Origin of the sequence: Azohydromonas sediminis (genome assembly GCF_003574675.1) — a bacterium.
Taxonomy (GTDB): domain Bacteria; phylum Pseudomonadota; class Gammaproteobacteria; order Burkholderiales; family Burkholderiaceae_C; genus Calidifontimicrobium; species Calidifontimicrobium sediminis.
On record NZ_QOAZ01000001.1, the window covers coordinates 227473 to 282836 of the forward strand.

General features: G+C 71.6%; 52 protein-coding genes and 3 tRNA genes (1 of these 55 running past the window's edge). 12 read left to right on the forward strand and 43 right to left on the reverse strand.

Annotated features, from left to right (window positions below):
* Window positions 1-628, reverse strand: partial view of a 3-(methylthio)propionyl-CoA ligase gene (locus tag DRV96_RS01050; protein WP_119286722.1) — the start only. The gene continues 1013 nt to the left of window position 1, outside the view; only the first 628 of its 1641 coding nucleotides appear in the window; its start codon is at window positions 626-628; its stop codon lies beyond the left edge, outside the window.
* Between the two features lie 160 nt (window positions 629-788).
* On the opposite strand from DRV96_RS01050, the gene msrB reads away from it, so the two are divergent.
* The 4 genes from msrB (at window position 789) to DRV96_RS01070 (ending at window position 3059) form a co-directional block, all read left to right on the forward strand.
* The gene (gene msrB, locus DRV96_RS01055; RefSeq protein WP_119286724.1) at window positions 789-1223 is read left to right on the forward strand and encodes a peptide-methionine (R)-S-oxide reductase MsrB; all 435 of its coding nucleotides are present in this window, start codon (window positions 789-791) and stop codon (window positions 1221-1223) included.
* Window positions 1220-1897: a septation protein IspZ gene (locus tag DRV96_RS01060; protein WP_119286726.1), complete on the forward strand. Its 678-nt coding sequence runs from the start codon at window positions 1220-1222 to the stop codon at window positions 1895-1897. The genes msrB and DRV96_RS01060 overlap by 4 nt, the downstream gene beginning before the upstream one ends.
* A gap of 2 nt (window positions 1898-1899) precedes the next feature.
* Entirely contained in the window at window positions 1900-2166 is a 267-nt protein-coding gene (locus DRV96_RS01065) for a BolA family protein (protein WP_119286728.1), read from the forward strand.
* 86 nt (window positions 2167-2252) lie between these two features.
* Entirely contained in the window at window positions 2253-3059 is an 807-nt protein-coding gene (locus DRV96_RS01070) for a peptidylprolyl isomerase (RefSeq protein ID WP_119286730.1), read from the forward strand.
* A 70-nt stretch (window positions 3060-3129) separates the two neighbouring features.
* Here the strand turns inward: DRV96_RS01070 and DRV96_RS01075 are convergent, their stop codons facing one another.
* Entirely contained in the window at window positions 3130-3807 is a 678-nt protein-coding gene (locus DRV96_RS01075; protein ID WP_119286732.1) for an ABC transporter ATP-binding protein, read from the reverse strand.
* Here DRV96_RS01075 and DRV96_RS01080 point away from each other — a divergent pair.
* On the forward strand, window positions 3806-4471 hold the full coding sequence (locus DRV96_RS01080) for an arylesterase (RefSeq protein WP_119286734.1): 666 nt from the start codon (window positions 3806-3808) through the stop codon (window positions 4469-4471). The genes DRV96_RS01075 and DRV96_RS01080 overlap by 2 nt on opposite strands.
* 42 nt (window positions 4472-4513) lie before the next feature.
* Here DRV96_RS01080 and DRV96_RS01085 read toward each other — a convergent pair whose 3' ends face one another.
* The 5 genes from DRV96_RS01085 to ligA form a co-directional block, all read right to left on the reverse strand.
* Complete coding sequence (locus DRV96_RS01085) at window positions 4514-6733, reverse strand: DUF6600 domain-containing protein (protein WP_119286736.1); 2220 nt, start codon at window positions 6731-6733, stop codon at window positions 4514-4516.
* Between the two features lie 100 nt (window positions 6734-6833).
* The gene (gene def, locus DRV96_RS01090; protein WP_119286739.1) at window positions 6834-7370 is read right to left on the reverse strand and encodes a peptide deformylase; all 537 of its coding nucleotides are present in this window, start codon (window positions 7368-7370) and stop codon (window positions 6834-6836) included.
* A gap of 13 nt (window positions 7371-7383) precedes the next feature.
* Window positions 7384-8619 (reverse strand): anion transporter, encoded by a 1236-nt coding sequence (locus tag DRV96_RS01095; protein WP_119286741.1) that lies wholly within the window; start codon window positions 8617-8619, stop codon window positions 7384-7386.
* Between the two features lie 40 nt (window positions 8620-8659).
* Window positions 8660-9529, reverse strand: a complete 870-nt coding sequence (locus DRV96_RS01100) for a 2-keto-4-pentenoate hydratase (protein ID WP_119286743.1) — start codon at window positions 9527-9529, stop codon at window positions 8660-8662.
* Between the two features lie 56 nt (window positions 9530-9585).
* Entirely contained in the window at window positions 9586-11652 is a 2067-nt protein-coding gene (gene ligA, locus DRV96_RS01105) for an NAD-dependent DNA ligase LigA (RefSeq protein WP_119286746.1), read from the reverse strand.
* 125 nt (window positions 11653-11777) lie between these two features.
* Between ligA and DRV96_RS01110 the strand changes: the two genes are divergently transcribed.
* The gene (locus DRV96_RS01110; RefSeq protein ID WP_119286748.1) at window positions 11778-13463 is read left to right on the forward strand and encodes an AMP-binding protein; all 1686 of its coding nucleotides are present in this window, start codon (window positions 11778-11780) and stop codon (window positions 13461-13463) included.
* Between the two features lie 8 nt (window positions 13464-13471).
* Window positions 13472-15217: a thiamine pyrophosphate-binding protein gene (locus DRV96_RS01115; RefSeq protein WP_119286750.1), complete on the forward strand. Its 1746-nt coding sequence runs from the start codon at window positions 13472-13474 to the stop codon at window positions 15215-15217.
* Between the two features lie 9 nt (window positions 15218-15226).
* On the opposite strand, the gene DRV96_RS01120 is transcribed toward DRV96_RS01115, so the two are convergent.
* The gene (locus DRV96_RS01120) at window positions 15227-15646 is read right to left on the reverse strand and encodes an acyl-CoA thioesterase (RefSeq protein WP_119286752.1); all 420 of its coding nucleotides are present in this window, start codon (window positions 15644-15646) and stop codon (window positions 15227-15229) included.
* A gap of 119 nt (window positions 15647-15765) precedes the next feature.
* Here DRV96_RS01120 and DRV96_RS01125 point away from each other — a divergent pair, with 119 nt between their 5' ends.
* A complete protein-coding gene (locus DRV96_RS01125; protein WP_119286754.1) occupies window positions 15766-16749 on the forward strand; it encodes a ketopantoate reductase family protein in 984 nt (327 codons plus the stop codon).
* Between the two features lie 36 nt (window positions 16750-16785).
* Here the strand turns inward: DRV96_RS01125 and DRV96_RS01130 are convergent, their stop codons facing one another.
* Window positions 16786-17535 (reverse strand): amino acid ABC transporter permease, encoded by a 750-nt coding sequence (locus tag DRV96_RS01130; RefSeq protein WP_119286756.1) that lies wholly within the window; start codon window positions 17533-17535, stop codon window positions 16786-16788.
* Window positions 17536-17553: 18 nt separating this feature from the next.
* Window positions 17554-18387 carry a basic amino acid ABC transporter substrate-binding protein gene (locus DRV96_RS01135; protein WP_119286758.1) on the reverse strand — a complete coding sequence of 278 codons (834 nt, stop codon included), beginning with the start codon at window positions 18385-18387 and terminating at the stop codon, window positions 17554-17556.
* Between the two features lie 222 nt (window positions 18388-18609).
* Between DRV96_RS01135 and DRV96_RS17945 the strand changes: the two genes are divergently transcribed.
* Window positions 18610-18762 (forward strand): hypothetical protein, encoded by a 153-nt coding sequence (locus DRV96_RS17945; RefSeq protein WP_162910281.1) that lies wholly within the window; start codon window positions 18610-18612, stop codon window positions 18760-18762.
* 187 nt (window positions 18763-18949) lie between these two features.
* On the forward strand, window positions 18950-20842 hold the full coding sequence (locus DRV96_RS01140) for a hypothetical protein (RefSeq protein WP_119286760.1): 1893 nt from the start codon (window positions 18950-18952) through the stop codon (window positions 20840-20842).
* A 128-nt stretch (window positions 20843-20970) separates the two neighbouring features.
* On the opposite strand, the gene DRV96_RS01145 is transcribed toward DRV96_RS01140, so the two are convergent.
* The 20 genes from DRV96_RS01145 to leuC form a co-directional block, all read right to left on the reverse strand.
* Window positions 20971-21047: transfer RNA gene (locus DRV96_RS01145), tRNA-Asp, on the reverse strand.
* Window positions 21048-21093: 46 nt separating this feature from the next.
* Window positions 21094-21169: transfer RNA gene (locus DRV96_RS01150), tRNA-Glu, on the reverse strand.
* A gap of 44 nt (window positions 21170-21213) precedes the next feature.
* Window positions 21214-21289, reverse strand: a tRNA-Ala gene (locus tag DRV96_RS01155).
* A gap of 38 nt (window positions 21290-21327) precedes the next feature.
* Window positions 21328-22761, reverse strand: a complete 1434-nt coding sequence (gene gltX / locus DRV96_RS01160) for a glutamate--tRNA ligase (RefSeq protein WP_119286762.1) — start codon at window positions 22759-22761, stop codon at window positions 21328-21330.
* Window positions 22758-23987, reverse strand: a complete 1230-nt coding sequence (locus tag DRV96_RS01165; protein WP_119286763.1) for an O-succinylhomoserine sulfhydrylase — start codon at window positions 23985-23987, stop codon at window positions 22758-22760. Before DRV96_RS01165 ends, gltX begins: the two co-directional genes overlap by 4 nt.
* Complete coding sequence (gene purF / locus DRV96_RS01170; protein ID WP_119286766.1) at window positions 23984-25513, reverse strand: amidophosphoribosyltransferase; 1530 nt, start codon at window positions 25511-25513, stop codon at window positions 23984-23986. Before purF ends, DRV96_RS01165 begins: the two co-directional genes overlap by 4 nt.
* Window positions 25514-25545: 32 nt before the next feature.
* Window positions 25546-26055 carry a CvpA family protein gene (locus DRV96_RS01175; protein WP_119286768.1) on the reverse strand — a complete coding sequence of 170 codons (510 nt, stop codon included), beginning with the start codon at window positions 26053-26055 and terminating at the stop codon, window positions 25546-25548.
* Window positions 26055-26849, reverse strand: coding sequence for an SPOR domain-containing protein (locus tag DRV96_RS01180; protein WP_119286770.1), 795 nt, complete (start codon window positions 26847-26849; stop codon window positions 26055-26057). The genes DRV96_RS01175 and DRV96_RS01180 overlap by 1 nt, the downstream gene beginning before the upstream one ends.
* Window positions 26850-26926: 77 nt before the next feature.
* Complete coding sequence (folC, locus tag DRV96_RS01185) at window positions 26927-28222, reverse strand: bifunctional tetrahydrofolate synthase/dihydrofolate synthase (protein ID WP_235823233.1); 1296 nt, start codon at window positions 28220-28222, stop codon at window positions 26927-26929.
* A gap of 83 nt (window positions 28223-28305) precedes the next feature.
* Complete coding sequence (gene accD, locus DRV96_RS01190; protein ID WP_119286774.1) at window positions 28306-29178, reverse strand: acetyl-CoA carboxylase, carboxyltransferase subunit beta; 873 nt, start codon at window positions 29176-29178, stop codon at window positions 28306-28308.
* 13 nt (window positions 29179-29191) lie between these two features.
* Complete coding sequence (gene trpA, locus DRV96_RS01195; protein ID WP_119286776.1) at window positions 29192-29995, reverse strand: tryptophan synthase subunit alpha; 804 nt, start codon at window positions 29993-29995, stop codon at window positions 29192-29194.
* The gene (trpB, locus tag DRV96_RS01200) at window positions 29992-31230 is read right to left on the reverse strand and encodes a tryptophan synthase subunit beta (RefSeq protein WP_119286778.1); all 1239 of its coding nucleotides are present in this window, start codon (window positions 31228-31230) and stop codon (window positions 29992-29994) included. The genes trpA and trpB overlap by 4 nt, the downstream gene beginning before the upstream one ends.
* Window positions 31224-31940 carry a phosphoribosylanthranilate isomerase gene (locus DRV96_RS01205; protein WP_119286781.1) on the reverse strand — a complete coding sequence of 239 codons (717 nt, stop codon included), beginning with the start codon at window positions 31938-31940 and terminating at the stop codon, window positions 31224-31226. Before DRV96_RS01205 ends, trpB begins: the two co-directional genes overlap by 7 nt.
* Window positions 31897-32685, reverse strand: coding sequence for a tRNA pseudouridine(38-40) synthase TruA (gene truA, locus DRV96_RS01210; RefSeq protein WP_119286783.1), 789 nt, complete (start codon window positions 32683-32685; stop codon window positions 31897-31899). Before truA ends, DRV96_RS01205 begins: the two co-directional genes overlap by 44 nt.
* A gap of 150 nt (window positions 32686-32835) precedes the next feature.
* Entirely contained in the window at window positions 32836-35313 is a 2478-nt protein-coding gene (locus tag DRV96_RS01215; RefSeq protein ID WP_235823234.1) for a motility hub landmark protein FimV, read from the reverse strand.
* Window positions 35314-35584: 271 nt separating this feature from the next.
* A complete protein-coding gene (asd, locus tag DRV96_RS01220; RefSeq protein WP_119286786.1) occupies window positions 35585-36727 on the reverse strand; it encodes an aspartate-semialdehyde dehydrogenase in 1143 nt (380 codons plus the stop codon).
* Window positions 36728-36822: 95 nt separating this feature from the next.
* A complete protein-coding gene (leuB, locus tag DRV96_RS01225) occupies window positions 36823-37914 on the reverse strand; it encodes a 3-isopropylmalate dehydrogenase (protein WP_119286789.1) in 1092 nt (363 codons plus the stop codon).
* 11 nt (window positions 37915-37925) lie between these two features.
* A complete protein-coding gene (gene leuD, locus DRV96_RS01230) occupies window positions 37926-38576 on the reverse strand; it encodes a 3-isopropylmalate dehydratase small subunit (RefSeq protein WP_119286791.1) in 651 nt (216 codons plus the stop codon).
* Window positions 38577-38584: 8 nt separating this feature from the next.
* The gene (locus DRV96_RS01235; RefSeq protein ID WP_119286792.1) at window positions 38585-38719 is read right to left on the reverse strand and encodes an entericidin A/B family lipoprotein; all 135 of its coding nucleotides are present in this window, start codon (window positions 38717-38719) and stop codon (window positions 38585-38587) included.
* A gap of 14 nt (window positions 38720-38733) precedes the next feature.
* On the reverse strand, window positions 38734-40155 hold the full coding sequence (gene leuC, locus DRV96_RS01240; RefSeq protein ID WP_119286926.1) for a 3-isopropylmalate dehydratase large subunit: 1422 nt from the start codon (window positions 40153-40155) through the stop codon (window positions 38734-38736).
* A gap of 100 nt (window positions 40156-40255) precedes the next feature.
* Here leuC and DRV96_RS01245 point away from each other — a divergent pair, with 100 nt between their 5' ends.
* Window positions 40256-40960 (forward strand): SDR family NAD(P)-dependent oxidoreductase, encoded by a 705-nt coding sequence (locus DRV96_RS01245; protein ID WP_119286793.1) that lies wholly within the window; start codon window positions 40256-40258, stop codon window positions 40958-40960.
* Here the strand turns inward: DRV96_RS01245 and DRV96_RS01250 are convergent, their stop codons facing one another.
* Genes DRV96_RS01250 through scpA form a run of 5 tightly spaced genes read right to left on the reverse strand, consistent with a single transcriptional unit; the run spans window position 40961 to window position 48236 of the window.
* Window positions 40961-41437, reverse strand: coding sequence for a VOC family protein (locus DRV96_RS01250; RefSeq protein ID WP_119286795.1), 477 nt, complete (start codon window positions 41435-41437; stop codon window positions 40961-40963).
* Window positions 41434-43464 carry an acetyl-CoA carboxylase biotin carboxylase subunit gene (accC, locus tag DRV96_RS01255; RefSeq protein ID WP_119286928.1) on the reverse strand — a complete coding sequence of 677 codons (2031 nt, stop codon included), beginning with the start codon at window positions 43462-43464 and terminating at the stop codon, window positions 41434-41436. Before accC ends, DRV96_RS01250 begins: the two co-directional genes overlap by 4 nt.
* 14 nt (window positions 43465-43478) lie before the next feature.
* The gene (locus DRV96_RS01260) at window positions 43479-45011 is read right to left on the reverse strand and encodes an acyl-CoA carboxylase subunit beta (protein WP_119286797.1); all 1533 of its coding nucleotides are present in this window, start codon (window positions 45009-45011) and stop codon (window positions 43479-43481) included.
* A gap of 32 nt (window positions 45012-45043) precedes the next feature.
* A complete protein-coding gene (gene meaB, locus DRV96_RS01265; protein WP_119286799.1) occupies window positions 45044-46054 on the reverse strand; it encodes a methylmalonyl Co-A mutase-associated GTPase MeaB in 1011 nt (336 codons plus the stop codon).
* A 10-nt stretch (window positions 46055-46064) separates the two neighbouring features.
* Window positions 46065-48236, reverse strand: a complete 2172-nt coding sequence (scpA, locus tag DRV96_RS01270; protein WP_119286801.1) for a methylmalonyl-CoA mutase — start codon at window positions 48234-48236, stop codon at window positions 46065-46067.
* Between the two features lie 101 nt (window positions 48237-48337).
* Here scpA and DRV96_RS01275 point away from each other — a divergent pair, with 101 nt between their 5' ends.
* Entirely contained in the window at window positions 48338-49048 is a 711-nt protein-coding gene (locus tag DRV96_RS01275; RefSeq protein ID WP_119286803.1) for a GntR family transcriptional regulator, read from the forward strand.
* Between the two features lie 73 nt (window positions 49049-49121).
* Here DRV96_RS01275 and DRV96_RS01280 read toward each other — a convergent pair whose 3' ends face one another.
* The 8 genes from DRV96_RS01280 to DRV96_RS01315 form a co-directional block, all read right to left on the reverse strand.
* Window positions 49122-49355 (reverse strand): hypothetical protein, encoded by a 234-nt coding sequence (locus DRV96_RS01280; protein WP_119286805.1) that lies wholly within the window; start codon window positions 49353-49355, stop codon window positions 49122-49124.
* A gap of 109 nt (window positions 49356-49464) precedes the next feature.
* Entirely contained in the window at window positions 49465-50778 is a 1314-nt protein-coding gene (locus tag DRV96_RS01285; protein WP_119286807.1) for a citrate synthase, read from the reverse strand.
* Window positions 50779-50793: 15 nt separating this feature from the next.
* A complete protein-coding gene (locus tag DRV96_RS01290) occupies window positions 50794-51072 on the reverse strand; it encodes an FAD assembly factor SdhE (protein ID WP_119286809.1) in 279 nt (92 codons plus the stop codon).
* A gap of 12 nt (window positions 51073-51084) precedes the next feature.
* A complete protein-coding gene (locus DRV96_RS01295) occupies window positions 51085-51789 on the reverse strand; it encodes a succinate dehydrogenase iron-sulfur subunit (protein ID WP_119286811.1) in 705 nt (234 codons plus the stop codon).
* Window positions 51790-51811: 22 nt separating this feature from the next.
* Window positions 51812-53620 carry a succinate dehydrogenase flavoprotein subunit gene (gene sdhA / locus DRV96_RS01300; RefSeq protein WP_119286813.1) on the reverse strand — a complete coding sequence of 603 codons (1809 nt, stop codon included), beginning with the start codon at window positions 53618-53620 and terminating at the stop codon, window positions 51812-51814.
* Window positions 53620-53982, reverse strand: coding sequence for a succinate dehydrogenase, hydrophobic membrane anchor protein (gene sdhD / locus DRV96_RS01305; RefSeq protein ID WP_119286815.1), 363 nt, complete (start codon window positions 53980-53982; stop codon window positions 53620-53622). Before sdhD ends, sdhA begins: the two co-directional genes overlap by 1 nt.
* A gap of 10 nt (window positions 53983-53992) precedes the next feature.
* Window positions 53993-54430, reverse strand: a complete 438-nt coding sequence (sdhC, locus tag DRV96_RS01310; protein ID WP_119286817.1) for a succinate dehydrogenase, cytochrome b556 subunit — start codon at window positions 54428-54430, stop codon at window positions 53993-53995.
* Window positions 54431-54565: 135 nt separating this feature from the next.
* A complete protein-coding gene (locus tag DRV96_RS01315; protein ID WP_210756944.1) occupies window positions 54566-55318 on the reverse strand; it encodes a GntR family transcriptional regulator in 753 nt (250 codons plus the stop codon).
* Window positions 55319-55364 lie beyond the last annotated feature (46 nt).

The following is a 55364-nucleotide window of genomic DNA, read 5'->3' on the forward strand; positions in this document are numbered from 1 at the left end:
CGCCGTAGGCGTGCAGGATCGTCGAGCGGTGGCTGTACAGCGCGCCTTTCGGGTTGCCGGTCGTGCCGCTCGTGTAGCACAGCGCGGCGGCGCTCTTTTCGTCGAACGACGGCCAGCGGTAGTCGTCGCTCTCGCCGCCGATCCACGCCTCGTAGGCGACCAGCCCGTCGATGCCCGTGTCGGCGGGCAGCGCGGCGGCGTCGCACAGCGCGACCCAGTGCTTGACGGTGGTGCAGTGGGTCCAGATCGCCTTGACGATCGGCAGGAACGTCATGTCGAAGCACAGCACGCGGTCTTCGGCGTGGTTGGCGATCCAGACGATCTGCTCGGGGGCGAGCCGTGGGTTGATCGTGTGCACGACGCGCCCGCTGCCGGCGACGCCGAAGTACAGCTCGAAGTGGCGGTGGCCGTTCCAGGCCAGCGTCGCGACGCGGTCGCTGAACCCGAGGCCGAGGCGGTCGAGCGCGTTGGCCACGCGGCGCGCGCGCGCCGCCGCGTCGCGGTAGGTGTAGCGGTGCACGTCGCCCTCGACGCGACGCGAGACGATCTCGGCGTCGTGGTGGTGTCGTGCGGCGAACTCGATCAGGCTCGAGATCAGCAGCGGTTGGTCTTGCATCAGACCGAGCATCGGTATCTCCTGCGAAAGTCCGGGCCCGCGGCCCGGCGCGCAGTATCGGAGCGCCGCCGGGCCGCGGGCAACGCGGGATTGTCCCCCACCTGCTTGCAGCGATTGTCGCGACGGCGACAATCGTCATGGACCGCTTCGCCGCCGCCACCGCTGACGCCGAATGAGCACGCCGATCGAACCGCCGCACCCCATCGACGACCCGCGCTACCCCGTGCGCAAGAGCGATGCCGAATGGCGCGCGCAGCTCGACCCGGTGCAGTACCGCATCGCGCGCCAGGCCGCCACCGAGCGCGCGTTCAGCGGCAAGTACTGGAACCACTTCGCCGACGGCACGTACCGCTGCATCGGCTGCGGCCAGGTGCTGTTCGACGCCGACGCCAAGTTCGACGCCGGCTGCGGCTGGCCGAGCTGGTGGCGCGCCGTCGACGACGCGCGCATCGAGCGCGTGCTCGACGAGAGCCACGGCATGGTGCGCGTCGAGGTCCGCTGCCGCAACTGCGGCTCGCACCTCGGGCACGTCTTCGACGACGGCCCCGAGCCCACCGGCGAGCGCTTCTGCATCAACTCGGCATCGATCGACTTTGCGCCACGATGAAGCCGCTGTTCGACCTGCTGCCCGCCTTCGTGTTCGTCGCCGTCTTCGGATGGTTCGACGACCACCCGGCGCAGGCGGCGGCGTGGTCCGGCGCGACGCTGATGGCCGACCGCGTGCCCGTCGCGCAGGTCGGTGCGCGCGAGGCCCCGGCGCTGCTGGCCGCGATGGCGGCGCTCGCCGTGCTCACGCTGCACCTGGTCGCCGTGCGCTGGCGCCGGCCGCGCACGGGGGCCGCACGCGCCGCCGCGCCGGCGTTCGCGGTGATGGTCGTGCTCGTCGCGCTGCTGGCCCTGGCCGCCGCGGCGATGGGTGGCAGCCCGGCTTTCGCCGGCTGGAAGCCGAGCGTGCTGTACTGGCTGCTCGGCCTCGTGCTGTGGCTGGCCCGCGTGGGGCTCGGACGCAACCTCGTGCGCACGCTGCTCGCGCACCGCATCGCGCTGAGCGACGTCGCGTGGCAGCACCTCAATGCCGCGTGGGTCGGCGCGTTCGGCCTGCTCGGTCTGCTGCACCTGTGGGTCGCGTACAGTGCCGCCGCGCCGGCGTGGCTTCAGTTCAAGGTCTTTGCCGGGCTCGCGCTGCTGCCGCTGTTCGCGCTCGCGCAGTGGGCCTACGTGGCGCGCTGCGGGCGCCGCGACGAGGCCGGCCCGGCATCGGTCGGCGCGGGCAGTTCCTGACGATGGCCGTCACCGCCGAACAGATCGAGGCCGCGCTGCGGCGCGCGCTGAACCCGCAGTCGCTCGACGTGATCGACGACAGCCACCGCCACGCGGGCCACGCCGGCGCGCGCGAAGGGCGTCACTTCACGGTGCGTGTGGTCTCGGCCGCGTTCCGTGGCCGCACGCGCGTCGCGCGCCACCGCCTTGTGTATGATGCCCTGAGGGATCTGATTCCCGCCGGCATCCATGCGCTGGCGATCGAGGCGCGCAGCCCCGACGATCCCTGACCCGCCGGGGCGCGGCGCGCTGCCGCCCCCGCGACGCCGCCGCCGCGGCGCACCCTCCACGCACTCTCGAAAGGCCTGTGCCCGTCATGAACCCGAAGTCTTCCGCGCTGCGCGTGTCGCTGGCCGCCGTGGCCCTCGGCCTGTGGCTGCCCGTCCACGCGCAGAACGTCGCCATCGTCAACGGCAAGCCGGTGCCCAGGTCGCGCGTCGACGTGCTGATGCAGCAGGCCACGCGCGGCGGCCAGCAGCCGGTGACGCCCGAGCTCGAGGCACGCGTGCGCGAGGAGGTCGTGCTGCGCGAGATCTTCGCGCAGGAGGCCGAGCGCCGCGGCATCGCGCAAAGCGCCAGCTACCGCAACCAGATGGAACTCGCGCGCCAGACGATCCTGATCCGCGAGCTGTTCGCCGACTGGCAGCGCAAGAACCCGGTCACCGAGGCCGAAGCCCGCGCCGAGTACGACAAGTTCAAGGCGCAGGCCAGCGGCACCGAGTACCGCGCGCGCCACATCCTCGTCGAGACCGAGGACGAGGCGAAGAAGCTGATCGCGCAGATCAAGGGCGGCGCCAAGTTCGAGGACCTCGCGGCCAAGCACTCGAAGGACCCCGGCTCGGCGTCCAACGGCGGCGACCTCGACTTCGCGAAGGCCGACGCCTACGTGCCCGAGTTCGGCCAGGCGATGGCCAAGCTGGCCAAGGGCCAGCTCACCGAGGCGCCGGTGAAGACGCAGTTCGGCTGGCACGTGATCAGGCTCGAGGACACGCGCGAGGCGCAGTTCCCGCCGTTCGAGGACGTGCGCGCGCAGATCGAGCAGCAGCTCGCACAGGTCAAGATGCAGCAGTACCAGCAGTCGCTGCGCGACAAGGCCAAGACCGACTTCAAGTTCTCGCAGTGAGCGCGCGGCGCGCGCCGGTGAACGAGGAGGGGCGCCTGCGGCGCCCCTCTTGCTTTGCCGCTGCCGGCCGTCAGGCCACGAGCCGCCCGGCCTCGATGCGCAGCTGGCGGTCGCAGCGGGCGGCGATCTCGCGGTCGTGCGTGACGAGCACGAGCGTCGTGCCGGCCTCGCGGTTGAGGTCGAACATCAGCTGCATCACCGTCGCGCCGGTGGCGAAGTCGAGGCTGCCGGTGGGCTCGTCGGCCAGCAGCACCTGCGGGCGCACGACGAAGGCGCGCGCCAGCGCGACGCGCTGCTGCTCGCCGCCCGACAGCACGCGCGGGTAGTGCCCCAGCCGCTGGCCGAGGCCGACGCGGCCGAGCATCTCGGTGGCCTGCGCACGCGCGTCGCGCCGGCCCATCAGCTCGAGCGGCAGCATCACGTTCTCGAGCGCGGTCAGGTTGCCCAGCAGCTGGAAGCTCTGGAACACGAAGCCGACGCTGCGCGCGCGCACCGCGGCGCGCGCGTCCTCGTCGAGTGCGAACAGGTCGGTGCCGGCCAGCCGCACCGTGCCCGACGTCGGCACGTCCAGGCCCGCGATGATCGACAGCAGCGTGCTCTTGCCCGACCCCGACGCGCCGACGATGGCCGCGGACTGCCGCGCCGGCAGGGTGAAATCGATGTCGTGGAGAATCGTCAGCACCCCCGTCGAGTCGCTGACCTGCTTGGTGACGTGCTCGACGGCGATGATCGGTTCGTTGTCGCCCATGACTGCCTTGTTGTCGCCCGCGCGCCGGCGGTGGATCGCGCACTGTAGCGGCCTCGCCCTCGCGGCCTGGGGCGGCGCGGCGTTGCCCGCACGCGCGGCTCGGCCGGCCACCGTGCTCGTCGTCGGCGACAGCCTGTCGGCCGAGTACGGGCTGCCGCGCGGGCGCGGCTGGGTTGCGCTGCTCGAGCAGCGGCTCGCGCGCGAGAAGATCGCTGCACGCGTCGTCAACGCCAGCATCAGCGGCGACACGACCTCGGGCGGGCGCTCGCGGCTGCCGGCGCTGCTGGCCGAACACCGGCCGACGCACGTCGTGATCGAGCTCGGCGGCAACGACGCGCTGCGCGGGCTGCCGCTGGCGATGACGCGCGACAACCTCGTCGCGATGGTGCGCGCCGCACGCGCGGCCGGCGCGCGCGTGCTGCTGGTGGGCATGCAGGTGCCGCCGAACTACGGCCGCCGCTACGCCGACGAGTTCGCCGCGCTGTTCGGCGAAGTCGCGAAGGCCGAGGGCGCGGCGCTGGTGCCCTTCCTGCTGGCCGGCGTCGCCGACGGCCCCGACCCGACGGCCCTGTTCCAGCCCGACCGCATCCACCCGAACGCCGACGCGCAGCCGATCATGCTCGACAACGTCTGGCCCGCGCTGCGCGCGCTGCTGCGCGGCTGAATCGACGCGGCCGTCGACAGCGCTGAACGCACCGCGGCGCGTTCAGCGCGGCAACGCGCGCGGATCGTCGAACGGCGGCGTGCGCGGCGGCGCGGCGCCGTCGGCCTCGGGGCCGCGGCGAGCGCCGGGCGGCACGGGCTGGATGCGCTCGCGCGAGAACGCGGGCGGCGGCGCATTCACCGCCGGTGACGGGCGCCCGGCATCGGGCGGCCCCATGCGCCAGGCGGGCGGTGCCTCGACGCGGTCGGTCCGTCCGCCGCGTTCGGGGCGATCCCCCCGCGGCGCGCGCTCGGGCGCATCGGGCGCGGCGCCGCGCCCCGGCGGGCCGGCGTCGATGCTGCGCGCGAGCGGCGGCAGCGGCTGCCCACCGCCTGCGGCCGCGTCGGCCGGCAACGCCGGTGCGCGCGAGAAGCCCGCACCGGAAGCCGGCCCCGGCGGGCGCGGCAGAGCGCGCGGCGGCGGCACGGGCGAGGCGCCGTCGCGTTCCCGTTCCCGCTCGCGTTCCCGTTCCCTCTCCCGTTCGCTCTCGCGCGGGCGCTCGTACACCGGCGGCGTCGGCGCGCGCGGCACATCGCCGCGCGGCGGCGCATCGAAGCGCGGCGCCGGCTCGACCGTCGGCCCGCGACCGCGCTCGAGCGGCAGGCTCGGCGGCGGCGACGCGCGCGGCGCGTCGTCGCGGGCACGCCAGCCGCTGCGGTCGCCGGGCTCGTTGCGCTCGCGGATCTCGTTGCGTTCGCGGATCTCGTTGCGTTCGCGGGCACCGTTGCCGCGCGGCGGCGGCACGGGTCGCGGCTCATCGTGGCCGAAGCGCGCGCCGTGGCCACCCGGGCCAGCGTCGCGGTCGCCGCGCTCGTCGCGGTCGGGCCCCGCACCGCGCGGGGGCCGCGGCGGGGGCGGCGGCACGGCCGGGCGCGACGGCGGCGTCGCCGCGAAGGCCGGCGGTGGCGGCGCGGCCACGACGGCCGGCGGGCGAGCGGCGCGCCGCCACTCGTCGGGATCGACGCGACGCCACTGCGACGACCCGACCGGGCGGCGCTCGTCGAGCACCTGACGCGAGACGATGGTCACGCTGTCGGGCACGCTGAGGTAGAAGTACGAGGAGGTCGACGCGGCGGCGCGGTCGCGCGGCACCGGGCGCGGCGGCGGCACGTGCACCGGCGGCCGCGTGACGCGGTACCAAGGGCGGTAGACGTCGTACGGCGACAGCGGCACCCAGCCGACCCACGGCGTCGAGCCGATCGAGATGCCGATGCTGAAGTGGCTGCCGCCGATCCAGCCCACGAGCGCGGGCGCGTACACCGGCCGGCGAACATAGGTTCCCGGCCACCAGGCCCAGCGGCCGTCCCACCACACCCAGCGACCGTAGTGCAACGGCGCGAAGCCCCACGGCGCGTCGTCGACCCAGGTCCAGCCCCAGGGCGCGATCCACACCCAGCGCCCATAGCGGTACGGCGCCCAGTCGACGGCCACGCCGAACGGGATCCACACGAAGCCGTACTGCGGGTGGTGGTCCCAGCGGCCGTGGCGGTCGAGGTCCTCCCAGCCCGTGGTCTCGGGCGAGACGTGGCGCGTCGACGCCCACGCGCGCTGCTCGTCGCGCTGCACCGCGAGCAGCCAGCGTCCGAAATCGTCGAGCGGCGTCGTGACGACGTCGTAGTGCGTGCGCCCGCGCTCGGACCAGAACGCCAAGCGTCGGCCTGCGACGACCGTCAGGCGGCTGTCGTCGGCGTCGAACACGGCCTCGCCCTGCAGCGCCTCGACGACGGTGGAGTCGGCCAGCAGGTCGACGCGGTAGTGCCCGGCGAACAGCGGCAGCACACGCCCGCGTGGCGTCAGCAGCTGGAACTCGTGCGCGACGTCGGCGCTGAACACGCGCAGCGCGACGCTGCCGGCGAGCACACGCACGCGCACTGCATCGTCGTCGAGCTGCACCCATTCGACTTCGCTCGCGCCGCCCAGGCGCAGCGTCGCCGAGCCGACCTGGATCGCCGCGCGCGCGCCGACGTCGGTGGCGATACGGTCGCCGCCGGTCACCGGGCGGTTGCGCAGCGCTTCGTCCCAGCCGCCGCGCCCGGCGTCGTAGATCCACACGGTGCCCTGCGTCTCGGCCAGGCGCCCGACGCGGCCGGGCGGATCGGCCCACGCCGGCCGCGCGGCGAACACCGCCAGCAACGCGAGCAGCGCCGCCAGCGCCGCCCAGGCGGCAGCGCCGCGTGCACGGTGCGCGCGCGCATCGCTGGCAGGAGGGAAGGACCGGGTCATACGCGTCTCCTCTCGGTTGCGTGTCCGTTCAACGGACACGCGCACACGCCGGCTGACGCGCTTCACACAGGTTTACACGCGGCGCGCATAGCGCACCGCGCTAGTCGTCGGGCGGCGCGGAGGATCCTGGAAACAGCACCTCGGTGAAACCGAAGCGGGTGAGGTCGCGCATGCGCGTCGGGTACAGCCGGCCGATCAGGTGGTCGCACTCGTGCTGCACGACGCGGGCGTGGAAGCCCTCGGCCTCGCGCTCGATCGGCCGGCCGTGCGCGTCGAAGCCCGTGTAGCGGATGCGCCGCCAGCGCGGCACCACACCACGCAGCCCGGGCACCGACAGGCAGCCTTCCCAGCCCTCTTCTTCCTCGTCACCCAGCGGCGTGATCACCGGGTTGACGAGCACGGTCTGCGGCACCGGCGGCGCGTCGGGATAGCGCACGTTGCGCTCGAAGCCGAAGATCACGACCTGCAGGTCGACCCCGATCTGCGGCGCGGCCAGCCCGGCGCCATCGGCGGCGGCCATCGTGTCGAACAGGTCGGCCACGAGCGCGTGCAGCTCGGGCGTGTCGAACGCGCGCACCGGCTGCGCGACGCGCAGCAGCCGGGGGTCGCCCATCTTCAGGATCTCTCGCACCGCCATCCGAACGCGCTCCTCAGAACCCGTGACGCCACGCGATCCAGCCCGCCGTGATCGCAAGCGTCGCCAGCGTGACGGGCACGCCGGTGGCCGCGTGGCGCTTCCAGTCGATCACGATACCGCGCTTGCGCGCCGCGTCGACGACGATGATGTTGGCGATCGAGCCGACGATCAGCAGGTTCCCCGCCAGCGTGCTGACGAGCGCCAGCGTCGGTCCGGCGTGCGCGCCGTCAGCCACCGGCAGCAGCAGCATCACCGCCGGCACGTTCGACACCAGGTTCGACAGCAGCAGCGTGACGACGAACAGCGGCCCCGGCTCGCCCAGGTGCACGCCCTGCGCGGCGAGCCACTGCACCGCCTCGTGCGTGAGCCCGGTGTGCGCGAGCGCCTGGTTGACGACGAACAGGCCGATGAACAGCACGAGCAGCTCCCAGTCGATCAGCCCCATGACCTGCGACGAGTGGAAGCGCCGTGACAGCAGCAGTACGCCCGCGCCGACCAGCGCCGCGACCTCGTGCGGCCAACTCGTGAACAGGAACACCGCCACCAGCGCCGCCGCGACCGCGAGGCCCTTGGCCGTCTGCCAGCGGTCGAACGCCGGGTACTCGGCCTCGAGCGCCGCGAACCGCGCGGCGTCGGGCTCGGGCTGTGGCGCCGCCCGCCGCAGCGGCGCGGCCAGCAGCCCCCACAGCGCCGCGAGGCCGAGCACGACGGGCACGATGGCCTCGAGCAGGTAGCCGCCGAAGTCGAGCGCGAGCCGCTGGCCGATCAGCATGTTCTGCGGGTTGCCGATCAGCGTCGCGGCCGAGCCGATGTTGGCCGCACACGCCAGCGCGAGCAGGAACGGCACCGGGTCGAGCCGGCGGCGCAGGCACGCGTCGGCGAGCACCGGCGCGACCGCCAGGCACACGATGTCGTTCGAGAACACCGCCGACAGCACCGCGACGACGGTGATCACGACCGCGAGCAGCGCTGCCGGGCTCGCGTCGAGCGCGGCGACGCGGCGCGTGACCCAGGTGTAGAAGCCGCCCAGGCGCATCTGCGCCGAGATCACCATGAACGAGAACAGCAGCAGGATCGTCGGCAGGTGCACCGCCTGCGCCGCCTCCTCGAGCGTCAGCGCGCCGGAGCCGACGATCGTGATCGCGCCGAGCAGCGCGACGCCAGTGCGGTCGAGCTGCAGCCGCGGCAGCCCGCCCGCGATCATCCCGAGGTAGACGACCGCGAAGGTCGCCACGACGACGGCGGTCATCGGCGGCGCGCGCCGCGCGGGCCCGGCGCGCGGTGCCGCGTCACCGGAAGCTCACGCTGACCGTGCGGGGCTCGGGCAGGCCCCAGTACTCGACCTCGACCTTCTGCCCCGCCTTCGGCGGCAGCAGCCGCGAGAACGAGCCGAGGCTGACGACGTCGCCCGGCTTGAGCGCGAGCCCGTGGCGCTTGAGGTCCTGCGCGAGCCAGACGACGGCATTCAGCGGGTGCTCGAGCACGTCGCTGCCCTTGCCGCGATCGACCTCGGCGCCGTCGGCCTTGACGATGACCGTCATCTTGCCGAGCGCATCGAGCAGCTGGTAGCGCTCGCCGCGCGTGACCGGCACCGCGATCGGCCGGCCTGTGACGCCCAGCCGCGCGCCGACGTTGATCGCGGTGATCGCCGCGCCGTTGAGCCGCGGCGGCGCCTCGACGACGAGGTCCGGCAGCTCGATGAACGGGATCACCTGGTCGATCGCGGCGATCACGTCGGCTGGCGTCTTCGCGTCGTTGACCGCCGCGTCCTTCACGCGCACGAGCAGGTCGGCCTCGTACAGCGGCCGCGCGCCGAAGCGGGCGTCGACCGTGCTGCCCTCGGGCAGCAGCATCGACGCATAGAGCACGCCCCACACCGGCGCGTCGGCATTGAAGCGCTTCTGCACCGCCGGGTTCGTCAGCCCGGCCTTGTAGCCGGCGCGCTCGCGCAGGTTGAGGTCGAGCAGCGCGAGCAGCTTGGCGCGCGAGCACTCGCCGTCGGCGGCGCTGAGCCCCTCGGGGTTCGGCGCCGGGCGCTTGTCGTAGTAGGCGTCGGCCAATGCGGCGACCTGCGCCTCGGTCAGGCAGGCCGACAGCGCCGGCGCGGCAGCGACGAACGCGGCGGCGGCCAGTGCCAGGCGGGACAGGGTCGTTCTCATCGTCGTGTCTCCTCGTCAGGGGGTGGCGGCACGCATGATACGAAGCCGCGGCCGCGTCATCCGCCGCCGAGCAGCGCGCGCAGCCCCGCCTCGTCGATCACCGCGATGCCGAGCTCGCGCGCCTTGTCGAGCTTGCTGCCGGCGGCCTCGCCCGCGACGACGTAGTCGGTCTTCTTCGACACCGAGCCGGCGACCTTCGCGCCGGCGGCTTCGAGCATCGCCTTGGCGTCGTCGCGCGTGAGCGTGGGCAGCGTGCCGGTGAGCACGAAGGTCTTGCCCGCCAGCGGCAGCGCCTCGGCGGGCGGCGCGCCCGCGTGCTCGTCCCAGTGCACGCCCGCGGCACGCAGCTGCTCGACGACCTCGCGGTTGTGCGGCTGGTCGAAGAAGGTGCGGATGCTGCGCGCCACCACCGGGCCGACGTCGCGCACCTCGAGCAGCTCGTCGACGCTGGCGTCCATGATGCGGTCGAGCGAGCCGAAGTGGCGCGCGAGGTCCTTCGCGGTGGCCTCGCCGACGTGGCGGATCCCGAGCGCGTAGAGGAAGCGCGCGAGCGTCGTGCGCTTGCTCGCCTCGATCGCGGCGACGAGGTTGGCCGCGCTCTTGTCGCCCATGCGCTCGAGCGCCGCGAGCTTGGCCACGCCGAGCTTGTACAGGTCGGGCAGCGTGCGCACGATGCCGCCGTCGACGAGCTGGTCGACGAGCTTGTCGCCCAGGCCCTCGATGTCCATCGCGCGCCGGCTCGCGAAGTGCAGCAGCGCCTCCTTGCGCTGCGCGGGGCAAAACAGGCCTCCGGTGCAGCGCCAGTCGGCCTCGCCCTCCTCGCGCACGATCGCGCTGCCGCACGCCGGGCACTTGCCGTGCAGCAGCCGGTACATGTCGAACGGCGGGCCGACGTGATTCGGCCGGCGGTCGAGCACGACGCCGACGACTTCGGGGATCACGTCGCCGGCGCGGCGCACGATCACGGTGTCGCCGACGCGCACGTCCTTGCGCCGCGCCTCGTCCTCGTTGTGCAGCGTCGCGTTGGACACCGTCGTGCCGCCGACGAACACCGGCTCGAGCTTGGCCACCGGCGTCAGCTTGCCGGTGCGGCCGACCTGCACGTCGATCGCCAGCAGCGTCGTCGTCTGCTCCTGCGGCGGGTACTTGTGCGCCACCGCCCAGCGCGGCTCGCGGGTGACGAAGCCGAGCTGGCGCTGCAGGTCGAGCCGGTCGACCTTGTAGACGACACCGTCGATGTCGAACGGCAGTGCGTCGCGCTGGGCCGCGATGTCGCGGTGGAACGCGACGAGCCCGTCGGCGCCGCGCACGACGGCGCGGTGCGTGTCGACCGGCACGCCCATCGCGGCGATCGCGTCGAGCGTCGCGTGGTGCGTCGCCGGCAGCGTCCAGCCGCGCACCTCGCCGACGCCGTACGCGAAGAAGCTCAGCGGCCGCTGGCGCGCGACGGCCGGGTCGAGCTGGCGCACCGCGCCGGCGGCGGCGTTGCGCGGGTTGACGAAGGTCTTCTCGCCCTTCGCGCGCTGGCGCTCGTTGAGCGCCTCGAAGTCGTCGCGGCGCATGTAGACCTCGCCGCGCACCTCGAGCACCGGCGCGTCGACGCCCTTCAGCCTCAGCGGGATCGCGCCGATCGTGCGGATGTTCTGCGTCACGTCCTCGCCGGTCTCGCCGTCGCCGCGCGTGGCCGCCTGCACGAGCACGCCGTGCTCGTAGCGCAGGTTGATCGCCAGGCCGTCGAACTTCAGCTCGCACGCATACTCGACCGGCGGGTCGCCGTCGGCCAAGCCGAGCTCGCGGCGCACGCGCGCGTCGAACGCGCGTGCGCCGCCCTCGGTGGTGTCGGTCTCGGTGCGGATGCTGAGCATCGGCACCGCGTGCCTGACCGGCGCGAAGCCCTCGAGCACCGCGCCGCCGACGCGCTGCGTCGGGCTGTCGGGCGTGCGCAGTTCGGGGTAGCGCGCCTCGAGCGCCTGCAGCTCCTGGAACAGGCGGTCGTACTCGGCGTCGGGGATCTCCGGCGCGTCGAGCACGTAGTAGCAGTGGTCGTGGTGCTGGATCAGCGCGCGCAGTTCGGCCGCCCGCTGGGCGGCGGCACGCGGCGTGGCGGCAGGTGCGGTGGACATCGGCGCGCATTGTGGGTCAACGCACCCGGCGCAGGGTTGCCCCAGTGGTCGGCGCGTGCGGTGGCGCGTACGCTGCCGCTCGCCGCGCGACCGAGCGGCGAGAAGAACCACGACAGGAGACGACCGTGCCCGAACCCCGCCTGATCCTCGACCACGTCTACGTCCACGAAGCCACGCACCCCGAGCGCATCTACCTGACGCAGCCGCTGGGCGGCGGTCGCGTCAGCGACTACAGCTGGCGCCAGGTGCTCGACCAGTCGCGCCGCATGGCGGCGCACCTGCAGTCGCTCGGGCTGCCGCGCGGGGCGCGCGTGGCGATCCTGTCGAAGAACTGCGCGCACTTCGTGATGGCCGAGCTGGCGATCTGGATCGGCGGCTACACGACGGTGGCGATCTTCCCGACCGAGACCGCCGAGACGATCCGCTACGTGCTCGAGCACAGCGAGGCGAGCCTGCTGGTCGTCGGCAAGCTCGACACCTGGGAGCAGCAGCAAAGCGGCGTGCCGGCGCACCTGCCGCGCATCGCGCTGCCGCTCGCGCCGGCGTCGGCACTCGCCGAATGCGAGGGCTGGGACGCGATCACGGCGCGCACCGCGCCGATCGGGGGCCGGCCGGCGCGCACCGCCGACGAGCTCGCGATGCTGATCTACACGTCGGGTTCGACCGGCACGCCCAAGGGTGTGATGGTGCGCTTCGACGCCTTCACGCGCGCCGCCGAGGGCATCGCCGCCGACATCCGCGCGCGCGTCGGGCCGGGCGAGAACCGCTCGCTGTCGTACCTGCCACTGGCGCACAGCATGGAGCGCTCGTGGGGCGAAGGCGCCTCGCTCGTCGACGGCGACACGCACCTGTTCTTCGCCGAGTCGCTCGACACCTTCGTGCAGGACCTCAAGCGCGCGCGGCCGACCGTGTTCATGTCGGTGCCGCGGCTGTGGCTGAAGTTCCAGCTCGGCGTGTTCGCGAAGATGCCACCGGCCAAGCTCGACCGCCTGCTCGCGATCCCGATCCTGGGCCGGATCGTCGCGAAGAAGGTGCTCACCGGCCTCGGGCTCGACGCGGTCAAGGTCGCCGGCAGCGGCTCGGCGCCGCTGCCGCCCGAACTGATCCGCTGGTACCGGCGCCTGGGGCTGAAGCTGTACGAAGGCTACGGGATGACGGAGGACAACTCGTACTCGCATTCGTCGCGCGAGGGCTTCGCCGAGCCCGGCTACGTCGGCGTGCCGCTGCCCGGCGTCGAGGTGAAGATCAGCCCCGAAGGCGAGGTGCTGATCAAGTCGCCCGGCCAGTTCAGCGGCTACTACAAGCAGCCCGAGCTGACGGCGGCGTCGTTCACCGACGACGGCTTCTTCCGCACCGGCGACCTTGGCGAGCGCCGCGCCGACGGGCTGCTCAGGCTCACTGGCCGCGCGAAGGAGCTGTTCAAGACCGCCAAAGGCAAGTACGTCGCACCGGCGCCGATCGAGAACCTGATCAACGTGCACCCGATGGTCGAGCTGTCGATGGTCTCGGGCGTCGGCCAGCCGGCCGCGTACGCGCTCGTCGTGCTCGCCGAAGACCTGCGCCCGAAGCTCGCCGACCCGGCGGTGCGCGCCGACGTGCAGCGCGAGATGGCGGCGCTGCTCGAGCGCGTCAACGCGCAGCTCGCCGACCACGAGAAGCTGCAGATGATCGTGATCGCAAAGGAACCGTGGACGATCGACAACGGCTGCCTGACGCCGACGATGAAGATCAGGCGCGCGACGATCGAGAAGTCGGTGGCCGACCGCGTCGAGCGCTGGTACGCCGACGGCCACCGCGTGGTTTGGGCATGAGGGCGGGAATGACGGTTCCCGTGCGCCACGGCGGCGACCGCGTCGCGCAGGCCCTCGTCGCGCACGGCGTCACGCACCTGTACACGCTGTGCGGCGGGCACATCTCGCCGATCCTCGCCGGCGCGACGGCGCGCGGCGTGCGCGTCGTCGACGTGCGCGACGAGGCCACCGCCGTGTTCGCCGCCGACGCCGCGGCGCGGCTGAGCGGCGTGCCCGGCGTCGCGGCAGTGACGGCCGGCCCCGGCATCACGAACACGATCACGGCGCTGAAGAACGCGCAGCTCGCGCAGTCGCCGCTCGTCGTGCTCGGCGGCGCGGCGCCGACCGCACTGCAGGGGCGCGGCGCGCTGCAGGACATCGCACAGCGCCCGCTGGTGGCGCCGCACGTCAAGCGCTTCATCGCCTGCCGGCGCGTGCGCGACCTCGGCCCCGCGGTGGCCGATGCGTTCGCGCTCGCGCGCGACGGCGTGCCGGGGCCGGTGTTCGTCGAGCTGCCGGTGGATCTGCTGTACGACGAGGCACTGATCCGCCAGTGGTACGCCGACGCCGCCGGCAAGGGCACCGGGCTGGCCGACCGCGCGCTGCGCTGGGTCCTGAACCGCCACGCCGAGCGCCTGTTCGACGGCAGCGGCGACACCGCGCCGCCGGCGGTGCAGCCCGTGACCGTGCCGCAGGCCGGCGACGCGGCAATGGTGCGCGCGGCGGCCGCCCTCGCAAAGGCACAGCGGCCGCTGATGGTCATCGGCAGCCAGGCCGTCGTCGACGCGGGCCACGTCGGCGCGCTCGCGCAGGCCGTCGAGCGGCTCGGCGTGCCGGTGTACCTGTCGGGCATGGCGCGCGGGCTGCTCGGCCGCGACCACCCGCTGCAGATGCGCCACGCGCGCCGCCACGCGCTGCGCGAGGCCGACTGCGTGCTGCTCGCCGGCGTGCCGTGCGACTTCCGCCTCGACTACGGCCGCCACGTGCGCCGCGGCGCGACGCTCGTCGCGGCCAACCGCAGCGCGCGCGACGCGCGACTGAACCGCCGTCCCGACATCGCGCTGATCGGTGACGCCGGCCACGCGATCGCGCGTCTGGCCGGTCGCGCGGACAGCGCGCCGGCGCGCTGGGCCGAGTGGCTTGCGACGCTGCGCGGGCGCGATGCGGCGCGCGAAGCCGAGATCGACCGCGACGCCGCCGCGCGCGGCGAGTTCGTCAACCCGCTCGCGCTATTCCGTGCGCTCGACGCCGAGGCCGCCGACGACGCCGTGTTCGTCGCCGACGGCGGCGACGTCGTCGGCACCGCGAGCTACATCCTGCGCCCGCGCGGGCCCCTGGGCTGGCTCGACCCCGGCGCGTTCGGCACGCTGGGGGTCGGCGCCGGCTTCGCGCTCGGCACGGCGACGATGCGCCCCGGGCGCGAGGTGTGGATCGTGTTCGGCGATGGCGCCTGCGGCTGGAGCCTCGTCGAGTTCGACAGCTTCGTGCGTCAGGGCATCCCGGTGATCGCGGTGGTCGGCAACGACGCCGGCTGGACGCAGATCGCGCGCGAACAGGTCAAGATGCTCGGCGACGACGTCGGCACCGTGCTCGCGCGCACCGCGTACCACGAGGTCGCCGCCGGCTTCGGGGCGGCCGGGCTGCTCGTGCAGCGCGACGACGACGTGCGCCCGGCGCTGCGGCGCGCGCGCGAGCTGGCACGCGAGGGACGGCCGGTGCTCGTCAACGTCTGGCTCGACCGGACGTCGTTCCGCGAGGGGTCGCTGTCGATGTAGGCCTGCCGCTCAGCTGCACAGCGCCTTGATGTCCTCGGGGATCGGGATCGCGCGGATGCGGTCCGGGTCGGCCGGGTCTCGCATCACGAACGCGCGCACCTCGGTGCCCTCGCACAGCACGACGTCGCCGCGCTTGACGACGTGGCGGTGGCGGAACGTCTTCGCGGCCCATTCCTCGATCGTCGTGTGGACCTCGATCGTCTCGCCGTAGGTCGCGGGCTTGTAGAACTTCGTGTGGATCTCGAGCAGCGGCGTGCCGACGATGCCGCGCGTCTTCAGCAGCTCGCGCCACGGCGGCACGCCGCAGGCCATGAAAAACGCGAGCGACGCCTCGTCCATCCAGCGCGAGAAGTTCGGGAAGAACACGATGCCGGCGGGGTCGCAGTCGCCGAAGTGGACGTCGACGCGGTGGACGTGGCTCTTGCTCATGGCTCTGTCTCTTCTCACTCCCGGCGACATTGTCGGCGAGTCGGCGCACGCCTGCTGCTGGCGGCATCGGCACGCGGCCGCGGCACGAGGTACAAACGCGCACCGACACGACACCCCCGATGCCCCTTCCCGACTCCCCCACCCCATCAACACCGCGCGACGACGCGACGCCGCGGCGCACCGCGATCGTCGGTGCGGGTGCGGTGGGCAGCTACTACGGTGCGATGCTCGCGCGCGCCGGCGAGCCGGTCACGCTGATCGCGCGCGAAGCGCACGTGCGCGCGGTCGCGGCGCACGGGCTGCAACTGCACCACGAGGGGCGCGTCGAGACGTTCGCGCTCGACGCGACGACCGACCCCGCCGCGGTGCGCGGCGCCGACCTCGTGCTCGTGTGCGTGAAGTCGAACGACACCGAGGCGGTCGCGCGCCAGATCGCGCCGCACGTCGCCGCCGACGCCGTCGTGCTGAGCCTGCAAAACGGCGTCGACAACGCGCCGACGATCGCGCGGCACGTGCGCGCGGCGGTGGCGCCGGCGGTGGTCTACGTCGCCACCGAGATGCCGGCGCCCGGTGTCGTCGTGCACCACGGCGGCGGGCGGCTCGTCGTCGGCGCGCCCGACGCGGCGGGCTGCGACGCGTCGGCGCGCGCACTGCGACGCGCGATCGAGCGCCTGGCCGGCGCGGGCGTGCCGGTGGAACGGGTCGCCGACGTACGCCCCGCGCTGTGGATGAAGCTGCTGCTCAACTGCGCCTACAACGCCGCATCGGCGCTGACGCAGGCGCCGTACGAGCGCATGGCGCGGCTGGCACCGGTGCGCGAACTGCAAGTCGCCGTCGCGCGCGAGGTCGTCGCGGTCGCGCGGGCCGACGGCGTCGCGCTGGCGCTCGACGAGGCGATCGCCGGCATCGAGCGCATCGCGCAGACGATGCCGGCGCAGCGCTCGTCGACCGCGCAGGACGTCGCGCGTGCCCGCCCGACCGAGATCGACCACCTCAACGGTTTCGTCGTGCGCCGCGGCGCCGCGCTCGGTGTCGCGACGCCGGTCAACCAGGCGCTGCACGCGCTGGTCAAGCTCGCCGAGGCGGGCGACCGCAGCGGCTGAGCGGACGCGGGTGTCAGCGCCCGCGCGAGTACCGGCTCAGCGCCCGCGCAGGTGCGCCGGCGCCTCGAGCTTCTTGGCCAGCAGCGACAGGCTCCAGGTCAAGAGCAGGTACATCGCCGAGATCGCCAGGTACGGCTCCCAGTAGCGCGAGTACGCGCCGGCCACCGTGCGCGCCGCGAGCGCCAGTTCGGCCAGCCCGATCGCCGACACCAGCGACGAGTCCTTCGTCAGCGTGATCGCCTCGTTGACGAAGGCCGGCACCATGCGGCGGAACGCCTGCGGCAGGATCACCAGCCGCAGCGTCTGCGCGTGGTTCAGGCCCAGCGCCTGCGCCGCCTGCCACTGGCCGGCGGCGATCGACTGGATGCCGGCGCGGAAGATCTCCGAGATGTACGCGCCGGCGTTGAGCGTCAGCGCCAGCACGCCCGACAGGAACGCGCCGTGGTTCTGGCGGAACGTGCGCGCCAGCTCGCCCGAGACGAGCAGCCCGTCGTCGGGGTGCACCAGCATCGGCATCAGCGCGAAGTGCACGAGCAGGATCTGCACGAACAGCGGCGTGCCGCGGAAGAACGTGACGTACGCCGAGACGAGCCACTGCAGGCCGTACAGCGGCCAGCGCCACGGCGAGCGCGGCAGCGGCTGGTCGCGCGACGACGACACCAGCCCCGACAGCAGGCCGAGCACCATGCCCAGCGACAGCGAGACGACGGTGAGCATCATCGTCATCGCGAGCCCCTGAGCGAACAGGGGCCCGTAGCCGGCGAGGATGCCCCAGCGCAGGTCCATCGGGCCTCCGGGTGACGCTTACTTCTTCTCGCCGAAGTGCTGCGCGTAGATGCGGTCGTAGGTGCCGTCGGCGCGGATCTCGGCCAGACCCTTGTTGATCTTCTCGAGCAACTCGGTGTTGCCCTTCTTCACCGCGATGCCGTACTGCTCGGGCTCGAACGCCGGGTCGTTGATCGTGCGGAACTTGGCCGTCGGGTGGTTGGCGACGTAGTTGATGACGACGCCGTTGTCGGCGACGACCGCGTCGACGCCACCCGCCTCGAGTTCCTTGAGCGCCAGCGGCGTCGACTCGAAGCGCTTGACGTTGGTGTTCGTCTTGCCGAGCAGCTTGGTGACGACCTCGTCGCCGGTGGTGCCGGTCTGCACGCCGACCTTGAGCTTCTTCAGGTCGTCGAACTTGGTGACCTTGGACTTCTCGGGCACCGCGATCAGCTGGTGCGCGTCGAAGTACGGGTCGGAGAAATCCATCGTCTGCTTGCGCTCGTCGGTGATCGTGATCGACGAGATCAGCAGGTCGCGGTCGCCCTGCTGCAGCGAGTTGAAGATGCCTTCCCACGGCGTGTTGACGAACTTGACCTCGATGCCGGCCTTCGCGGCGATCGCGTTGAGCAGGTCGACCGAGAAGCCGACGATCTCGCCCTTCTCGTTCTGCGACTCGAACGGCGCGTACGCGGCATCGGTGCCGACGGTGTAGACCTTGGCGGGCGCGGGCGCCGGGGCCGGAGCCGCGGCCTGCGGCGCCGGGGCGGGCGCCGGCGCGGGTTCGGGGGCCTTGCCGCAGGCGGCGAGCAGCACGCCGGTGAACAGCGCGGCCGAGGCGCGCAGGAAGCGGCGGTGGGACAGGGACGTCATGACGGGAGCTCTCCGTGTGGGGTGGTGATCGGACGCTGGGCCGGTCGCGGCAGCGGTGCATGGCCCCGCCGACCGGGGCCGCGTCGCCGCCCGCCGCGGGCGACACGAAAACCCCCAATTCTGGAGCATTGCGCGACCGCCCTCCTCGCCCGCCCGCGCGCGTCGGGTGGCCCACCGGATCGCGGGGTTGACCCACCGGGCGCGCCTCCAGAGCATCACGCCATGGACAAGCCGCAACGCCGCCCCGCCAATCCTGCGCCCAGCGCTGCCGAGGCGCTGCAGGCGTGGCAGGAGCTCAAGCAGCGCCTGCAGCAGCTGCACGCCGAGCTCGAGTACCTGCGCCTGCTGATCAAGTTGGGCGTCGGTCCGCGCTGAGCGCTGGCGCACGGCGGCGCACACGCCCGACCGCCACGGCCGCCCTTCGGTGATGCCGCGACAATCGTGCGCGTCGCCGCCCGTCTGCCTGCTCGTGCCCGTCCCCGCCACCCCCGCCCTCCACGCCCGGGCCACCGAACAGCCCCCTTCCCCCTCGCCGCGACGGCCCGAGCGCGCGCCGAGCGTCGTGCGCTCACTGCGCTCGGCGGCGGCCACGGCCGTGCTCGCGCTGGCCGCCCTGCTGCCGCCGGCGGTCGCCGCTGCGGGCGGCTGGTCGACGACGCAGCACGACGGCGTGCACTGGCTCGTGCAGCCCGACGGGCAGCGGTTCTTCTCGCTGGGCGTCAACACCGTCAACGGTGGTGACGACGACGACAAGGCACGCACCGGCCGCGCCTACTTCTGGGGTCGCCACTACCCCTCGCTCGCCGCGTGGGGCACAGCCACCGAGCGGCGCCTGCGCGCGTGGGGCTTCAACACGGCCGGCGGGTGGTCCGAAGAGTCGGCGGTGATGAGCCTGCCGCTGGTGCCCGAGATCGACCTCGGCCGCAAGGCCCAGCTGCACTGGTACGACATTTTCGACCCGCAGAAGGCCGAGACCACGCGCGCCGTCGCGCGCGAGATCGTCGCCGCGCAGCGCGGCAACCCGCGCGTGATCGGCCGCTTCACCGACAACGAGGTCGGCTGGTGGAGCTCGCCGCTGTTCCTGTGGCACCTCGAGCTCGACTGGCAGTTCTCGTCGAAGCAGGTGCTGTGGCAGCTGCTGCACGACCGCTACGACGGCCGCTGGGAGCGGCTGCTCGCCGACTTCGTGCCGGTGTCGCCGGGGCTGGACTCGTTCGAGCGTCTCAAGGCGCGCGGCGCGGCGCTGAAGCTGCGCCCCGGCGGCCAGGGCATCCACGCGATCGCCGCTTTCACGCGGCTGATCGCCGAGCGCTACTACCGGCTCGTGCACGACGCGCTGCGCGACGCCGACCCGCACGCGCTCGTGATGGGCGACCGCCTGCCGCTGTACTACAACCAGGACGCCGTGCTCGCGCAGCGCGGCCTCGTCGACGTGCTGTCGACCAACTACAACGTCGACGTGCCCGACGGCTGGGTCGCACCGTACTACTTCGAGGGGCTGCGCGACCTGTCGGGCGCGCCGGTGCTGGTGTCGGAGTACTTCTTCGCCGCCGACGAGAACCGCAGCGGCAACAGCAACAACGGCCACCTGATGCACGTGAAGACGCAGGCCGAGCGCGTGCGCGGCGCCACCGCAGCGATGCGCCACTTCGCGTCGTTCCCCAACGTCGTCGGCGTGCACTGGTTCCAGTACTACGACGAACCCACCGGCGGGCGCAGCGACGGCGAGGACTTCAACATGGGCCTGGTCGACATCCACGACCGCCCGTACGACGAGCTCGTCGCCGCGTTCGCTGCGCTGAACCCGACGCTGCCTGCGCTGCACGCAAAGGCACGCTGGGCCGACCTCGTGCCGGTCGCGCGACCGCGCACGATCCGCCGCGCCGCCGGCGCGCTCGACGCGACCGACAACTCGCTGCTCGACTGGACCGACAAGGCCGGCACCCGCCTCGTGCGCTTCGCGACGCCGGCGCCGTACGTGCCGTTCGGCGACGTGCACGTCGCGTGGAGCGACCGGGGCCTGCACGTCTTCCACATCGGGCAGAACCACGTCGACCTCGACCTGCTGGCCCACGACGGCGAGTTCCCGCTGTCGGAGACGTACCGCCTGCGCATCACGGTCGACGCCGGCGCCGGCGAACGCCGCTACGCGCTGCACCTCGCGCCGCGCACGCACCCGACGGCGCCCGAACGCTTCGTGCTCGTGCCGCAGCTGTGGCGCTACGACGGCGAGCGACCCGTCGAGCGGCTCGACCCGCGCGGCTTCGCGCAAGTCATCGACACGCTGCTGCCTCACGTGCAGGTCGAAGCGCTGATCCCGCCGTCGCTGCTCGGTGTCGAGAAGCTCCAACCCGGGCAGACGGTGCGCCTCGCGATCGAGGTGACCAAGTTCTACCGCGAGCTGACGATGACGCTCGGCCCCGACGTCGCGGTGCTCGAGCGAGCGCCCGAGTAGTCAAACCCGACCGGTCGGGCGGGCGGCCCGAACGCGCTGGACGCCGACCACCCGGGCACGACGCGCCGGACACGCAAACGAAAACGCCCACCGGGGGTGGGCGTCTCGGCGGCAAGCCGCATGCATCTTGGCGGAGCGGACGGGGCTCGAACCCGCGACCCCCGGCGTGACAGGCCGGTATTCTAACCAACTGAACTACCGCTCCGCGGCGGCGCCGGCGTTCCAGGTTGCCCTGCAAGTGCCGACCGACTTGGCGTCCCCTAGGGGATTCGAACCCCTGTTACAACCGTGAAAGGGTCGTGTCCTAGGCCTCTAGACGAAGGGGACTTGTCCTTCACTGCCTGAACTGCGCGCCACCCCGAGCCTAGCTTTGGTGGAGGTAAGCGGGATCGAACCGCTGACCTCTTGCATGCCATGCAAGCGCTCTCCCAGCTGAGCTATACCCCCGGCGCTGTTCAAGCAAGACGCGCATTATAGGCAGAACTTCAGACGTGCTGCAAACGCGCGAGCACCTCTTCGCGCCGGAACAACGCGAGCACCGCATCGATCGACGGCGTCTGCGCGCGGCCGCACACCAGCAGGCGCAGCGGGATCGCGACCTGCGGCATCTTGAGCTTGAACTCGCCGAGCGTGGCCTTGATCGCGTCGCCGATGCCCGGCGCCGTCCACTCGGCGTCGGCCAGCCGCTCGCGCAGCGCCCGCAGCGCCGGACGCACGGCGTCGGTCAGGTGCTTCGCCAGTTCGTCGGCCGGTGGCGTCGGGTGCGCGAAGTACATGCCGAGCCACTCGGCGATCTCGACGGTCGTCGCGCAGCGGTCCTTGAACAGCCCGATCGCGCGCGGCAGGTCGAGTGCCGCCAGATCGGTGAAGCCCAGCAGCGCGAGCTGCTGCGCCACCAGCGGCGCGAGCGCGTCGTCGGACGTCATCTTGATGTGCTGCGCGTTGACCCAGCGCAGCTTGGCTTCGTCGAACTGGCCCGCGCTCTTGCCGAGGTGGTCGAGGTCGAACCACGCGACGAGCTGCTCGCGCGTGAAGATCTCGTCGTCGCCGTGGCTCCAGCCCAGCCGCGCGAGGTAGTTGACGACCGCGTCGGCGAGGTAGCCCTCGTCGCGGTAGTGCGTCACCGGCTTGGCGCCGTGGCGCTTGCTCATCTTCTCGCCCTGCTCGTTGAGCACGGTGGGCAGGTGCGCATACACCGGCGGCTCGTGGCCGAGCGCGCGGAAGATGTGGATCTGCCGCGGAGTGTTGTTGACGTGGTCGTCGCCGCGGATCACGTGCGTGATGCGCATGTCGATGTCGTCGACGACGACGCAGAAGTTGTAGGTCGGCGCGCCGATCGCGTCGGGCGCGCTGCCCTCGGGCGCGGGGCGGGCGATCACGAGGTCGTCGAGCTCGTCGTTGTGGAACGTCACGCGGCCCTTGACCTTGTCGTCCCACGAGACGACGCCGCCCTGCGGCGTCTTGAAGCGGATCACCGGACGCACACCCGGCGGCACCGGCGGCAGCGTCTTGCCGGGTTCGGGGCGCCACGTGCCGTCGTAGCGCGGCTTGAGCTTGGCCGCCATCTGGCGCTCGCGCAGCGCGTCGAGCTCCTCGGGCGTCATGTAGCAGCGGTACGCGTGGCCGCTGGCGAGCAGCTGCGCGACGACCTCGCGGTAGCGGTCCATGCGCTGCATCTGGTAGTACGGCCCCTCGTCGGGGTCGAGGCCGAGCCAGCGCATGCCTTCGAGGATCACGTCGACGGCCTCCTGCGTCGAGCGCTCGACGTCGGTGTCCTCGATGCGCAGGATGAAGGTGCCGCCGTTGGCGCGCGCGAACGCCCACGGGTACAGCGCCGAGCGGATGTTGCCGAGGTGGATGAAGCCGGTCGGGCTCGGCGCGAAGCGTGTACGCACCGAGGGGTTGCGGGTGGTCGTCATGTCGGAATCGTGGCCAGGCCGCGGGCGAGGTCGGCCTTCAGGTCGTCGACGTGTTCGAGCCCGACGGCCACGCGGATCATCCCCTGCCCGATGCCGGCGGCCTGGCGCTGCGCCTCGGTCAGCCGTCCGTGCGAGGTGCTCGCCGGGTGCGTGATCGTCGTCTTCGTGTCGCCGAGGTTGGCGGTGATCGAGCAGATGCGCGTCGCGTCGATCACCGCGAACGCGTGGCGGCGCGCGCTGGCCGCGTCGTCGCCGCGCACGACGAACGACAGCACCGGCCCGCCGACACCGCCTTGCTGCGCCATCGCCAGCGCGTGCTGCGGGTGCGACGGCAGCCCCGGGTGGTACACGCGCTCGACCTGCGGCTGCTGCTGCAGCCACTGCGCGAGCTCGAGCGCGCGTGCGCTTTGCGCGTCCATGCGGATTGAGAGCGTCTCGAGGCCCTTGAGCACGACCCACGCGTTGAACGGGCTCAGGCTCATGCCGGCGCTGCGCATCACCGGCACGAACCTGTCGCGCACGATCGCCTCGCTCGCGCACACCGCGCCGGCGACGACGCGGCCCTGCCCGTCGAGGTACTTGGTGCCGCTGTGCACGATCAGGTCGGCGCCGAACTCGTGCGGGCGCTGCAGCGCCGGCGAGCAGAAGCAGTTGTCGACCGCGATCAGTGCGCCGTGCGCGTGCGCGATCTCGGCGAGCGCGCGGATGTCGCACACCTCGGTCAGCGGGTTGCTCGGCGTTTCGGCGAACAGCAGCTTTGTGTTCGGCCGCATCGCCGCACGCCAGGCGGCCACGTCGGTCTGCGAGACGAAGCTCGTCTCGACGCCGAACTTGCCGAAGTCCTGCAGCAGCCGGATCGTCGAGCCGAACACGCTTTGCGAGCAGACGACATGGTCGCCGGCCTTCAGCAGCCCCATCACGAGCAGCAGGATCGCCGCCATGCCGCTCGATGTGGCAATGCACGCCTCGGTGCCCTCGAGCGCCGCGAGGCGCCGCTCCATCATCGCCACCGTCGGGTTGCCGAAGCGGCTGTAGACGAAGGCCTCCTCCTCGTTGGCGAAGCGCGCCGCCGCGGTGGCGGCGTCGGGGTGCACGAACGAGCTGGTGAGGAACAGCGCCTCGCTGTTCTCGCCCCACGGCGTGCGCGGCAGGCCCTCGCGCACCGCGAGCGTGTCGCGGTGCACGCCGGGCGGCAGGTCGACGCGCGGAATGCCCGGCTTGGTCATGCACCCGACTCCACGCCGTTGTTCTGCAGCGCGAGCCGCGTTCGCCCGGGCGGGTCGTCGTCGTCGCCCTGCGCGAGGCGCTGCTCGCGCATCGCGGCGAAGTCGTCGGCCGAGACGTCGCCGGTGATGTAGTGGCCGTCGAAGCACGAGGCCTCGAAGCCGTCGAGCTTGGGGTTGAGCGCACGCACGACGCGCTGCATCGGCTCGAGGTCCTGGTAGATCAGCGCGTCGGCGCCGATGAACTGACGGATCTCCTCGACGCTGCGCCCGTGCGCGATCAGCTCCTCGGCGGTGGGCATGTCGATGCCGTAGACGTTCGGGTAGCGCACCGGCGGCGCGGCGGAGGCGAGGTAGACCTTCTTCGCGCCAGCCTCGCGCGCCATCTGCACGATCTCGCGGCTCGTCGTGCCGCGCACGATCGAGTCGTCGACGAGCAGCACGTTGCGGCCGCGAAACTCCATGCCGATCGCGTTGAGCTTCTGGCGCACGCTCTTCTTGCGCACCGCCTGCCCCGGCATGATGAAGGTGCGCCCGACGTAGCGGTTCTTCACGAAGCCCTCGCGGTACGGCTTGCCGATCTTCTGCGCGAGCTGCATCGCGCTCGGGCGGCTGCTCTCGGGGATCGGGATCACGACGTCGATCGCGCTCGGCGGCATCGTCGAGATCACGCGCTGCGCGAGCGTCTCGCCCATGTTCAGCCGCGCGTGGTAGACCGAGATGCCGTCGAGCACCGAGTCGGGCCGCGCGAGGTAGACGAACTCGAACAGGCACGGGTACAGCTGCGGGCGCTCGGCGCACTGGCGCGCGTGCACACGGCCCTCGAGGTCGACGAAGATCGCCTCGCCGGGCGCGACGTCGCGCACGAAGCGGTGGCCGGTGCCCTCGATCGCGACCGACTCGCTGGCCACCATCACCTCGCGCCCGTCGGACGTCTCGCCTTCGCCGAACGCGAGCGGTCGGATGCCGAACGGGTCGCGGAACGCGAGCAGCCCGTGGCCGGCGATCAGCGCGACGACCGCATACGAGCCCTTGACGCGGCGGTGCACCGCCGCCACCGCATCGAACACGATGTCGGGCGTCAGCGGCCGGTCACCCGCCGCGCGCCCGAGCTCGTGCGCGACGACGTTGATCAGCACCTCGGTGTCGCTCTCGGTGTTGATGTGGCGGCGGTCGACGGCGAACAGCTCGCGCTTGAGCGCGGCGGCGTTGGTCAGGTTGCCGTTGTGCACGAGGACGATGCCGAACGGCGCGTTGACATAGAACGGCTGCGCCTCTTCCTCGCTGTAGGCGTTGCCGGCGGTCGGGTAGCGCACCTGGCCGAGACCCACGGTGCCCGGCAGCGCACGCATGTTGCGCGTGCGGAACACGTCGCGCACCATGCCGCGCGCCTTGTGCATGAAGCACTTCGTGCCCTGCATCGTGACGATGCCGGCGGCGTCCTGGCCGCGGTGCTGCAGCAGCAGCAGCGCGTCGTAGATCAGCTGGTTGACGGGCGAGCGCGAGATGACGCCGACGATGCCGCACATGGTCGATTCCTCGTTGCGATGATCGGCGCGCCTCAGACGCGCAGGTGTCCTGCGACTTCGCCGGGCAGCATCGGCTTGAGACCGCGCAGCACGGCCGTGAGCCACTGCGCGCCGACCGAGTCGCGCCAGTCGGGGGCCTCGCGCGCCGGCGTCAGAGTCACGACGGTGGCCAGCGCGAGCAGCACCAGCAGGCCACGCAGCAGCCCGAAGCCGCCGCCGAGCGTGCGGTCGGCCACACTCAGCGGCGTCGCATGGATCAGCAGCCGCACGAGCTGCGCCGCCAGCGCCCACACGACGAGCGCGGCGACGAAGACGACGACGAACGCCGCCGCGTGGTTGACGCCCGAGCCCGCGACGCCGACCGGCACGTGGGGTGCGACCTGCGGCGTGAACGCCTGCGCGGCGACGTAGGCCGCGACCCAGCCGAGCAGCGACAGCACCTCGAACACGAGACCCCGCCACAGGCCGACCGCGACCGACAGCAGCACGACGACCAGCAGCGCCCAGTCGACCCAGCCGATCGAAGCGAGCGTGGCGGCCATCACAGCGTCAGCACGGCGGCGGGCAGGCCGGCCGCCTTGAGCTTCGCCGCCGCCTTGTCGGCCTCGTCGCGTGTGGCGAGCGGGCCGACACGCACCCGCGTGCGCGGGCCACCGGCGGTCTCGACGACCTGCGTGTAGGTCTTCAGTCCAAGCTGCTCGACGCGCTCGCGCGTCTTCTGCGCGGTGGCCCGGTCGGCGAAAGCACCCACCTGCACGACGTAGCGCGCCTCGGCTGCCGGCTTCGCCGCTGCGGCCGCGGTGGCCGCAGGCGCGGGTGCGGGCGGTGCCGCGGGGTTCGCCGCCGCGGCCGCTGTCGGCGGCGCGGCCGGTGCGGCGGCCACCGGCCGCGACTCGGACGGCGAGCGGGCGCGCTGCGCATCGGCGCTCGACGGCGTCGAGGCGCCGGGCGTCGGCGCCGACGCAGCGGACTCGGCGACGGCCGCCGATGCGGCCGGGCGCTCGGCCGGCGGCGCAGCGGGCGCCGCCGCGGTCGGCGCCGCCTCGGGTGCGGCGGGCGCCACCTGCCCCGACGCACGCGTGCCGCCCGTGGCGGCCGGCGGCATCGCCAGCGGCGGCACCGCGTCCTTGCGGGGGATGTCGATCTTGACGTCGACCGGAATCGGACGCGGCTGCGTCTCGAACAGCAGCGGAAAACCGATGATGCCGATGCCCAGCAGCACGACGGCGCCGATCAGGCGCTGGCGCGCACGCGCCCGCGCGCGCTGCACCAGCTCGGCAGGGTTGGCGGACGCCTCGGCGGCGTCGTGGCGCTTGCGAAAGGGGAACAGAGCCATGCAGGCGGCCGGTAGACGACGGACGGACGGGCGACGACGCGCTCGGACGGCCGCCCTGGCCGGGGTGCGCCGCGGCGTCAGCCGAGGTGCTTGGCGCCCAGACGCGGCAAGCCTTGCTGCAGCACGCCGCCCACGGTGTAGAAGGATCCGAACACCAAAATTCTATCAGCGGGGTCTGCCGCGTCGACCGCGGCGCCAAGCGCCTGCGCCGGGCTCGCATGCATCGCGACGGGCACGTCGCGGCCGGCGCTGGCGGCGCGCACGGCCGCGCCGAGTTCGGTGGCCGTCGCGGCACGCGGCGTCGGCAGGTCGGTGACGTGCCAGGCATCGATCAGGGGTGCGACGCGGGCGAGCAGCCCCGGCAGGTCCTTGTCGCGCATCGCGCCGAACACGGCGTGCGTGCGCGGGTAGAAGCCCATCTGGTCGAGGTTGACCGCCAGCGTCGCGACCGACTGCGGGTTGTGTGCAACGTCGAGCACCAGCACCGGCTGCCCCGGCACGATCTGGAAGCGCCCGGGCAGCTCGACGGTGGCCAGCCCCTGCCGCACCGCCTGCGCCGTGACCGGCAGCACCGGCCGCAGCGCCTCCAGCACGGCGAGCACGCCAGCGGCGTTGATCAGCTGGTTCGCGCCGCGCAGCGCCGGGTAGGCGAGCGCGTTGTAGCGCATCGAGCGCCCGCGCCACGACCACTGCTGGCGGTCGCCCGCGTGCGCGAAGTCGCGCCCGACGAGCCACAGGTCGGCGTCGATCTCGCGCGCATGGTCGACGACGCTTTGCGGCGGCAGCGGGTCGCTGACGATGGCCGGCCGGCCGGTGCGCATCACGTGCGCCTTCTCGCGGCCGATGCTCTCGCGATCGGGGCCGAGGTATTCCATGTGGTCGAGGTCGATGCTGGTGATCAGCGCGCAGTCGGCGTCGATCGCGTTCACGGCGTCGAGCCGGCCGCCGAGGCCGACCTCGAGGATCACGAGGTCCAGCGGCTGCGCGGCGAGCAGGCGCAGGATCGCCAGGGTCGTGAACTCGAAGTACGTCAGCGGCACGCCGTCGCGCGCGGCCTCGACGGCTTCGAAGTGCGGCACGAGCGCGTCGGCGGCCACCGGCGCACCGCCCACGCGGCAGCGCTCCTCGAAGTGCACCAGGTGCGGCTTGATGTACAGGCCCACGCGGTAGCCAGCGGCCAGCGCGATCGACTCGAGCATCGCGCACGACGAGCCCTTGCCATTGGTGCCCGCCACCGTGACCACCGGGGCGCGGAAACGCAGGCCCAGCCGCTCGCGCACCGCGAGCACGCGGTCGAGCGTCATGTCGATCGTCTTCGGGTGCAGGCGCTCGCAGTGCGCCAGCCACTGGTCCAGCGTGGTCGGTGTCGTCACGTCGCGCATCCGCCGGCGTCAGCCGGCGGCCCATGGAAAGGGCCGGCAACGCCGGCCCGCCGGGATCCCCGCGAAGCCTTCGGTTAGGCGACCGCGTCGGCGCTTTGCCGCTGCAGCAGCGCGAGCAGCCGTGCGACCGTCGGGCGCAGCTGGCGACGGTCGACGATCATGTCGAGCGCGCCCTTCTCGAGCAGGAACTCGCTGCGCTGGAAGCCCTCGGGCAGCTTCTCGCGCACCGTGTTCTCGATCACGCGCGGGCCGGCGAAGCCGATCAGCGCCTTCGGCTCGGCGATCACGACGTCGCCGACGAACGCAAAGCTCGCCGACACGCCGCCCATCGTCGGGTCGGTCAGCACCGCGATGTACGGCAGCTTCGCCTTCGCGAGCCGCGTCAGCGCGGCGTTGGTCTTGGCCATCTGCATCAGGCTCAGCAGGCCCTCCTGCATGCGCGCGCCGCCGGTGGCGGTGAAGCAGACGAACGGCACCTTCTGTTCGATCGCGGTGTTGACGCCGCGCACGAAGCGCTCGCCGACGACCGAGCCCATCGAGCCACCCATGAAGTCGAACTCGAAGCACGCCGCCACCAGCGGCACGCTCATCACGGCGCCGCCCATCACGACGAGGGCGTCGGTCTCGCCGGTGGCCTCGAGCGCGTCCTTCAGCCGGTCGGGGTACTTCTTGCTGTCCTTGAACTTCAGCGCGTCGACCGGCAGCACCTCCTGGCCGATCTCGTAACGCCCCTCGGCGTCGAGGAAGGCGTCGAGCCGCGCGCGCGCGCCGATGCGGTGGTGGTGGTTGCACTTCGGACAGACGTTGAGGTTGCGCTCGAGGTCCGTCTTGTAGAGCACGGACTCGCACGACGGGCACTTGATCCACAGCCCCTCGGGCACCGAGCGGCGCTCGGCCGGGTCGGTGGGCTGGATCTTCGGCGGCAACAGTTTCTCGAGCCAGCTCATGCGGGACGTCCTTTCACAGTGAGTCGAGCGCCGCGCGGATCTCGGCGACGAAGCCGCGCGCAGCGTCGGCGACCCGCTCGCGCGGCGCGGCTTCGAGGATCTGCACCAGACGCGAGCCGATGACGACCGCGTCGGCGACGGCGCCGACGGCGCGCGCCGATTGTGCATCGCGGATGCCGAAGCCCACCCCCACCGGCACGCTCACGTGCGCGCGGATGCGCGGCAGCATCGCCGCCACCGATTCGGTGTCGAGGTGGCCGGCGCCGGTCACGCCCTTGAGCGACACGTAGTACACGTAGCCCCTGGCGATGCGGCCGACCTCGGCGATGCGCTCGTCGGTCGACGTCGGCGCGAGCAGGAAGATCGGGTCGAGCCCGTGCGCCTTGAGCGTCGCGGCGAAGGCCTGCGCCTCCTCGGGCGGGTAGTCGACGACGAGCACGCCGTCGACGCCGGCAGCCTTCGCGTCGGCGACGAAGCGGTCGATGCCGTAGCGCTCGATCGGGTTGGCGTAGCCCATCAGCACGAGGGGCGTGACCTGGTCGCGCTCGCGGAACGCGCGCACGTAGCCGAGCACCTGGCTCATGCCGATGCCGTGCGCGAGCGCGCGCTCGGCCGCCTTCTGGATCACCGGGCCGTCGGCCATCGGGTCGGAGAACGGCACGCCGAGTTCGATCACGTCGGCACCGGCGTCGGCGAGCGCGTGCAGCACCTCGACGGTCGCGTCGGGGTACGGGTCGCCGGCGGTGACGAACGGGATCAGCGCCTTGCGGCCCTGCCCCTTCAGGCGCTCGAAGGTGGACGCGATGCGCTGGCTCATTGCTTGACCTGCTGGCCGCGGCACGACGGCCGGCAGTAGAACTCGGCGCCCGACAGGTCGGCGACGGTGCCGATGTCCTTGTCGCCGCGCCCCGACAGGTTCACGAGCAGCGCCTGGTCGGTGCGCATCTGCGGCGCGAGCTGCATCGCGTAGGCGACGGCGTGGCTCGACTCGAGCGCCGGGATGATGCCCTCGGTGCGGCACAGGCGGTGGAACGCCGCGAGCGCCTCGGCGTCGGTGACGCCGACGTACTCGGCGCGGCCGATGTCTTTCAGGTACGCGTGCTCGGGGCCGACGCCGGGGTAGTCGAGGCCGGCGCTGATGCTGTGCGTCTCGGTGATCTGGCCGTTGGCGTCCTGCAGCAGGTAGGTGCGGTTGCCGTGCAGTACGCCCGGCGTGCCGGCCGACAGGCTCGCCGCGTGCTTGCCGGTGGCCAGGCCCTGCCCGGCGGCCTCGACGCCGATCAGCCGCACGCCTTCGTGTGGGATGTACGGGTAGAAGATGCCCATCGCGTTGCTGCCGCCGCCGACGCAGGCGATCACGGCGTCGGGCTGGCGGCCGATCAGCTCGGGCATCTGCGCGAGGCACTCGTCGCCGATGACGCGCTGGAAGTCGCGCACCATCATCGGGTACGGGTGCGGGCCGGCGACGGTGCCGATGATGTAGAACGTGTTCTCGACGTTCGTGACCCAGTCGCGCAGCGCCTCGTTGAGCGCGTCCTTCAGCGTCTTGCTCCCCGACTCGACCGGCACGACCTTCGCGCCGAGCAGGTGCATGCGGTAGACGTTGGGGCTCTGGCGCTTGACGTCCTCGGCGCCCATGTAGACGACGCACTCCATGCCGTAGCGCGCGCAGACGGTCGCCGTGGCCACGCCGTGCTGGCCGGCGCCGGTCTCGGCGATCACGCGCGGCTTGCCCATGCGGCGGGCGAGCAGCGCCTGGCCGATCGTGTTGTTGACCTTGTGCGCGCCGGTGTGGTTGAGGTCCTCGCGCTTGAGGTAGATCTGCGCACCGCCGAGCTCGCGGCTCAGGCGCGCGGCGTGATAGACCGGGCTCGGCCGGCCGACGAAGTGCTTCAGCTCGCTCCTGAACTCGGCGACGAACTCGGGGTCGGCGCGGTACTTCGCGTAGGCGGCCTTCAGCTCGTCGAGCGCGTGGATCAGCGTTTCGGCGACGAAGGTGCCGCCGTAGGGTCCGAAGTGCCCGCGCGCGTCGGGCTGGTCGTAACTCAACATCTCGGGTGTTCTCGGGTCGCGGCGGCGAGGCGCTCGTCGGCCTCGCGCACCGCCTGGCAGAACCGGCGCATCAGCGCGGCATCCTTGATGCCCTTGCCGCTCTCGACGCCGGAGCTCACGTCAACGGCCCAAGGCCGCACGCGCAGCACGCCATCGGTCACGTTGGCAGGATTCAACCCACCAGACAAAACGACCGGACAGGGCACGCCGGGGGGAATCGAGGACCAATCGAACACCTTTCCGCCGCCGCCGTAGCCGTCGACGTGGGCGTCGAGCAGCAGGCCGCTGGCGCTCGGGAAACGAGCCGCGAAGTCTAGCAAATCGAACCCCGGCGCCATGCGTGCCGCGCGCAGGTACGGCCGCGCAGGCGCCTCGCAGTCGGTGCGCGTCTCGTCGCCGTGGAACTGCAGCAGCGCGTGCGGCACGGCGGCCAGCGCGGCGGCGATCTCGCCCGCACTCGCGTTGACGAACAGCAGCACCGGCGTCACGAACGGGGGCAGCCGGCGCGCCAAGGCCCCGGCGCGCGCGGCGTCGATGGCGCGCGGACTCTTCGGGTAGAGCACGAACCCGACCGCGTCGGCCCCAGCGTCGACGGCGGCATCGACGTCGGCCTCGCGCGTCAGGCCGCAGATCTTGATGCGGGTGCGGCGCGGCGCTGCCGCCGCTTCAGGGGATCCAGTCGAACGCGGGCACGGCGGCGGGCAGTCCATGCCGCGCATCGTAGTACGGGCCGACGAAGTACAGCCCGTCGGGCGCGAAGGTGGGCGCGGCGACCTCGCGCCGGCGCGATGCGAGCACGTCGCCGATCCACGCCGGCGGGTGCCGCCCCTGCCCGACCGCGACGAGGCAGCCCATGATGTTGCGCACCATGTGGTGCAGGAACGCGCTGGCGTCGAAGTCGAAGCGCCAGTAGGCGCCGCGGCGGGTGATCGTGATCGCGCGCAACTCCTTGACCGGGCTCGCCGCCTGGCACGCCGCGGCGCGGAACGCGCTGAAGTCGTGCGTGCCGACGAGCAGCGCCGCGGCAGCGCGCATCGCGTCGCCGTCGAGCGGCCGGAACACCCAGCCGGCCAGGCCCGCCTCGAGCGCCGGGCGCACCGGCGACTCGAGCACGAGGTAGGCGTAGCGGCGGCCGCGCGCGCTGTTGCGCGCGTGGAAGTCGGCGCCGACCGGCTGGCACCACTGCACCGCGATGTCGGGCGGCAGGAAGCGGTTCGTGCCACGCACCCACGAGAACGGCTCGCGCTCGACCGGCGCGTCGACGTGGACGACCTGGTTCAGCGCGTGCACACCGGCATCGGTGCGCCCGGCGCACACGGTGGTGACGGGCGCGTCGGCGAACGCCGACAGCGCCTGTTCCAAGTGGTCCTGGACGGTGCGGCCGTCGGGCTGGCTCTGCCAGCCGTGGTAGGCGCTGCCGCGGTACGAGATGCCGAGCGCGAGGCGCTGCGTCATGCTCGGCCTCCCCGACGCGCCACCATCGTCAAGCGCAAAGCCCTGCGCGGGCAGGGCTTGCGGTCCTGGCTGGCCCCGGCCCGGGCGCTTGCAGGCCCCGGGCGTTCGCCAGGCGCGAAGCCCTGCGCAGGCAGGGCTTCTGGTCCTGGCTCACCCCAGTGTGTCGAGCATGGCCTGGGCGCGGGCCTTCAGCGCTTCGCCGCCCTTGGCCACGACTTCCTCGAGCAGGTCGCGCGCGCCTTCGATGTCACCGATCTGGCGGAACTCGTCGGCCAGTTCGAGCTTGCGCTGCATCGGGTCCGCGGGCATCTCGTCGGCCGGCGGCAGGTCGAGCGGCTCACCGCCCTTGATGCTGCCGAAGTCGAGCATCGGCGGCTCGACGGCCGCAGGCGCCGCGGCAGACGCCGACGGCGTTGGTGCCGCGGGCACGTCGAGGTCGAGCGACAGGCCATCGAGGTTGAACGCCAGCGGCGCCGCCGGTGCGGCAGCCGGCTGCGAACGCGGCGTCTCGGGCTCCACTGGCAGTTCGAAGTCGAGCTGTGAATCGCCACCGACCTGGCTGGGGGCCTGCACCATCGGCTGCGTGGTTTCCATCAGCGGCACCGGGGCCGACACGATGTCGTGGGGCGCAGGCTCGCCGAGGTCGAGGTCGAGGTCGAGGTCCATCGCCGGCAGCGGCTCGAGCGGCTGGCGCGAGTCGGGGCCCGACGGCACCGGCAGCACCGACTGCGGCATCGTCGTCGCCCCGAGCGCGGCGACGGCACGCTCGGCGCCGGCGACGCCGGCCGCCGGCTGGCCGCCCGCCTGGTACAGCGGATTCTCGGGGTCGATCTGGCGCCCGAGCTCCTGCGCCTTCAGCCAGTCCTCGCCCTCGCCGTGCGTGAGGCCGTACAGCTGCGTGGCCAGCGCCTCGAAGCCCTTGGCGTCGCGCCGCTTGGCGTAGACCTCGAGCAGCTTGGTGCGGATCGCGAGCCGGTCGGGGTTCGCGCGCATCGCCTCCTTCAGGATCTCCTCGGCCTGCAGGTCGCGCCCGTAGGCGAGATACACGTCGGCCTCGGCGACCGGGTCGACGTCGCCGATCGCGTCGAGCTGGCTGAGGCCATACGTCGACGACGTCGACGTGCCGTCACCGGTCGTCGACTGGCGCGTGTCGACGCGCGCACCGCCGGTCGCGCCGAAGAACGAATCGTGCGCGCTGCGGCTCTCGAGGAACGAGGTCTCGCTGCTCTCGGCCGGCACCTTGCGGCGCAGGCGGTAGATGCCCAGGCCGCCCAGCAGCGCGACGAGCACGCCCGCACCCGGCAGCACGAGCGGGTTGTCGAGCAGCGTGGTGACGAAGTCGGGCTCGGCCGCCGGCGGCGGGGGTGCCGGGCGGGCCGGACGCGGCGCCGGCGGCGTGGCCGGCACCGCCGGGGCGAGCACCGGCGCCGACGCCGCGGCAGGCGCCGACGCCGGCGCGGCGGCGACGGGTGCGGGGGCCGACGCCGCGGCAGCGGGGTCCGATGCGGCAGCCGGTGCAGGCGCCGACGCGGCAGGCGCCTGCGCCGCGGGCCGCGCGGCCTGCTGCAGGCGCTCGAGTTCTTCGACGTTGCGGCGCAGTTCGGCCACGCGCGTCGACGTGTCGCGCTGCTCGGCCTCGCGCGAGACGCGGGCTTCGGGCGCGCTCGGCTGCACCGCCCCCTGCGACAGCTTGAGCCGGTCCTCGGCGGCGGCGGTGGGGGTGCGGTCCTCGACCCGGGCCTGCACGCGGCCGGCGGCGCGCTGCCCCGGCTCGTCGGTGCCGACCTTCGGCGCGATGCCCGCCAGACGCTGACGGTAGGCGTTGAAGTCGTCGCTTTGCGCCCGGATCGTGCGCAGTGCCTCGTCGCGCGAGACCTGCGACGCGAAGTCGGCGCCAGGCACCGACAGCACGGCGCCTGCGCGCAGCAGGTTCATGTTGTTCTGGATGAAGGCCTGCGGGTTGGCGCGGTACAGCGACACCAGCATCTGCTCGAGCGACACACCGCCGGTGGCGTGACGTTGCGCGATCGCGCTGAGCGTGTCGCCCGCACGCACCGTGACCTGGCCTGCCGGCTCGGCCTGCGCGGTGGGACGCGCCGCAGCGGGAGGCTCGGGCGCCGCCGCTGCGGGACGGCGCGCCGGCGCGGCGGGTGCAGGCGGCGCGGCGGCGGGTGCCGGTGCAGCGGCCACCGGCGCTGCGGGCTGCGCCGACGGCGCGACGGGCGACGTCGCGGCAGGCGCCGTGGCCTGCACCGGCGGTGCCGGCATCACGCGCGGCGGGTCGAGCAGCAGCGTGTACTCGCGCACCAGGCGGCCGCTGGCCCACGTCATCTCGAGGATGACGTCGACGAACGGCTCCTGCACCGGGCGGTCGCTCGTCAGCCGCAACACCGCGCGGCCGTCGGGACGGCGCACCAGCGTCGCGCGCGTGCTAGGCAGCACCGCGTTGTAGTCGAGGCCGGCGGCGCGGTACGACTCGGGCGGCGCGACGCGCACCTGCAGCGACGCCGCCTCGTCGGGCGTCAGGCTGGTGACGTCGATCTCCGCGCGCAGCGTCTCGCCCAGCGCCGATTGCACCTGCAGCCGCCCCAGCCCGAGCGCCCACGACCCGGAGGCCAGGACGCACAAGGCTGCCGCCGCCACGCTCTTCAGGGCGAAACGCCCTGTCTTGACAGGACTGACGTTCAAAGCCTCTCCCAACGTGTCTGTGCGGACCGTCGAGGGTCCGCCGGCGCCCAGTCTAGTCCCCGGGCGGCCATTGTCGATCGGCCGAAACCGCCGCGAAATCAAGCATATCGGCGATGAGCCTCAGCCAAAGTCGCGTTTCGGCCTGTATTTGTCACGTTTCTCGTGGCCGAACGCCCGTCGCGCCGCCCCTTGCGGCGCCCTGTGCGCCCCGTCAGGCCTCCAGCAGGATGCGCAGCATGCGCCGCAGCGGCTCGGCCGCCCCCCACAGCAGCTGGTCGCCGATCGTAAATGCGCCGACGTATTCTGGCCCCATCGCGAGCTTGCGGATGCGCCCGACGGGGATCGTCATCGTGCCGGTCACCGCCACCGGGGTCAGGTGCTGCAGCGTGGCCTCGCGCGTGTTGGGCACCACCTTCACCCACTCGTTGTCGGCGGCGATCATCGCCTCGAGGTCGGCGACCGGCACGTCCTTCTTCAGCTTGAAGGTCAGCGCCTGCGAGTGGCAGCGCATCGCACCGACGCGCACGCAGAAGCCGTCGACCGGCACCGCCGGGGTGCCGAAGCCCTCGCCCTGGCCGAGGATCTTGTTCGTCTCGGCCATGCCCTTCCATTCCTCGCGGCTGACACCGTTGCCGAGGTCCTTGTCGATCCACGGGATCAGCGAGCCGCCCAGCGGCACGCCGAAGTTGGCCGTCTCGTCGGCCGTCATCGCCTTCTGGCGCGCCAGCACCCGGCGGTCGATCTCGAGGATCGCGCTGGCCGGGTCGTCGAGCAGCGCCTTGACCTCGGCGTGGAGCGTGCCGAATTGCGCGAGCAGCTCGCGCATGTGCTGCGCGCCGCCGCCGCTGGCGGCCTGGTACGTCATCGTGCTCATCCATTCGACGAGCCCGGCCTTGTACAGCGCGCCGACGCCCATCAGCATGCAGCTGACGGTGCAGTTGCCGCCGATCCAGTTGCGCCCGCCCTTCGCGAGCGCGTTCCGGATCACCGGCAGGTTGACCGGGTCGAGGACGATGACGGCGTCGTCCTTCATCCGCAGCGTGCTCGCCGCGTCGATCCAGTGGCCGTTCCAGCCGGCGGCGCGCAGTTTCGGGAACACTTCGCTCGTGTAGTCGCCGCCCTGGCAGGTGACGACGATGTCGCAGCGCTTGAGCGCGTCGATGTCGTGCGCGTCGCGCAGCGTCGTCTCGTTCTTGGCCATCGCCGGCGCGGCGCCGCCGGCGTTCGACGTCGAGAAGAACAGCGGCTCGATGAGGTCGAAGTCGCGCTCGGCGCGCATGCGCTCCATCAACACGGAGCCGACCATGCCGCGCCAGCCGACGATGCCGACCAGCGGTGCTTGCGAAGTAGCCATCTCAGTCTTGCCTTTCCAGTGTGATCCGGACCCCTCGGTGCTCCGGCTCGCATCGCCGGGGTCCAGGAGGTGGGGGCGAGACGATCCGAGAGCGGCTAGCTCTTCGTAATGGTTTTGCCGGTGATCGCCGCGACCACGGCGTCACCCATCTCGCGCGTGCCGACCCGCGTCGTGCCCTCGCTCCAGATGTCGCCGGTGCGCAAGCCCGCGGCGAGCACGGCCTGCACCGCCCGCTCGATGCGGTCGGCGGCTTCGGGCTGGGCGAGCGAGTAGCGAAGCATCATGGCGGCGGACAGAATTGTAGCCAGCGGGTTCGCAACACCCTTGCCGGCAATGTCGGGCGCGCTGCCGTGGCTGGGCTCGTACAGCCCCTTGTTGTTCGCATCCAACGACGCGGAGGGCAGCATGCCGATCGAGCCGGTCAGCATCGCCGCCTCGTCCGACAGGATGTCGCCGAACATGTTGCCGGTGACGATGACGTCGAACGCCTTGGGCGCCTTGACGAGCTGCATCGCCGCGTTGTCGACGTACATGTGCTCGAGCTGCACGTCGGGGTACTGCGCGTGGACCTCGGTGACGACGTCCTTCCAGAACTGGAACGTCTCGAGCACGTTGGCCTTGTCGACGCTCGTCACCTTCTTCCCGCGCTTCCTCGCCGCCTGGAACGCGACGTGTGCGATGCGCTCGATCTCGGGGCGGCTGTAGCGCATCGTGTCGAACGCCTCGGGCGCGCCGGCGAACGCGCCGTCGGGCGCGGTGCGGCGCCCGCGCGGCTGGCCGAAGTAGATGTCGCCGGTCAGCTCGCGCACGATCAGGATGTCGAGCCCGGCGACGAGCTCGGGCTTCAGGCTCGACGCATGCGTCAGCTGCGGGTAGCAGATCGCCGGGCGCAGGTTGGCGAACAGACCCAGGTGCTTGCGCAGTCCGAGGATCGCCTGCTCGGGGCGCAGGGGGCGCTCGAGCTTGTCGTACTTCCAGTCACCGACGGCGCCGAACAGCACGGCATCGGCGGCCTGCGCGAGCTTGAGCGTCGACTCGGGCAGCGGGTGTCCATGCGCCTCGTAGGCGGCGCCGCCCACCGGCGCGGTCTCCATCTCGAGCGGCAGCTCGAGCGCGCGCAGCACGCGGACCGCCTCGGCGACGATTTCGGGACCGATGCCGTCACCGGGCAGGATCGCGATCTTCATCGGGTGTCCTTTCAGCCGACCAGGCGGTTGGCGAGCCACGGCATCTTCGCGAGCCGCTCGGCTTCGAAGGCGCGGATCTCGTCGGCGTGGCGCAGCGTCAGGCCGATGTCGTCCCAGCCGTTGAGCAGGCACTGCTTGCGAAACGGCTGCACGTCGAACGGCCACGCGGTGCCGTCGGGCTTGACGACGACCTGCCGCGGCAGGTCGATCGTCAGCGTGTAGCCGGGGAACGCCGCGACCTCGTCGAACAGCTGCGAGACCTGCGACTCGGGCAGCACGATCGGCAGCAGCCCGTTCTTGAAGCAGTTGTTGAAGAAAATGTCGGCGAAGCTCGGCGCGATCAGCGCGCGAAAGCCGTATTGCTGGATCGCCCACGGCGCGTGCTCGCGGCTCGAGCCGCAGCCGAAGTTCTTGCGCGCGAGCAGGATCGACGCGCCCTGGTAGCGCGGCTGGTTGAGCACGAAGTCCGGGTTCGGCTTGCGCGTGGCCGGGTCCTGCCCCGGCTCGCCGCGGTCGAGGTAGCGCCACTCGTCGAACAGGTTCGGGCCGAAGCCCGAGCGCTTGATCGACTTGAGGAACTGCTTCGGGATGATCGCGTCGGTGTCGACGTTCTCGCGGTCGATCGGGGCCACGAGCCCCTGGTGCACGGTGAAAGGTTCCACGCCGTCCCTTACTTCTTCTTCGCCGCTTCTTCGATCTTGTCGCCGGCGCGCGAGAGGTCCTTGCCCAGGCCCTCGATCGTGTTGCAGGCGCTCAGCCCGATGACGGCCGCCAGCGCGGCCAGCGTGATCCACAGCTTGCTCATCGTCGTCCTTTCGTTCAGGCGATGCGGCGCACGTCGACGAAGTGCCCGGCCAGCGCCGCCGCGGCGGCCATCGCCGGGCTGACGAGGTGGGTGCGGCCGCCCGCGCCCTGACGGCCCTCGAAGTTGCGGTTGCTCGTGCTCGCGCAGCGCTCGCCGGGCTCGAGGCGGTCGGCGTTCATCGCCAGGCACATGCTGCAGCCGGGCTCGCGCCACTCGAAGCCAGCCGCCTTGAACACCTCGTGCAGGCCCTCGCGCTCGGCCTGCGCCTTGACCTGGCCCGAGCCGGGCACGACCATCGCGAGCTTGACGTTCGGCGCGATGCGCCCGCCGACCTTGCGCACGACGGCGGCGGCGTCGCGCAGGTCCTCGATGCGGCTGTTGGTGCACGAGCCGATGAACACCTTGTCGATGCGGATGTCGGCGATCGGCTTGTTCGGCTCGAGCCCCATGTAGCGCAGCGCGGCTTCGATCGCGTTGCGCTTGTTGGCGTCCTTCTCCTTGTCGGGATCGGGCACGCGGTCCTCGATCGAGACGACCATCTCGGGGCTCGTGCCCCACGTGACCTGCGGGCGGATCTGGCTCGCGTCGAGTTCGACGACGGCATCCCACTTCGCGCCCGGGTCCGAGTGCAGCGTGCGCCAGTAGGCGACGGCCTGCTCCCACTCGACGCCGGTCGGCGCAAACGGGCGCCCCTTGACGTAGTCGATCGTCTTGTCGTCGACCGCGACGAGCCCGGCGCGCGCGCCGGCCTCGATCGCCATGTTGCACACCGTCATGCGCCCTTCCATGCTGAGCGCGCGGATCGCCGAGCCGGCGAACTCGATCGTGTAGCCGGTGCCGCCGGCAGTGCCGATCTTGCCGATGATCGCGAGCACGATGTCCTTCGCGGTGCAGCCGCGCGGCAGCGTGCCCTCGACCTTCACGAGCATGTTCTTCGCCTTCTTCGCGAGCAGCGTCTGCGTGGCCAGCACGTGCTCGACCTCGCTCGTGCCGATGCCGTGCGCGAGCGCGCCGAACGCGCCGTGCGTGCTGGTGTGGCTGTCGCCGCACACGACCGTCATGCCCGGCAGCGTCGCGCCGATCTCGGGGCCGATCACGTGCACGATGCCCTGCCGCTTGTCGAGGAACGGGAAGTACGCCGCGGCGCCGAAGGCCTTGATGTTCGCGTCGAGCGTGACGATCTGCTGCCGGCTGATCGGGTCGGCGATGCCGTCGTAGCCGCGCTCCCAGCCGGTGGTCGGCGTGTTGTGGTCGGCGGTGGCGACAATCGAGCTCACGCGCCACGGCTTGCGCCCCGCGAGGCGCAGCCCCTCGAACGCCTGCGGGCTCGTGACCTCGTGCACGAGGTGGCGGTCGATGTAGAGGATGGCGGTGCCGTCGTCCTCGGTGCGGACGACGTGTTCGTCCCAGAGCTTGTCGTACAGCGTGCGCGCGATCGTCATGGCCGGGTTCCTCGAACCGCGTATTGTCGCAGCACGGCCGACGCGGCGCAGCGGCGCCGACAATCGCGCCATCGCAACCGCGGGAGACGCAGGCATGGACTTCGAACACCAGGTGGTGGTGGCGACCGGCGCGGCCGGCCACCTCGGGCGCGCGGTGGCGCGCCACTTCGCGGCGCGCGGCGCACGCCTCGTCCTCGTCGACGTCGACCGCCCGCGGCTCGCGCAGGCGCACGGCGCCGAGCACGACCGCTTGCTGTTCGCCCCGGCCGACCTGCGCGACGCCGCGCAGGCCGCCGCGGTGGTGCAGGCGGCGCTGGCACGGTTCGGCCGCATCGACGTGCTCGCCAACGTGGCCGGCGGCTTCCGCATGGGCGAAGCGGTGCACGAGACGAGCGACGAGACGTGGACCCTGCTGTTCGACCTCAACGCGCGCACGCTGCTGAACATGTGCCGCGCCGCCGTGCCGCCGATGCTCGCTGCCGGCCGCGGGGCGATCGTCAACGTCGGCGCGTACGGCGCGCTGCGCGGCGGCGCGCTGATGGGCGCGTACGCGGCGTCGAAGGCGAGCGTGATCCGGTTGACCGAGTCGATGTCGGCCGAGTTGCGCGAGCGCGGCGTGCGCGTCAACTGCGTGCTGCCGACGATCCTCGACACGCCCGACAACCGCGCCGCGATGCCCGACGCCGACTTCTCGCGCTGGGTCGCGCCCGACGCGCTGGCCGACGTGATCGGCTTCCTCGCGAGCGACGCCGCGCGCGCGGTGCACGGCGCGGCGGTGCCCGTCACCGGACTGGTCTGATCAGCCCAGCGCGGCGATCACGTCCGGCGGCGCCTGCACCAGCTCGATCAGCACGCCCTCGCCGCCGAGCGGGAACTCGTCGTTGCCCTTCGGGTGCACGAAGCAGATGTCGTGGCCGGCGGCGCCCTTGCGGATGCCGCCGGGCGCGAAGCGCACGCCGCGCGCTGTCATCCACGCGACGGCCTTCGGCAGGTCGTCGACCCACAGGCCGACGTGGTTCAGCGGCGTCGTGTGCACCGCGGGCTTCTTGTCGGGGTCGAGCGGCTGCATCAGGTCGACCTCGACCGCGGTCGGCCCGCGGCCGAGCGCGCAGATGTCCTCGTCGACGTTCTCGCGCTCGCTGACGAACGTGCTCCTGACCTCGAGCCCGAGCACGTCGACCCACAGCGCCTTCAGGCGCTGCTTGTCGGGGCCGCCGATCGCGATCTGCTGGATGCCGAGGATGCGAAACGGACGCGCGTCGTGGCTGCTGCTCATGCGAACCTCATGATCGGCTGGTCGACGGCCAGGCTCTCGCCCTTGCTGGCGAGCAGCTCGGCGACGGTGCCGTCCTGCGCGGCGGTCAGGATGTTCTCCATCTTCATCGCCTCGATCGTCGCCAGCCGCTGGCCGGCCTGCACCGTCTGGCCCGGCTGCACCGCGATGTCGACGAGCAGCCCCGGCATCGGCGAGAGCAGGAACTTGCTCATGTCGGGCGGCGGCTTGTGCGGCATCAGCCGCAGCAGCTCGGCCGCGTGCGGCAGCAGCACCATCGCGTCGATCGCGCGGCCGTTGTGCGAGATCTTGAGCCACAGCCCGTGGCGCTCGACCTGCGCCGTGAACGGCTGGCCGTTGCAGGTACCGCGTGCGCGGATGTCGCGGAAGGTCCAGTCCTTGGCGATGACGTAGGTCTTGCCGCCCACCGCCACGCGAATCGCGCCGTCGGCCACGTGGACCTCGGCGGGGTGGTACGCGTGCTCGCCGCCCTCGCCCTTGACGACGACGACGTAGGCGTGGCCGATCTTCAGCGTGTGGCCCGGCAGCTGGCCGCTGATCATCGCCGCGCGCTTGCGGTAGGTGCGGTGGACGGCCGCAGCGAGTGCAACGAGGAAGTCGGGGTCGTCGTGCGGCACGTCCTCGGCACGGAAGCCCTGCGGGTAATGCTGCGCGATGAAGCCGGTGTCGAAGTCGCCGGCGACGAACTTCGGGTGCGCGAGCAGCGCGGCCTGGAACGGGATGTTGCTCGCGATGCCGCGGATCACGAACGCGTTGAGCGCGTCGCGCATCTTTGCGATCGCGTCGTCGCGGTCGAGGCCGTGCACGATCAGCTTGGCGATCATCGAGTCGTAGTGCATCGGGATCTCGCCGCCCTCGTAGACGCCGGTGTCGACGCGCACGCCGCCGCCTTCGGGCACCGGCAGCGCGGCCTCCATCGTCGTCGGCGGAGGCTGGTAGCGCACCAGCCGCCCGGTCGAGGGCAGGAAGCCGCGGAACGGGTCCTCGGCGTTGATGCGGCACTCGATCGCCCAGCCGCGGCGGCGCACGTCGTCCTGCCCGAAGCCGAGCTTCTCGCCGGCGGCCACGCGGATCATCTGCTCGACGAGGTCGAGCCCGGTGATGCACTCGGTGACCGGGTGCTCGACCTGCAGCCGCGTGTTCATCTCGAGGAAGTAGAAGCTCTGGTCGCGGCCGACGACGAACTCGACCGTGCCCGCGCTCTGGTACTTCACCGCCTTCGCGAGCGCGACGGCCTGCTCGCCCATCGCCTTGCGCGTCGCGTCGCTGATGAAGGGGCTCGGTGCCTCCTCGATCACCTTCTGGTGGCGGCGCTGGATGCTGCACTCGCGCTCCCACAGGTAGACGACGTTGCCGTGCGCGTCGCCGAGCACCTGGATCTCGATGTGGCGCGGGCCCTCGACGAACTTCTCGATGAACACGCGGTCGTCGCCGAAGCTGGCCTTGGCCTCGTTGCGGCACGACGCGAAGCCGTCGAAGGCCTCCTGGTCGTTGAACGCCACGCGCAGGCCCTTGCCGCCGCCGCCGGCGCTGGCCTTGATCATCACCGGGTAGCCGATGTCGCGCGCGATCCGCACCGCCTGCTCGGGCGTGTCGATCGCGTCGTTCCAGCCCGGGATCGTGCTGACGCCGGCCTCCCGCGCCAGCTTCTTCGACGCGATCTTGTCGCCCATCGCGGCGATCGAGTAGTGCTTCGGGCCGATGAAGACGATGCCCTCCTCCTCGACGCGGCGCGCGAACTCCTCGTTCTCGGAGAGGAACCCGTAGCCCGGGTGCACCGCCTGCGCGCCGGTGGCCTTGCACGCCGCGATGATCTTGTCCATCGCGAGGTACGACTCGCGGCTCGGCGCCGCGCCGATGAACACCGACTCGTCGGCGAGTTCGACGTGGCGCGCGTCGCGGTCGGCCTCGGAGTAGACGGCCACCGTCGCGATGCCCATCTTCTTCGCCGTCTTGATCACGCGGCAGGCGATTTCCCCGCGGTTGGCGATCAGGATCTTCTTGAACATCACCGTCTCCGCGCTCACAGGGGGATGTTCCCGTGCTTGCGCCACGGGTTCTCGAGCTTCTTGTCGCGCAGCATCACGAGCGAGCGGCAGATGCGCTTGCGCGTCTCGTGCGGCTGGATCACGTCGTCGATGTAGCCGCGCGCGCCGGCGACGAAGGGGTTCGCGAAGCGCGCCTTGTACTCGGCCTCGCGCGCCGCGAGCTTGACCGGGTCGGCCTTGTCCTCGCGGAAGATGATCTCGACCGCCCCCTTGGCGCCCATCACGGCAATCTCGGCGTTCGGCCACGCGAAGTTGACGTCGCCCCGCAGGTGCTTCGAGCTCATGACGTCGTAGGCGCCGCCGTAGGCCTTGCGCGTGATCACCGTGACCTTGGGCACGGTGGCCTCGGCGTAGGCGTACAGCAGCTTGGCACCGTGCTTGATGATGCCGCCGTACTCCTGCGCGGTGCCGGGCATGAAACCGGGGACGTCGACGAAGGTGACGACGGGGATGTTGAACGCGTCGCAGAAGCGCACGAAGCGCGCCGCCTTGATGCTGCTCTTGATGTCGAGGCAGCCGGCCAGCACCATCGGGTTGTTGGCGACGATGCCCACCGTGTGCCCCTCGAGACGGCCGAAGCCGACGACGATGTTCTTCGCGTGGTCGGGCTGGATCTCGAAGAAGTCGTGGTCGTCGAGCACCTTGACGATCAGTTCCTTGATGTCGTACGGCTTGTTCGGGTTGTCGGGCACCAGCGTGTCGAGGCTGTGGTCGAGCCGGTCGGCCGGGTCGCCGCTGGCGCGCACCGGCGGCTTCTCGCGGTTGTTCAGCGGAAGGTAGTTGAAGAAGCGCCGCAGCATCAGGATCGCCTCGACGTCGTTGTCGAACGCGAGGTCCGCGACGCCGCTCTTGGTCGTGTGCGTCGTCGCGCCGCCGAGCTGTTCGGCGGTCACCTCCTCGTGCGTCACCGTCTTCACGACGTCGGGACCGGTCACGAACATGTACGAGCTGTCGCGGACCATGAAGATGAAGTCGGTCATCGCCGGTGAGTACACCGCGCCGCCCGCACACGGGCCCATGATCAGGCTGATCTGCGGGATCACGCCCGAGGCCATCACGTTGCGCTGGAACACCTCGGCGTAGCCGCCGAGCGACGCGACGCCCTCCTGGATGCGCGCGCCGCCCGAGTCGTTGAGCCCGATCACCGGGGCGCCGACCTTCATCGCCTGGTCCATCACCTTGCAGATCTTCTCGGCGTGCGCTTCGCTGAGCGCGCCGCCGAAGACGGTGAAGTCCTGGCTGAAGACGAACACGAGGCGGCCATTGATCATCCCGTAGCCGGTGACGACGCCGTCGCCGGGGATCTTCTGGTCGGCCATGCCGAAGTCGGCGCAGCGGTGCTCGACGAACATGTCCCACTCCTCGAACGTGCCTTCGTCGAGCAGCAGCGACAGGCGCTCGCGCGCGGTCAGCTTGCCCTTGGCATGCTGCGCGTCGATGCGCTTCTGGCCTCCGCCCAGGCGCGCGGCGGCGCGCTTGCGTTCGAGTTGTTCGATGATGTCGTGCATGGACGCGTCTCCGCGGGGTGATGTCGTGAAGGTCAGTGGAACAGGTCGAGCAGGCGCCGCGCGGCCACCGACGCGGCGACGCGGCCGGCACGCACGTCGGCCGTCGCGCCGGGCAGCGCGGCGGCGACGGCCGGGTGCTGGCGGAAGCGCTCCTTCAGCCCGGCGTCGATGCGCTCCCACAGCCAGGCCACCGTCTGCTGCTCGCGGCGCTGCGCCAGGCGCCCGCTGGCGGTCTGCAGCGCGCGAAACTGCGTGACGGCATCCCAGAACTCGGCCAGCCCCTGGCCTTTGAGCGCACTGAGCTGCAGCACGCGCGGGTGCCACACGGCGGCGTCGTGGTGCGCGTGGTCCGGGTGGCCGTGCAGGCCGAACAGTCGCAGCGCCGACGTGATCTGCGCGCGCGCGCGCGTGGCCGCCGCCTCGTCGAGGTCGGCCTTGTTGATGACGACGAGGTCGGCGAGCTCCATCACGCCCTTCTTGATCGCCTGCAGGTCGTCGCCGGCGTTGGGCAGCTGCAGCAGCACGAACATGTCGGTCATGCCGGCCACCGCGGTCTCGCTCTGGCCGACGCCCACCGTCTCGACGATCACGACGTCGAAGCCGGCGGCCTCGAGCACCAGCATCGCCTCGCGCGTCTTCTCGGCCACGCCGCCGAGCGTGCCGGCCGAAGGGCTCGGGCGGATGTAGGCGCGCTCGTCGCGCGACAGGTGCTCCATGCGCGTCTTGTCGCCGAGGATCGAGCCGCCCGACACGCTCGACGACGGGTCGACGGCGAGCACGGCGACACGGTGCCCGCGCGCGATCAGGAACAGGCCCAGCGCCTCGATGAACGTGCTCTTGCCGACGCCGGGCACGCCCGAGATGCCCAGCCGCAGCGCGCCGCCGGCGCGCGGCAGCAGCGCGTCGAGCAGCGCGTCGGCGCGCTCGCGGTGGTCGGCGCGCGTCGACTCGAGCAGCGTGATCGCCTTGGCGATCGCACGCCGCTGCGCGGGACCGGTGCCGCCGACGATGGCGTCGACGAGCTGCTGGTCGGCGTCGAGCATCGTCGGCCCGTCAGCGCGCGTCGACGCTTTCGCGGATGCGCTCGAGCACGTCCTTGGCACTGACCGGGATCGGCGTGCCGGGGCCGTAGATGCCCTTGACGCCGGCGGCGTAGAGGAACTCGTAGTCCTGCTGAGGAATCACGCCGCCGACGAAGACGACGATGTCGTCGCCGCCTTGCTTCTTCAGCTCCTCGATGATCGCCGGCACCAGCGTCTTGTGCCCGGCGGCGAGCGTGCTGACGCCGACCGCGTGCACGTCGTTCTCGATCGCCTGGCGCGCGCACTCCTCGGGGGTCTGGAACAGCGCGCCGATGTCGACGTCGAAGCCGAGGTCGGCGAACGCGGTGGCGACCACCTTGGCGCCGCGGTCGTGGCCGTCCTGGCCGAGTTTGGCGATCATCACGCGCGGGCGGCGGCCGTGGTCCTTCGCGAACTGCGCGATCTCGGCCTTGAGCCGGTCCCAGCCCTCGGCGCTGTCGTAGGCCGCGGCGTACACGCCGGTCACCTTCTGGATGTCGGCACGGTGGCGGCCGAAGACCTGTTCGAGGGCATCGCTGACTTCTCCGACGGTGGCACGTGCGCGCATCGCCTGGATGCTGAGGTCGAGCAGGTTACCGCGACCGCTGGCCGCGCACTCGGTCAGCGCGGCGAGCGCGGCGCGGACCCTGGCGCCGTCGCGCGTGGCCTTGATGCGCGCGAGCCGCGCGATCTGCTGCTCGCGCACCTTGTGGTTGTCGACTTCGAGGATCTCGACCGGTTCCTCCTTCGGCAGCCGGTACTTGTTGACGCCGACGATGACGTCCTTGCCGCTGTCGATGCGCGCCTGCTTCTCGGCGGCGCTGGCCTCGATCTTGAGCTTGGCCCAGCCGCTGTCGACGGCCTTCGTCATGCCACCCATCGCGTCGACCTCCTCGATGATCGCCCACGCCTTGTCGGCCATCTGCTGCGTGAGCGTCTCCATCATGTAGCTGCCGGCCCACGGGTCGATCACGTTCGTGATGTGCGTCTCCTCCTGCAGGATCAGCTGCGTGTTGCGCGCGATGCGCGCGCTGAACTCGGTGGGCAGCGCGATCGCCTCGTCGAAGCTGTTGGTGTGCAGCGACTGCGTGCCGCCGAACACCGCGGCCATCGCCTCGATCGTCGTGCGCACGATGTTGTTGTACGGATCCTGTTCCGTCAGGCTCCAGCCCGAGGTCTGGCAGTGCGTGCGCAGCATCAGGCTCTTCGGGTTCTTCGCGCCGAACTGCTTCATGATGCGGCACCACAGCAGGCGCGCGGCGCGCATCTTGGCGATCTCGAGGTAGAAGTTCATCCCGATCGCCCAGAAGAACGACAGGCGCCCGGCGAACTCGTCGACGTCCAGACCCTTGGCGAGCGCCGTCTTCACGTACTCCTTGCCGTCGGCGAGCGTGAACGCGAGCTCGAGCGCCTGGTTGGCCCCCGCCTCCTGCATGTGGTAGCCGGAGATGCTGATCGAGTTGAACCGCGGCATGTGCTTGGCGGTGTACTCGATGATGTCGCCGACGATGCGCATCGACGGCTGCGGCGGGTAGATGTAGGTGTTGCGGACCATGAACTCCTTGAGGATGTCGTTCTGGATGGTCCCCGAGAGCTGGTCCTGCGCGACGCCCTGCTCCTCGGCGGCGACGACGTAGCCGGCGAGCACCGGCAGCACGGCGCCGTTCATCGTCATGCTCACGCTGACCTTGTCGAGCGGGATGCCGTCGAACAGGATCTTCATGTCCTCGACGCTGTCGACCGCCACGCCCGCCTTGCCGACGTCGCCGGTCACGCGCGGGTGGTCGCTGTCGTAGCCGCGGTGCGTCGCGAGGTCGAACGCGACGCTGACGCCCTGCGCGCCGGCGGCCAAGGCCTTGCGGTAGAACGCGTTGCTGTCCTCGGCGGTCGAGAAGCCGGCGTACTGGCGGATCGTCCACGGCCGCACCGCGTACATCGTCGCCTGCGGGCCGCGCACGAAGGGCTCGAAGCCGGGCAGCGTGTCGGTGTACGGCAGCCCCTGCAGGTCCGCCGCCGTGTACAGCGGCTTGACGACGAGGCCCTCGGGCGTGACCCAGTTCAGCGCGGCGACGTCGCCACCCGGTGCCGACTTCGCGGCCGCGCGCAGCCACTGCTCGAGCGTGGCGGGCGTGAAGACGGAGCCGGCGGCATCGGACGGGGTCATGCGGTTCTCCTCGACGGGCAGGCGCCGCTCGAGACGGCGCGCACGGTGCTCGGGCCGGCGGGTGCGCTGCGCGGCGGCGCGGTTGCCGGTTTCGTAAAATTATGCATAATTATGAATTCAACGCCAACGCCAATCTGACCTCACCCGCCGCCGTGTCCGCCGCCGACGCCTTGCCCACCGCGCGTCCCTTCGTGCGGCGCGCCTTGTACGAAGACGTGGCCGAGCGCCTGCGGCAGCAGATCTTCGCCCGCGAGCTGCCACCGGGCCGCTGGATCGACGAACAGAAGCTCGCCGCCGAGTACGGCATCAGCCGCACGCCGCTGCGCGAGGCGCTGAAAGTGCTCGCCGTCGAGGGCCTGGTGACGATGAAGCTCGGCCGCGGCGCGTACGTCACGGAGATGAGCCGCGACGACGTCGCGCAGGTCTACCACGTGCTCGCGCTGCTCGAAAGCGACGCGGCGGCCGCCGTCGCGCGCGGCGCCGACGACGCGCAGCGCGCGCGCCTGCAGCAGCTGCACGAGCAGCTCGAGCACGACGTGCAGCAGCGCGACGCCTTCTTCGCCACCAACGAGCGCTGGCACCGCGCGCTGCTCGAGATCGCCGGCAACCGCTGGAGCCAGCAGGTGGTGGCCGATCTGCGCAAGGTCATGAAGCTCAGCCGCCACCACTCGCTGTTCAAGCAGGGCCGGCTGGCCGACTCGCTGGCCGAGCACCGCGCGATCATGGCGGCGATCGCGGCGCGCGACGCCGAGGCTGCCGCGCGGCTGATGCGGGCGCACTTCGACAGCGGCTTCGAGGCCGCGGCCGGCTGAGGGCCGAGGGGGCGCCCGAAAAAGCAATCGCCCCGCGCACGGCGGGGCGATCGTCAGCGGGCGCGCGGCGCCGTCAGGACTTCAGCTGCGCCTCGAGTTCCTTGCACGACGGCGCGCACACCGTCTGCGAGCGGCCGAGCAGCTTGCGCGTCTTCAGCATCGAGCGCGGACGGTGCTTGCCGCACAGGAAGCACGACATCGTGCCGGCACCGAACGCGCCGGCCACCGAAAACGGCGAGCCGGGCGCCTTGGACTTGTAGCGCAAGCCGTCGGGTTCCACCAGGGTCTTGATCTCGTCTTTGGCCATTCGTTGCTCCGAGAGCGGCAGGGATACGAACCTGCGTCAGCCGTAAGGATACTGTATATACCCTCAGCTTGCTGGCACGGGGTCAATCGGGGGCCGACCGGCGGGCGGCTCAGCCGCGCTCGGCAATCGGCTTGACCTGGCGCGGCGCCGAGCCGACGAACAGCTGGCGCGGACGGCCGATCTTGTACTCGGGGTCGCCGATCATCTCGTTGAGCTGGGCGATCCAGCCCACGGTGCGCGCGAGCGCGAAGATCGCCGTGAACAGGCTCACCGGGATGCCGATCGCGCGCTGCACGATGCCCGAATAGAAGTCGACGTTCGGGTACAGCTTGCGTGCGACGAAGTACTCGTCCTCGAGCGCGATCTTCTCGAGCGCCATCGCCAGCTTGAACAGCGGGTCGTTCTCGAGCCCGAGCTCGCCGAGCACCTCGTGGCAGGTCTCGCGCATCAGCTTGGCGCGCGGGTCGTAGTTCTTGTAGACGCGGTGGCCGAAGCCCATCAGCCGCACGCTCGAGTTCTTGTCCTTGACCTGCTTGATGAACTCGCCGATCTTCTCGACGCCACCGTTGCGCTGGATGTCCTCGAGCATGTTCAGCGCCGCCTCGTTGGCGCCGCCGTGCGCCGGGCCCCACAGGCAAGCCACGCCCGCGGCGATGGCCGCGAACGGGTTGGTGCCCGAGCTGCCGCACAGGCGCACGGTCGACGTGCTGGCGTTCTGCTCGTGGTCGGCGTGCAGGATGAAGATGCGGTCGAGGGCGCGCACGAGCACGTCGTTGGGTTCGTACTCCTCGCACGGCGTCGCGAACATCATGCGCATGAAGTTCGCGGTGTAGCTCAGCGAGTTCTTCGGGTAGATGTACGGCTGGCCGATCGAGTACTTGTAGGCCATCGCCACCAGCGTCGGCATCTTCGCGATCAGGCGGTGCGCGGCGATCTCGCGGTGCTTCGGGTTGTGGACGTCGGTGCTGTCGTGATAGAAGGCCGACATCGCGCCGACCAGGCCGGTCATCACCGCCATCGGGTGCGCGTCGCGGCGGAAGCCGCGCAGGAAGAACTGCATCTGCTCGTTGACCATCGTGTGGTTGGTGATGGTCTTCGAGAACTTCGCGCGCTGCTCGACGGTGGGCAGCTCGCCGTACAGCAGCAGGTAGCACACCTCGAGGAAGTCGCACTGCGTGGCGAGCTGCTCGATCGGGTAGCCGCGGTACAGCAGCTCGCCCTTGTCGCCGTCGATGTAGGTGATGGCCGACTGGCAGGACGCGGTCGACAGGAAACCCGGGTCGTAGGTGAACTTGCCCGTCTGCGCGTACAGCTTGCGGATGTCGATCACGTCGGGGCCGATCGTGCCCTTGTAGATCGGCAGCTCCATGCTCGGGCTGCCGTCGGAGAACGACAGGGTGGCTTTCACGTCGGAGGGCGTCATCGCAAATTCCTTTCGTCAGTCGTCGGTCGGGCGCGGGCGCCGCATCAGCGCCAGCACCTCGTGCACTTCGGGCCGGTCGAGCTCACCGTGCGGCTCGGTGCGCGCGAGCAGCAGGTCGAGCAGGTCGTTGTCCGGCAGGTCCATCAGCGCGGCGAGCCCCGCGGCCTGCCTTGTCGTGATGGTCTCCTCGTGCTCGCGGAAGAAGCGCTCGACGAACAGGTCGTTCTCGAGCAGACCGCGGCGGCAGCGCCACTTCAGGCGGCCGAGTTCGCGGGCGTCGAGCAAGGCGTCCATCGTCGCGCCGTGTCAGACGGCCCGGCGGACCATCAGCTCCTTGATCTTGCCGATCGCCTTCGTCGGGTTGAGGCCCTTCGGGCAGACGTCGACGCAGTTCATGATCGTGTGGCAGCGGAACAGCCGGTACGGGTCCTCGAGGTTGTCGAGCCGCTCGGCGGTGGCCTGGTCGCGGCTGTCGGCGATGAAGCGGTAGGCCTGCAGCAGCCCGGCCGGGCCGACGAACTTGTCGGGGTTCCACCAGAAGCTCGGGCAGCTCGTGCTGCAGCTCGCGCACAGGATGCACTCGTACAGGCCGTTGAGCTCCTCGCGCTCCTCGGGCGACTGCAGCCGCTCCTTCTCGGGCGGCGGCGTGTCGTTGACGAGGTACGGCTTGATCGAGTGGTACTGCTTGAAGAACTGCGTCATGTCGACGATCAGATCGCGGATCACGGGCAGCCCGGGCAGCGGCTTGAGGACGATGGTGTCGGGCAGCGTGCGCAGGTTGGTCAGGCACGCCAGGCCGTTCTTGCCGTTGATGTTCATCGCGTCGGACCCGCACACGCCCTCGCGGCACGAGCGGCGGAAGCTCAGCGTCGGGTCGATCGACTTGAGCTTCATCAGCGCGTCGAGCAGCATGCGCTCGCTGCCATCGAGTTCGACCTGCAGCGTCTGCATGTACGGCTTGGCGTCCTTGTCGGGGTCGTAGCGGTAGATCTGGAACGTGCGCTGGGCCATGACTTCGATTCCTTGCGCGGGGTCAGAACGTGCGGACCTTCGGCGGCACCGACTCGACGGTCAGCGGCTTGAGCTGCACCGGCTTGTACTCGAGGCGGTTGCCCTCGGCGTACCACAGCGTGTGCTTCAGCCACTCGCGGTCGTTGCGGCCGAGCGGGCAGTCGGGGTCGTCGGCGCCGCGCTCGTAGTCCTTGACGGTGTGCGCGCCGCGGCACTCCTTGCGCGCGGCGGCCGACACCATCGTCGCTTGCGCGGCTTCGATCAGGTTCTCGACTTCGAGCGCCTCGACGCGCGCCGTGTTGAAGACCTTGCTCTTGTCCTTGAGCGTGATCGCCTTGACGCGCTCGCGCAGCGCCGCGACCTTGACCACGCCTTCGTCCATGCTCGCCTGCGTGCGGAACACGCCGGCGTGCTGCTGCATCGTCTTGCGGATGTCGTTGGCCACGTCCTGCGCGTACTCGCCGCTCGTGCTCGCGTCGAGCCGCGCGAGCCGCTCGAGCGTGCGGTCGACCGCGTCCTTCGGCAGCGGCTTGTGCGCCTTGTCGGCGCGCTTGAAGCTGTCGACGATGTGGTTGCCGGCCGCGCGGCCGAACACCAGCAGGTCGAGCAGCGAGTTGGTGCCCAGGCGGTTGGCGCCGTGCACGCTGACGCACGAGCATTCACCCACCGCGTACAGGCCGCCCACCACCGCGTTCGGGTCGCCGCCCCGGGGCACGACGACCTGACCGTGGATGTTGGTCGGGATGCCGCCCATCTGGTAGTGGATCGTCGGCACCACCGGGATCGGCTCCTTCGTGATGTCGACGTTGGCGAAGTTGTGCCCGATCTCGTAGACGCTGGGCAGCCGCTTCATGATCGTCTCGGCACCCAGGTGCGTCATGTCGAGGTGGATGTAGTCCTTGTTCGGACCGCAGCCGCGCCCTTCCTTGATCTCCTGGTCCATGCAGCGGCTGACGAAGTCGCGCGGTGCGAGGTCCTTCAGCGTCGGCGCGTAGCGCTCCATGAAGCGCTCGCCGTTGGCGTTGCGCAGGATCGCGCCCTCGCCGCGGCAGCCCTCGGTCAGCAGCACGCCGGCGCCGGCCACCCCGGTGGGGTGGAACTGCCAGAACTCCATGTCCTCGAGCGGGATGCCCGCGCGCGCGGCCATGCCCAGCCCGTCACCGGTGTTGATGAAGGCGTTGGTGCTCGCCGCGTAGATGCGCCCGGCGCCGCCGGTGGCCAGCAGCGTGACCTTGGCCTCGAGCACGTAGACCTCGCCGGTCTCCATCTCGAGCGCGGTGACGCCGAGCACGTCGCCGTCGGCGTCGCGGATCAGGTCGAGCGCCATCCACTCGACGAAGAACGTCGTGCGCGCGCGCACGTTGCGCTGGTACAGCGTGTGCAGCATCGCGTGGCCGGTGCGGTCGGCCGCAGCGCAGGCGCGCTGCACCGGCTTCTCTCCGTAGTTGGCGGTGTGGCCGCCGAACGGGCGCTGGTAGATCGTGCCGTCGGGGTTGCGGTCGAACGGCATGCCGAAGTGCTCGAGCTCGTAGACGACCTTCGGCGCCTCGCGGCACATGAACTCGATCGCGTCCTGGTCGCCGAGCCAGTCGCTGCCCTTGACGGTGTCGTAGAAGTGGTAGTGCCAGTTGTCCTCGCTCATGTTGCCGAGCGAGGCGCCGATGCCGCCCTGCGCCGCCACCGTGTGCGAGCGCGTCGGGAACACCTTGGACAGCACCGCGACGTTGAGGCCGGCCTCGGCCAGCTGCAGCGACGCGCGCATGCCCGAGCCACCGGCGCCGACGATCACGACGTCGAACTTGCGGCGCGGAAGAGACGTTCCGATGTGCATTACAGCCTCCACAGCACTTGAACGGCCCACCCGGCGCAGCCGAGCAGCCACACGAGGGTCAGCACCTGCAGCACGAGCCGCACGCCCACGGGCTTGACGTAGTCCATCCAGATGTCGCGCACGCCCACCCACACGTGGTACAGCAGCGCGATGACGACGACGAAGGTCAGCAGCTTCATCCACTGGGCGGCGAAGATGCCGCTCCAGCGGTCGTAGTTCAGCTCGCCGGGCAGCAGCAGTTGCACCAGCAGGACGAGCGTGAACAGCGCCATCAGCGCCGCCGTGACGCGCTGGCTGAGCCAGTCGCGCAGCCCGTAGTGCGCGCCGACGACGAGGCGCTTCGATCCGTAGTTGACAGCCATCGCAGTGACCTCAGTAGATGCCGAACAGCTTGGCGCCCAGCAGCAGCGTCAGCACGATGCTCGCCGCGAGCGTGAACAGCGCCGAGCTGTGCCCCTGCGCCTTGCTGACACTGTGCGTCATGTCCATCCACAGGTGACGCACGCCGGCGATGAAGTGGTGCAGGTAGGCCCAGATCAGCGCCAGCACGACGAGCTTCAGGAACCAGCCCGCGAACGGCCCGATCCCGGCGACGAACGCGCTCGTGAACGCGTCGTACGACGCCTGCGACGAGACGCTGGCGTCGAACATCCAGATCACGAAGGGCAGCAGCACGAACATCAGCGCGCCGCTGATGCGGTGCAGGATCGACACGATGCCGGCGGGCGGCAGCCGGTATTTGACGATCTGCGTGACGTGGATGTTGCGGTAGACCGGCCGCGCGCGAGAAGACGGGGAAGGTGAAGCCATGTCGGTTCGTCCTGGTGCGCCGCGCGGCGCCCCGCCTGAGGCGGCGTTCGCGTCGCGCGAAACCTTCGAAGTTTATTGCAATGCAGCAGCGTACGAGAGCGGCCCGACGCGGGCCTGACAAGGGCGCCGCGTTCTTCAGCTCAGCTCGTTGCGGTAGTGGTGGTTCGTCGTGTCGTACAGGCCGCGGCGCAGCTCGACGCGCCGGTCGCCGTAGGTGAATGCGATGCGCTCGACGCTCAGCAGCGGCGCGCCCGGCGCGCACCCGAGCAGGGCCGCCGCGGTGTCGTCGGCCGCCACCGCGCGGATCTTCTCCTCGGCGCGCACCATGTGCACGCCGAACTCGCTTTCGAACAGCCGGTACAGCGGGCCGCGCCACTCGGCCAGCCGCTCGGCGCTCAGCCCCTTGAACAGTGCGCCGGGCAGCCACAGGTCGTCGAGCACGACGGGGCGGCCGCGAAACGACAGCAGCCGGCGGATCTGCACGACGGCGTCGCCACTGCGAAGGTCCAGCGCGCGGGCGACCTCCGCCGGCGCACGCAGCCGCCGGCAGTCGAGGAAGCGGCGCTCGAGGCGCTCGGCGCTGCCGTCGTCGGGCACCAGGCGCAGGAAGCGGTACTGCACCTGCGCCTCGGCGTGGGTGGCGACGAAGGTGCCCTTGCCCTGGCGGCGCACGAGCAGGTTCTCGGTGGCGAGTTCGTCGATCGCCTTGCGCACCGTGCCCTGGCTGACCTTGAAGCGCTGGGCGAGTTCGGTCTCGCTCGGAATCACCTCGCCGGGCTTCCAGTCGCCGGCCTGCAGCGACTGCGTGATCAGCGCCTTGATCTGCTGGTACAGCGGGCTGAACGCGGGCGTGGCACCGGCGGGGTCGGCGGTGTTCGGCACGGGCATGCCCGCATTGCACCACAAGCGCGCCCGCGCGTCCACGTGGTCCGAT

Bases quoted from the DNA above. Each gene is read 5' to 3' on its own strand.
- DRV96_RS01070 (WP_119286730.1), top strand. From the start codon at position 2,253: ATGAACCCGAAGTCTTCCGCGCTGCGCGTGTCGCTGGCCGCCGTGGCC.
- DRV96_RS01290 (WP_119286809.1), bottom strand. From the start codon at position 51,072: ATGGACGCCTTGCTCGACGCCCGCGAACTCGGCCGCCTGAAGTGGCGC.
- meaB (WP_119286799.1), bottom strand. From the start codon at position 46,054: ATGCTCGACGCCGACCAGCAGCTCGTCGACGCCATCGTCGGCGGCACC.
- accC (WP_119286928.1), bottom strand. From the start codon at position 43,464: ATGTTCAAGAAGATCCTGATCGCCAACCGCGGGGAAATCGCCTGCCGC.
- sdhA (WP_119286813.1), bottom strand. From the start codon at position 53,620: ATGCACATCGGAACGTCTCTTCCGCGCCGCAAGTTCGACGTCGTGATC.
- gltX (WP_119286762.1), bottom strand. From the start codon at position 22,761: ATGACGACCACCCGCAACCCCTCGGTGCGTACACGCTTCGCGCCGAGC.
- DRV96_RS01275 (WP_119286803.1), top strand. From the start codon at position 48,338: ATGCATAATTATGAATTCAACGCCAACGCCAATCTGACCTCACCCGCC.
- DRV96_RS01085 (WP_119286736.1), bottom strand. From the start codon at position 6,733: ATGACCCGGTCCTTCCCTCCTGCCAGCGATGCGCGCGCGCACCGTGCA.
- DRV96_RS01120 (WP_119286752.1), bottom strand. From the start codon at position 15,646: ATGAGCAAGAGCCACGTCCACCGCGTCGACGTCCACTTCGGCGACTGC.
- DRV96_RS01080 (WP_119286734.1), top strand. From the start codon at position 3,806: ATGACTGCCTTGTTGTCGCCCGCGCGCCGGCGGTGGATCGCGCACTGT.
- DRV96_RS01175 (WP_119286768.1), bottom strand. From the start codon at position 26,055: ATGGCCGCCACGCTCGCTTCGATCGGCTGGGTCGACTGGGCGCTGCTG.
- sdhC (WP_119286817.1), bottom strand. From the start codon at position 54,430: ATGGCTTCACCTTCCCCGTCTTCTCGCGCGCGGCCGGTCTACCGCAAC.
- def (WP_119286739.1), bottom strand. From the start codon at position 7,370: ATGGCGGTGCGAGAGATCCTGAAGATGGGCGACCCCCGGCTGCTGCGC.
- trpA (WP_119286776.1), bottom strand. From the start codon at position 29,995: ATGAGCCAGCGCATCGCGTCCACCTTCGAGCGCCTGAAGGGGCAGGGC.
- DRV96_RS01135 (WP_119286758.1), bottom strand. From the start codon at position 18,387: ATGACGTCCCTGTCCCACCGCCGCTTCCTGCGCGCCTCGGCCGCGCTG.
- DRV96_RS01095 (WP_119286741.1), bottom strand. From the start codon at position 8,619: ATGACCGCCGTCGTCGTGGCGACCTTCGCGGTCGTCTACCTCGGGATG.
- DRV96_RS01115 (WP_119286750.1), top strand. From the start codon at position 13,472: ATGACGGTTCCCGTGCGCCACGGCGGCGACCGCGTCGCGCAGGCCCTC.
- DRV96_RS01315 (WP_210756944.1), bottom strand. From the start codon at position 55,318: ATGCCCGTGCCGAACACCGCCGACCCCGCCGGTGCCACGCCCGCGTTC.
- trpB (WP_119286778.1), bottom strand. From the start codon at position 31,230: ATGTTGAGTTACGACCAGCCCGACGCGCGCGGGCACTTCGGACCCTAC.
- DRV96_RS01165 (WP_119286763.1), bottom strand. From the start codon at position 23,987: ATGACCAAGCCGGGCATTCCGCGCGTCGACCTGCCGCCCGGCGTGCAC.
- DRV96_RS01245 (WP_119286793.1), top strand. From the start codon at position 40,256: ATGGACTTCGAACACCAGGTGGTGGTGGCGACCGGCGCGGCCGGCCAC.
- DRV96_RS01235 (WP_119286792.1), bottom strand. From the start codon at position 38,719: ATGAGCAAGCTGTGGATCACGCTGGCCGCGCTGGCGGCCGTCATCGGG.
- DRV96_RS01065 (WP_119286728.1), top strand. From the start codon at position 1,900: ATGGCCGTCACCGCCGAACAGATCGAGGCCGCGCTGCGGCGCGCGCTG.
- DRV96_RS01125 (WP_119286754.1), top strand. From the start codon at position 15,766: ATGCCCCTTCCCGACTCCCCCACCCCATCAACACCGCGCGACGACGCG.
- DRV96_RS01205 (WP_119286781.1), bottom strand. From the start codon at position 31,940: ATGGACTGCCCGCCGCCGTGCCCGCGTTCGACTGGATCCCCTGAAGCG.
- DRV96_RS01260 (WP_119286797.1), bottom strand. From the start codon at position 45,011: ATGCACGACATCATCGAACAACTCGAACGCAAGCGCGCCGCCGCGCGC.
- DRV96_RS01250 (WP_119286795.1), bottom strand. From the start codon at position 41,437: ATGAGCAGCAGCCACGACGCGCGTCCGTTTCGCATCCTCGGCATCCAG.
- DRV96_RS01285 (WP_119286807.1), bottom strand. From the start codon at position 50,778: ATGACGCCCTCCGACGTGAAAGCCACCCTGTCGTTCTCCGACGGCAGC.
- DRV96_RS01100 (WP_119286743.1), bottom strand. From the start codon at position 9,529: ATGAGAACGACCCTGTCCCGCCTGGCACTGGCCGCCGCCGCGTTCGTC.
- purF (WP_119286766.1), bottom strand. From the start codon at position 25,513: ATGTGCGGCATCGTCGGCGTCATCTCGCGCTCGCCCGTCAACCAGCTG.
- DRV96_RS01130 (WP_119286756.1), bottom strand. From the start codon at position 17,535: ATGGACCTGCGCTGGGGCATCCTCGCCGGCTACGGGCCCCTGTTCGCT.
- DRV96_RS01295 (WP_119286811.1), bottom strand. From the start codon at position 51,789: ATGGCCCAGCGCACGTTCCAGATCTACCGCTACGACCCCGACAAGGAC.
- ligA (WP_119286746.1), bottom strand. From the start codon at position 11,652: ATGTCCACCGCACCTGCCGCCACGCCGCGTGCCGCCGCCCAGCGGGCG.
- leuB (WP_119286789.1), bottom strand. From the start codon at position 37,914: ATGAAGATCGCGATCCTGCCCGGTGACGGCATCGGTCCCGAAATCGTC.
- DRV96_RS01180 (WP_119286770.1), bottom strand. From the start codon at position 26,849: ATGGCTCTGTTCCCCTTTCGCAAGCGCCACGACGCCGCCGAGGCGTCC.
- asd (WP_119286786.1), bottom strand. From the start codon at position 36,727: ATGGCTACTTCGCAAGCACCGCTGGTCGGCATCGTCGGCTGGCGCGGC.
- DRV96_RS01280 (WP_119286805.1), bottom strand. From the start codon at position 49,355: ATGGCCAAAGACGAGATCAAGACCCTGGTGGAACCCGACGGCTTGCGC.
- truA (WP_119286783.1), bottom strand. From the start codon at position 32,685: ATGACGCAGCGCCTCGCGCTCGGCATCTCGTACCGCGGCAGCGCCTAC.
- accD (WP_119286774.1), bottom strand. From the start codon at position 29,178: ATGAGCTGGCTCGAGAAACTGTTGCCGCCGAAGATCCAGCCCACCGAC.
- scpA (WP_119286801.1), bottom strand. From the start codon at position 48,236: ATGACCCCGTCCGATGCCGCCGGCTCCGTCTTCACGCCCGCCACGCTC.
- DRV96_RS01060 (WP_119286726.1), top strand. From the start codon at position 1,220: ATGAAGCCGCTGTTCGACCTGCTGCCCGCCTTCGTGTTCGTCGCCGTC.
- DRV96_RS01075 (WP_119286732.1), bottom strand. From the start codon at position 3,807: ATGGGCGACAACGAACCGATCATCGCCGTCGAGCACGTCACCAAGCAG.
- sdhD (WP_119286815.1), bottom strand. From the start codon at position 53,982: ATGGCTGTCAACTACGGATCGAAGCGCCTCGTCGTCGGCGCGCACTAC.
- msrB (WP_119286724.1), top strand. From the start codon at position 789: ATGAGCACGCCGATCGAACCGCCGCACCCCATCGACGACCCGCGCTAC.
- DRV96_RS17945 (WP_162910281.1), top strand. From the start codon at position 18,610: ATGGACAAGCCGCAACGCCGCCCCGCCAATCCTGCGCCCAGCGCTGCC.